The organism is Bacillus fungorum, assembly GCF_002746455.1.
Classification (GTDB): Bacteria; Bacillota; Bacilli; order Bacillales; family Bacillaceae_G; genus Bacillus_A; species Bacillus_A fungorum.
This window is the reverse complement of record NZ_NWUW01000015.1, coordinates 1-57,671: the sequence shown is the minus strand read 5'-3', so window position 1 is coordinate 57,671 and position 57,671 is coordinate 1. Positions and strand designations below refer to the sequence as shown.

General features: G+C 32.8%; 43 protein-coding genes and 9 pseudogenes (1 of these 52 running past the window's edge). 38 read left to right on the top strand and 14 right to left on the bottom strand.

Annotated features, from left to right (window positions below):
• From CO726_RS19805 to CO726_RS19795, 3 genes and pseudogenes are all read left to right on the top strand, one after another.
• A protein-coding gene (locus CO726_RS19805) for a non-ribosomal peptide synthetase (RefSeq protein ID WP_099685412.1) crosses the window boundary here: on the top strand, window positions 1–6,806 show its 3' portion. 790 nt of this gene lie to the left of the window's left edge; the window shows 6,806 of its 7,596 coding nt (coding positions 791–7,596); its start codon lies beyond the left edge, outside the window; the stop codon is at window positions 6,804–6,806.
• Between the two features lie 35 nt (window positions 6,807–6,841).
• A pseudogene (locus tag CO726_RS19800) lies at window positions 6,842–6,949 on the top strand (cache domain-containing protein); the annotation flags it as partial.
• Between the two features lie 144 nt (window positions 6,950–7,093).
• Window positions 7,094–8,230, top strand: coding sequence for an ISL3 family transposase (locus CO726_RS19795; protein WP_099685411.1), 1,137 nt, complete (start codon window positions 7,094–7,096; stop codon window positions 8,228–8,230).
• 106 nt (window positions 8,231–8,336) lie between these two features.
• Here the strand turns inward: CO726_RS19795 and CO726_RS33205 are convergent.
• The 5 genes and pseudogenes from CO726_RS33205 to CO726_RS19770 all read right to left on the bottom strand — a co-directional run.
• Window positions 8,337–8,459 (bottom strand): annotated as a pseudogene (locus CO726_RS33205) (IS3-like element ISBt2 family transposase); the annotation flags it as partial.
• Between the two features lie 388 nt (window positions 8,460–8,847).
• Window positions 8,848–9,285, bottom strand: coding sequence for a GNAT family N-acetyltransferase (locus tag CO726_RS19785; RefSeq protein WP_099685409.1), 438 nt, complete (start codon window positions 9,283–9,285; stop codon window positions 8,848–8,850).
• A gap of 40 nt (window positions 9,286–9,325) precedes the next feature.
• Window positions 9,326–9,567 (bottom strand): annotated as a pseudogene (locus CO726_RS32540) (hypothetical protein).
• Window positions 9,568–9,790: 223 nt separating this feature from the next.
• Window positions 9,791–11,029, bottom strand: coding sequence for an MFS transporter (locus CO726_RS19775; protein ID WP_099685408.1), 1,239 nt, complete (start codon window positions 11,027–11,029; stop codon window positions 9,791–9,793).
• Window positions 11,019–12,146 carry a SagB/ThcOx family dehydrogenase gene (locus tag CO726_RS19770; protein ID WP_099685407.1) on the bottom strand — a complete coding sequence of 376 codons (1,128 nt, stop codon included), beginning with the start codon at window positions 12,144–12,146 and terminating at the stop codon, window positions 11,019–11,021. Before CO726_RS19770 ends, CO726_RS19775 begins: the two co-directional genes overlap by 11 nt.
• A gap of 282 nt (window positions 12,147–12,428) precedes the next feature.
• Between CO726_RS19770 and CO726_RS19765 the strand changes: the two genes are divergently transcribed.
• A complete protein-coding gene (locus CO726_RS19765; RefSeq protein WP_099685406.1) occupies window positions 12,429–15,563 on the top strand; it encodes a lantibiotic dehydratase in 3,135 nt (1,044 codons plus the stop codon).
• 581 nt (window positions 15,564–16,144) lie between these two features.
• Here CO726_RS19765 and CO726_RS32240 read toward each other — a convergent pair.
• Window positions 16,145–16,306: an IS3 family transposase gene (locus CO726_RS32240; protein ID WP_425427810.1), complete on the bottom strand. Its 162-nt coding sequence runs from the start codon at window positions 16,304–16,306 to the stop codon at window positions 16,145–16,147.
• Window positions 16,307–16,760: 454 nt separating this feature from the next.
• On the opposite strand from CO726_RS32240, the pseudogene CO726_RS19745 reads away from it, so the two are divergent.
• The 9 genes and pseudogenes from CO726_RS19745 to CO726_RS19700 form a co-directional block, all read left to right on the top strand.
• Window positions 16,761–17,111, top strand: a pseudogene (locus CO726_RS19745) (VanZ family protein); the annotation flags it as partial.
• 294 nt (window positions 17,112–17,405) lie between these two features.
• Window positions 17,406–18,389, top strand: coding sequence for a glycerophosphodiester phosphodiesterase family protein (locus CO726_RS19740; RefSeq protein ID WP_099685404.1), 984 nt, complete (start codon window positions 17,406–17,408; stop codon window positions 18,387–18,389).
• Between the two features lie 549 nt (window positions 18,390–18,938).
• A complete protein-coding gene (locus CO726_RS19730) occupies window positions 18,939–20,138 on the top strand; it encodes an FAD/NAD(P)-binding oxidoreductase (RefSeq protein WP_099685403.1) in 1,200 nt (399 codons plus the stop codon).
• A gap of 59 nt (window positions 20,139–20,197) precedes the next feature.
• Window positions 20,198–21,634: an MBL fold metallo-hydrolase gene (locus CO726_RS19725; RefSeq protein ID WP_099685402.1), complete on the top strand. Its 1,437-nt coding sequence runs from the start codon at window positions 20,198–20,200 to the stop codon at window positions 21,632–21,634.
• A gap of 102 nt (window positions 21,635–21,736) precedes the next feature.
• Window positions 21,737–22,021: pseudogene (locus CO726_RS19720) on the top strand (metallophosphoesterase); the annotation flags it as partial.
• Window positions 22,022–22,213: 192 nt separating this feature from the next.
• Window positions 22,214–22,465, top strand: coding sequence for a hypothetical protein (locus CO726_RS19715; protein ID WP_099685401.1), 252 nt, complete (start codon window positions 22,214–22,216; stop codon window positions 22,463–22,465).
• Window positions 22,466–22,650: 185 nt separating this feature from the next.
• Window positions 22,651–23,376 carry an ABC transporter ATP-binding protein gene (locus CO726_RS19710; RefSeq protein ID WP_099685400.1) on the top strand — a complete coding sequence of 242 codons (726 nt, stop codon included), beginning with the start codon at window positions 22,651–22,653 and terminating at the stop codon, window positions 23,374–23,376.
• On the top strand, window positions 23,373–24,392 hold the full coding sequence (locus tag CO726_RS19705; RefSeq protein WP_099685399.1) for an ABC transporter permease: 1,020 nt from the start codon (window positions 23,373–23,375) through the stop codon (window positions 24,390–24,392). The genes CO726_RS19710 and CO726_RS19705 overlap by 4 nt, the downstream gene beginning before the upstream one ends.
• A gap of 24 nt (window positions 24,393–24,416) precedes the next feature.
• Complete coding sequence (locus tag CO726_RS19700; protein ID WP_099685398.1) at window positions 24,417–25,070, top strand: TetR/AcrR family transcriptional regulator; 654 nt, start codon at window positions 24,417–24,419, stop codon at window positions 25,068–25,070.
• A gap of 199 nt (window positions 25,071–25,269) precedes the next feature.
• Here CO726_RS19700 and CO726_RS19695 read toward each other — a convergent pair whose 3' ends face one another.
• Both CO726_RS19695 and CO726_RS19690 read right to left on the bottom strand, forming a co-directional pair.
• Window positions 25,270–25,569: a WGxxGxxG family protein gene (locus CO726_RS19695; RefSeq protein ID WP_099685397.1), complete on the bottom strand. Its 300-nt coding sequence runs from the start codon at window positions 25,567–25,569 to the stop codon at window positions 25,270–25,272.
• Between the two features lie 172 nt (window positions 25,570–25,741).
• Window positions 25,742–26,257 carry a DUF3231 family protein gene (locus tag CO726_RS19690; RefSeq protein WP_099685396.1) on the bottom strand — a complete coding sequence of 172 codons (516 nt, stop codon included), beginning with the start codon at window positions 26,255–26,257 and terminating at the stop codon, window positions 25,742–25,744.
• A gap of 481 nt (window positions 26,258–26,738) precedes the next feature.
• Between CO726_RS19690 and CO726_RS19685 the strand changes: the two genes are divergently transcribed.
• The 8 genes from CO726_RS19685 (at window position 26,739) to CO726_RS19650 (ending at window position 35,924) form a co-directional block, all read left to right on the top strand.
• Complete coding sequence (locus CO726_RS19685; RefSeq protein ID WP_099685395.1) at window positions 26,739–27,707, top strand: YbgA family protein; 969 nt, start codon at window positions 26,739–26,741, stop codon at window positions 27,705–27,707.
• Between the two features lie 216 nt (window positions 27,708–27,923).
• Window positions 27,924–29,069, top strand: a complete 1,146-nt coding sequence (locus tag CO726_RS19680; RefSeq protein WP_099685394.1) for an acyl-CoA dehydrogenase — start codon at window positions 27,924–27,926, stop codon at window positions 29,067–29,069.
• A 15-nt stretch (window positions 29,070–29,084) separates the two neighbouring features.
• On the top strand, window positions 29,085–30,422 hold the full coding sequence (locus CO726_RS19675) for an acetyl-CoA carboxylase biotin carboxylase subunit (RefSeq protein ID WP_099685393.1): 1,338 nt from the start codon (window positions 29,085–29,087) through the stop codon (window positions 30,420–30,422).
• 26 nt (window positions 30,423–30,448) lie between these two features.
• Window positions 30,449–30,664: an acetyl-CoA carboxylase biotin carboxyl carrier protein subunit gene (locus CO726_RS19670; protein WP_001985297.1), complete on the top strand. Its 216-nt coding sequence runs from the start codon at window positions 30,449–30,451 to the stop codon at window positions 30,662–30,664.
• 21 nt (window positions 30,665–30,685) lie between these two features.
• Entirely contained in the window at window positions 30,686–31,597 is a 912-nt protein-coding gene (mvaB, locus tag CO726_RS19665; protein WP_099685392.1) for a hydroxymethylglutaryl-CoA lyase, read from the top strand.
• A gap of 4 nt (window positions 31,598–31,601) precedes the next feature.
• On the top strand, window positions 31,602–32,390 hold the full coding sequence (locus tag CO726_RS19660; RefSeq protein WP_099685391.1) for an enoyl-CoA hydratase: 789 nt from the start codon (window positions 31,602–31,604) through the stop codon (window positions 32,388–32,390).
• 2 nt (window positions 32,391–32,392) lie between these two features.
• Window positions 32,393–33,934 (top strand): acyl-CoA carboxylase subunit beta, encoded by a 1,542-nt coding sequence (locus CO726_RS19655; RefSeq protein WP_099685390.1) that lies wholly within the window; start codon window positions 32,393–32,395, stop codon window positions 33,932–33,934.
• A 49-nt stretch (window positions 33,935–33,983) separates the two neighbouring features.
• The gene (locus CO726_RS19650; protein ID WP_099685389.1) at window positions 33,984–35,924 is read left to right on the top strand and encodes an AMP-binding protein; all 1,941 of its coding nucleotides are present in this window, start codon (window positions 33,984–33,986) and stop codon (window positions 35,922–35,924) included.
• 440 nt (window positions 35,925–36,364) lie between these two features.
• Here CO726_RS19650 and CO726_RS19645 read toward each other — a convergent pair whose 3' ends face one another.
• Window positions 36,365–36,562, bottom strand: coding sequence for a hypothetical protein (locus tag CO726_RS19645; RefSeq protein WP_000358738.1), 198 nt, complete (start codon window positions 36,560–36,562; stop codon window positions 36,365–36,367).
• A 542-nt stretch (window positions 36,563–37,104) separates the two neighbouring features.
• Between CO726_RS19645 and CO726_RS19640 the strand changes: the two genes are divergently transcribed.
• The 3 genes and pseudogenes from CO726_RS19640 to CO726_RS32530 form a co-directional block, all read left to right on the top strand.
• Complete coding sequence (locus CO726_RS19640) at window positions 37,105–37,485, top strand: hypothetical protein (protein WP_099685388.1); 381 nt, start codon at window positions 37,105–37,107, stop codon at window positions 37,483–37,485.
• 57 nt (window positions 37,486–37,542) lie between these two features.
• Window positions 37,543–37,720: pseudogene (locus tag CO726_RS33200) on the top strand (terminase large subunit); the annotation flags it as partial.
• Window positions 37,713–37,992, top strand: a pseudogene (locus CO726_RS32530) (N-acetylmuramoyl-L-alanine amidase); the annotation flags it as partial. The pseudogenes CO726_RS33200 and CO726_RS32530, both read left to right, overlap by 8 nt.
• A 107-nt stretch (window positions 37,993–38,099) precedes the next feature.
• Here CO726_RS32530 and CO726_RS19630 read toward each other — a convergent pair.
• On the bottom strand, window positions 38,100–38,462 hold the full coding sequence (locus CO726_RS19630; RefSeq protein ID WP_169513054.1) for a hypothetical protein: 363 nt from the start codon (window positions 38,460–38,462) through the stop codon (window positions 38,100–38,102).
• A 681-nt stretch (window positions 38,463–39,143) separates the two neighbouring features.
• Here CO726_RS19630 and CO726_RS19625 point away from each other — a divergent pair.
• From CO726_RS19625 to CO726_RS19605, 5 genes and pseudogenes are all read left to right on the top strand, one after another.
• A complete protein-coding gene (locus CO726_RS19625) occupies window positions 39,144–39,500 on the top strand; it encodes a hypothetical protein (RefSeq protein WP_099685386.1) in 357 nt (118 codons plus the stop codon).
• Window positions 39,501–39,618: 118 nt separating this feature from the next.
• On the top strand, window positions 39,619–40,143 hold the full coding sequence (locus tag CO726_RS19620; protein WP_099685385.1) for a GNAT family N-acetyltransferase: 525 nt from the start codon (window positions 39,619–39,621) through the stop codon (window positions 40,141–40,143).
• A gap of 46 nt (window positions 40,144–40,189) precedes the next feature.
• A pseudogene (locus CO726_RS19615) lies at window positions 40,190–40,750 on the top strand (nucleoside/nucleotide kinase family protein).
• Window positions 40,743–41,483 carry an alpha/beta fold hydrolase gene (locus CO726_RS19610; protein WP_099685384.1) on the top strand — a complete coding sequence of 247 codons (741 nt, stop codon included), beginning with the start codon at window positions 40,743–40,745 and terminating at the stop codon, window positions 41,481–41,483. The pseudogene CO726_RS19615 and the gene CO726_RS19610 overlap by 8 nt, the downstream one beginning before the upstream one ends.
• 2 nt (window positions 41,484–41,485) lie before the next feature.
• Complete coding sequence (locus CO726_RS19605) at window positions 41,486–41,944, top strand: DinB family protein (protein ID WP_099685383.1); 459 nt, start codon at window positions 41,486–41,488, stop codon at window positions 41,942–41,944.
• A gap of 58 nt (window positions 41,945–42,002) precedes the next feature.
• Here CO726_RS19605 and CO726_RS19600 read toward each other — a convergent pair whose 3' ends face one another.
• From CO726_RS19600 to CO726_RS19590, 3 genes are all read right to left on the bottom strand, one after another.
• On the bottom strand, window positions 42,003–43,019 hold the full coding sequence (locus CO726_RS19600; protein ID WP_099685382.1) for a D-alanyl-D-alanine carboxypeptidase family protein: 1,017 nt from the start codon (window positions 43,017–43,019) through the stop codon (window positions 42,003–42,005).
• Window positions 43,020–43,202: 183 nt separating this feature from the next.
• The gene (locus CO726_RS19595; RefSeq protein WP_099685381.1) at window positions 43,203–44,357 is read right to left on the bottom strand and encodes a sensor histidine kinase; all 1,155 of its coding nucleotides are present in this window, start codon (window positions 44,355–44,357) and stop codon (window positions 43,203–43,205) included.
• Window positions 44,347–45,042 carry a response regulator transcription factor gene (locus CO726_RS19590; protein WP_098762143.1) on the bottom strand — a complete coding sequence of 232 codons (696 nt, stop codon included), beginning with the start codon at window positions 45,040–45,042 and terminating at the stop codon, window positions 44,347–44,349. Before CO726_RS19590 ends, CO726_RS19595 begins: the two co-directional genes overlap by 11 nt.
• A 160-nt stretch (window positions 45,043–45,202) precedes the next feature.
• Here CO726_RS19590 and CO726_RS19585 point away from each other — a divergent pair.
• The 6 genes and pseudogenes from CO726_RS19585 to CO726_RS19560 all read left to right on the top strand — a co-directional run bounded on the left by CO726_RS19585 (window position 45,203) and on the right by CO726_RS19560 (window position 51,146).
• Window positions 45,203–45,436: pseudogene (locus CO726_RS19585) on the top strand (DUF3885 domain-containing protein).
• A complete protein-coding gene (locus CO726_RS19580; protein ID WP_136699761.1) occupies window positions 45,433–46,170 on the top strand; it encodes a phosphorylase family protein in 738 nt (245 codons plus the stop codon). Before CO726_RS19585 ends, CO726_RS19580 begins: the two are co-directional and overlap by 4 nt.
• A 16-nt stretch (window positions 46,171–46,186) precedes the next feature.
• Window positions 46,187–46,822: an SDR family oxidoreductase gene (locus CO726_RS19575; protein WP_099685380.1), complete on the top strand. Its 636-nt coding sequence runs from the start codon at window positions 46,187–46,189 to the stop codon at window positions 46,820–46,822.
• Between the two features lie 93 nt (window positions 46,823–46,915).
• Window positions 46,916–47,764 (top strand): GNAT family N-acetyltransferase, encoded by an 849-nt coding sequence (locus CO726_RS19570; protein ID WP_099685379.1) that lies wholly within the window; start codon window positions 46,916–46,918, stop codon window positions 47,762–47,764.
• 118 nt (window positions 47,765–47,882) lie between these two features.
• Entirely contained in the window at window positions 47,883–48,257 is a 375-nt protein-coding gene (locus tag CO726_RS19565; RefSeq protein ID WP_099685378.1) for a hypothetical protein, read from the top strand.
• A gap of 216 nt (window positions 48,258–48,473) precedes the next feature.
• Window positions 48,474–51,146 (top strand): M4 family metallopeptidase, encoded by a 2,673-nt coding sequence (locus CO726_RS19560; protein ID WP_099685377.1) that lies wholly within the window; start codon window positions 48,474–48,476, stop codon window positions 51,144–51,146.
• Between the two features lie 432 nt (window positions 51,147–51,578).
• Here CO726_RS19560 and CO726_RS19555 read toward each other — a convergent pair whose 3' ends face one another.
• On the bottom strand, window positions 51,579–52,805 hold the full coding sequence (locus CO726_RS19555) for an AraC family transcriptional regulator (RefSeq protein ID WP_136699759.1): 1,227 nt from the start codon (window positions 52,803–52,805) through the stop codon (window positions 51,579–51,581).
• Between the two features lie 546 nt (window positions 52,806–53,351).
• Between CO726_RS19555 and CO726_RS19550 the strand changes: the two genes are divergently transcribed.
• The 3 genes from CO726_RS19550 to CO726_RS19540 form a co-directional block, all read left to right on the top strand.
• Window positions 53,352–55,013, top strand: coding sequence for a SpaA isopeptide-forming pilin-related protein (locus CO726_RS19550; protein WP_099685376.1), 1,662 nt, complete (start codon window positions 53,352–53,354; stop codon window positions 55,011–55,013).
• A 92-nt stretch (window positions 55,014–55,105) separates the two neighbouring features.
• Entirely contained in the window at window positions 55,106–55,909 is an 804-nt protein-coding gene (locus tag CO726_RS19545) for a class C sortase (protein WP_099685375.1), read from the top strand.
• Window positions 55,910–56,062: 153 nt separating this feature from the next.
• The coding region (locus CO726_RS19540) for a SpaA isopeptide-forming pilin-related protein (RefSeq protein WP_099685374.1) at window positions 56,063–57,671 on the top strand (1,609 nt) is incomplete at its 3' end.

The window sequence follows — 57,671 nt, the reverse complement described above, 5'->3', positions numbered from 1 at the left end:
GTACTTATTGTACCTTGCTTCATCAAATGACAAATGCTGAAGAAATTATTGTAGGTATTCCAATTAATACTAGACCACACACGGAAGAAGGGAATGCTTTTGGTTATTTTGTTAATACATTACCTATACGTATAACAATAGAAAAAGGGGATACATTTAAGGGAATACTTAACAAGGTGAATAAATCTGTTCATTTGGCTATTAAGTATAAACATAATCCATATTCACATATAGTAAAAGATTTAAATCTAAATAATACACATCATAATATGATATATTCAACAGCATTTAATACGGTAAGGATACCTCAATTGAAAATTCCCGATATTGAGTCCACAGTTTTAACAGATTGTAAAAGAGTAAATCCTTTTAACATGACCTGGAGAATAATGAGATATGAAGGGGAAACAGAGAATAAAATTGAGGTTGACTATAATTCAGCATTATATAAACCAGATAGTATGAATAACTTAGTTGAAAGATATATATATTTGTTACAAAAACTAATGAAGAATGTGAACGAACCTATCCATTCATTGGATTTGCTTTTAGAGAAAGATCATCGTCTATACAAAGATATGAACTCAAATGCGCTTACGTATCCTAATTCAAAAACACTAGATCAATTAATTGATCTACAAGCATTAAAATCGCCAAATCAAATAGCAATTTCAATGGGGGATAAATCCATTACCTATTATGAATTGCAGCAAAGGTCAAATCAAATTGCGAATTATTTACGTAAAAATGATATAAAAAAGGGACAATGTGTAAGTATTACTATGGTGAGAGAGATCGATACAATTGTATGCATTCTAGGTATACTAAAATCAGGTGGAGTTTATGTACCAATCGATCCAAAGTTTCCTGAAAAAAGAATAGAATTTATATTAAAAGATAGTGAAAGTCAAATGATTATTACAAAGAAAGAATTCAGGGGATTAATTAAAAGTTTTGCAATTCATACAATTTTTATAGAGGATTTTCATTACACTAATTCTATAGAAAATATTGCATCTACACATAACATAGAAGATGCTGCGTATATTATCTACACGTCAGGTTCAACAGGTTTACCAAAAGGAGTAGTTGTACCACATAGAGGAGTAATTAATTTATCATATTCATTAATGAATCAATTTCATTTAGACAAAAATGATGTATTTTTACAATTTGCAACAATGATTTTTGATGCCTCCATTATGGAAATGTTTCCGATTTTGTTATGCGGAGGAAGAATGCATGTAATTTCTGAAATGGAAAAACGTTCTGCAGAAGAATTTATAAATGTAATTAACAAGAATGGTATTACATTTGTTCTTTTACCAACTGCATTTTTTAAATTAATAGCTGATATGCCAAAAGAAATGTTGCTGAAATTAAACTCTTTAAAAGGTGTATTTGTAGGAGGGGAAACATTACCTTCTGAATCAGTTCGTAAATGGCAAAGCAAAGTAGGGTTAAAGATTCCAGTTCTTAATGCATATGGTCCTACTGAAGCCACTGTATGTACAACCATTTATGAAGTAAATCAAGAGATACAAAAAGAAATTTCTAATATCCCAATAGGTAAACCAATTGCTAATAGTGAAGTTTTCGTGGTTAGTCCGTTCAATACATTATGTCCGTCAGGTGTAGTAGGTGAGTTACTTATTGGCGGTGATGGAGTTGCCAACGGATATTTAAATCAAAAGGAAAAAACAAAAGAGGCGTTTATTTCTTTCGATAAATCCTTTAATCATGATAAAAAGATGTATCGTACTGGAGATTTAGTACGTCTTTTACCGAATGGAAACTTAGAATTTATCGGAAGGAAAGATAATCAAGTAAAACTACGTGGGTATCGAATTGAGCTTGATGAAATAGAAAGAGCATTATTTAAACACCCAGAGGTAAAAGATGCAGTAGTAGTAACTTATCAAAATGACAAAATTGCTAGCTTTTATGTATCAAAAGACAATACAGAGATAAGGCAAGAGGACTTAAATACATTTTTAAGTGAAAGTTTACCAGGTTTTATGATGCCAAATTATATATTTCATCTTAAAATATTTCCATTATCACCAAGTGGTAAGATTGATAGAAAAAAATTAGAATTACAAATCCCATCTTTACTTGAAAACATGCAAAATCAATATGTACCACCAATTAGTGGCACAGAAAAAAGGTTGGCAAAAACATGGTCAGAGATTTTAAATTTAGGGAAATATAGAATTAGTAGAGATGACGACTTTTTTAAACTTGGGGGACATTCATTAATTGCTGTGCAAGTGTTAAACCAAATTCAAAAAGAGTTTTATTTGAAAATAGAAATTAGAGATATTTTTGAGCATACAACAATTGCTACTCTGTCTGCTTACATCGATAAATTAATGAAAGTAAATCATGATAGGGAAGAACATAAGATGCAAGTATTAAAAGTTGCAGATAAGGAAAGTTATAAGTTATCCAGTGCTCAAAAGAGAATCTGGTTTTTAAATAAGTATAACGTTATTAATAGAGTATATGATACACCACTACACATATATATTGAGCCAAGTTTAAAAAAAGATATTTTACAAGACACCATAAGATTTTTAGTTGAACGACACGAGATGCTGCGAACAGTGTTTATTGAAAAAAATGGGGAGCCTAGACAAGTTATACAAAAATCAATAGCGATTGACCTTATTCATGATGAGATTGAACACATGACTAAAAAGGAACAACAAGAATATATACGTAGAACAATAAGTCAAACGGATCATACACCATTTGATTTGGAAAATGGACCGCTTTTCCGGATTAGAATTTTTAATCTTGATAAGAAAAAATCCTATTTATATATCAATTTACATCACATTATTACTGATGAGTGGAGTGTAAGGAATTTATTAGATGAATTAATGAAGGTATATAGTGCCTTTGCTAAACGAAGAAACCCTGAGTTGCCAAATATTTCTAATCGATATGTAGATTATGTTGAGTGGGAACAGGAGCAGTTAAAATTAGGTCGGTGGGATACAGAAAAATCTTATTGGATGGCCGAACTTGCAGCACCTCTTCCTATACTAAATCTTCCTTTAGATTTTAGTAGGAATCGTCAAAGTACAAATAGAGGTACAGTATTTGAAGTGAAGTTAGATAATAAAATGAAAGAGTCTTTGAAACAAGTATGTGAACAAGAGAATGTTTCGATGTATATGCTATTCTTGGCAGCATATATTCAATTGTTACATTATCTAACGGATCAAAAAGATATTATTGTAGGTACACCGGTTGTTGGAAGGAATTATCAAGAATTTGAACAAATACAAGGTTTTTTTGTAAATACTTTAGCCATTAGAACACAATTAAATGATGTGAAAAATTTAAAACGGCTATTACAAGTAGTGAGAGAAAAATGTTTGAATTCTTTCCAAAACCAATCATACCCATTTGATAAAGTAATTGAACAAATAAATCCTGATAGAATCTTTGGAAATACCCCAATCTTTTCTACTATGTTTAGTTATCAGAACGATATTTTGCAACAGCATGATGGGTACAAGCTTCAACTGTTACCTAATAAACAAGATGTTAGTAAGTTTGACATTTCTTTATCCGTTGAAGAAGGATTGGATTATGTAGGAATTTCATTTGAGTACGATATTAATCTTTTCAAGGAAGAATCAATTAATAGGTTTACTCAAAATTTATTTAATATACTGAATGCATTTATTCATCAAAGAACAGTAGCATATGAAAACCTTTCATTCCTATCACAGGAAGAGGAATCTCTATATAGAAAGGTAAATGATACAGAAAGACCATATCCTTATTTTCAAAATATACAGGAGCAATTTTATAAGCAAGTAGATAGACAATCAAATCGGATTGCTATAGCGACTGAAACAGAGTCTTTGACATATAAGCAATTAAATATGAGTTCTAATCAAGTAGCTCAACATTTGCTTGAAAAAGGTATAAAAAAAGGTGACAAGGTAGCTATATTGTTAGATAGAAGCATCAATAGTATTGTTTCTATGATTGGGATATTAAAAGCCGGTGCTGCCTATATACCAATCGATGTAAAATATCCCGAGGATAGAATTAATTATATAGTAAGTGACAGCGAGGCATGTAGAATTATTACGAATTACAAATACAAAAATCATTTGAATTTAAGTAGTTATAACGTTTCAATAATAGAGGATATATATCGTACGAAAATAAATGATGATGTTAAAATTTTAAATAAACCAGATGACTTGGCCTATGTAATTTATACATCAGGATCAACAGGCAAACCAAAAGGTACATTATTAACGCATAAAGGAGTATTAAATTTAGTTGAATGGAGAAATGAAGTATTTCAGATTTCTCCAAATGATAAAGTAACACAGTTTTATTCTCATAGTTTTGATTCTTCTGTATCGGAAATTTTTTCTACTTTGTTAAATGGAGCGGAACTGTATGTATTAAGTGATGAACAGCGCTATTCAACTGTCGAATATGCCCAAGCAGTCCAAGAAATACAAGCAACTATTTCTGATTTACCAACAGTATTTTTTAATGAATTATCGACATCATTAACTAAACCGGATAGCGAGAAGATGCGTTCTTTAAGATTTATGATAATGGGAGGGGAAGCTGCATCAACAAATGCTATTAGGAGTTGGCAAAATACTTTTAAAAACCAAGTGCAACTGGTAAATGAGTATGGTCCTACTGAAGCAACTGTTTCAGCGATGTACTATTTCATACCAGAATTAGAATGCGAAAATAACATTTTAGGTAGCATACCGATTGGTATTCCAATTTCTAACACAAAGGTTCATATATTGAATTCATATATGCAACATTGTCCGGTAGGTGGCATAGGTGAATTATATATTGAGGGCCTAGGATTAGCCAAAGGGTATTGGAAGCAGGAAGAGAAAACAAAACAGGCATTTATTTCGAATCTATTTTCAGCAGATAATAGTAAAAGATTATATCGAACCGGTGATTTAGCAAGGTGGTTACCAAATGGAAATATAGAATTTATGGGAAGAAAAGATAAGCAGGTTAAAATTAGAGGGCACAGAATTGAATTAGGGGAAATAGAAGATGCAATGTTACAACTTAAGGGGATAAATCAAGCCGTGGTAACACAAACGAAAGATGGGATGTTACTGCAAGTTTATTATAAAACAGTGGACGCTATAGGGATAGAAAAAAATAAGTTAGCTGTATATTTATCAAATGTATTGCCAGAATATATGATCCCTAAATATTACTCTCACGTGTTAGAAATACCAATAACGGCGAATGGGAAAATTGATTTTGAAAAACTGCCTGCAATAGAGCTTGACCATGAGCAAAAGGATGAGTGTATACTTAAGCCTCAAACTAAAGTGCAAAAAAACATTGCAAAGGTATGGTCTGAAGTTCTAAACATAAAATCTATAGGTTTAAAAGATGATTTCTTTAATTTGGGTGGACATTCTTTAAAAGTTATGCCGGCATTAGTTAAATTAAAACCGTTATACCCTAACTTGAAAATTCAAGATTTCTTTAAGTATAGAACAATAGAAAAATTAGCCTCTTATATTGAAGAGATGGAAAATATGTCGTTAAAGAAAGTTAAAAATATGAATGTAGCATGTATCGAAAGTGAAATGAAAACGACTCCTATTTATAAAAGAAATAAATTAGAAGAATGTGAGATAGATAGGGTGAATTATCCAAAAGTAGTTTTCCTTACAGGAGCAACAGGATATTTAGGAGCACATATTTTAGAACGGTTATTACAGTTACCATCTACGATTATTTACTGTTTAGTAAGAAAAAATGAGAATCAAGTACTTGATGAAAAGTTAAGAGAAAGAATGCGATTTTATTTCAGTAAAGAAATTATTCAAAAGTTGGAGGAGAGAGTAGAAGTAATTGAAGGAGATTTATCTTTGATAAATCTAGGTCTGGATTCAAAGACAGTGAATCGTTTAAAGAGTAGCGTAGAGTCAATAATACATTGTGGTGGAGAAGTTAGACACTATGGAGAACGTGAGCATTTTCAAAAGGTAAATGTTCAGTCTACAAAATACTTAGTAGAATTAGCTAAGAATGCAAATGCACGTTTTCATTATATATCGACTTTAAGTGTGGTAGGGCAGGCTGAAAGCGATCCAAAAGAATTTAAATTCTTTGAGTCTAATTTTGATAGAGGGCAAAATTTAGATAATGTGTACTTAGAAAGTAAGTTTCAAGGTGAGAAAATGGTCAGAGAGGCAATGGAAAAAGGAGTTCGTGCTACGATATACCGTGTTGGGAATTTAGTGGGTAACTCTAAAACGGGTAAATTTCAATTCAATATTAATGAAAATGCTTTTTATAGATTATTGAAAGGGATATGCTTATCTAACGTAGCACCTGAAATCAATACGTATGTGGATTTAACACCTGTGGACTATGGAAGCTTAGCTATTACGGAACTATCTTATAAGGCTAAAACAGTAAATAAGACCATGCATATTTGTAATCCAAATCAGCTAAAATGGGAAAAATTTATTAATAGTTTACAAGCTTTTGGATACGATATCCTGTTAATGAAACAAGAAAAATATATAGAGAAGTTTTTTAATACGAATCTAACTACTGATGAACAGAAAGCTTTAGAGCTCATAATGCCTTTATTAGAATCTGTAGAAGAGCTATCAGTAGCTATACCATCTTGTTTATACACGCAAGGATATTTGAAGAATGTACATTGTTTAGAGCCAAATCAAGGATATATCAATTTATTGTTAAATTATGCCATGAGTATAGAGTATTTACCATTAATTAAAGAACCAATACTTTTATAGCATATATTATTGACTTTGAACAAAAAAGAATCTGTTTTGCAAAGGTACTCACACGAGGTGATTATAATCCTGACCAATCGCAAAATGTACAGAGTAAATTTGATCAATATATACAGTTACATCCAGAAATAGAAACAATTTGGCTCATCACCGTAACTTGGGGTTGATTTTTAAAAATTGAATAAATTTCTGAGGAAAGCTATAAAAAAAGTGAACACTCACGTATCGTAATTGTTGTCGAGACAAACCACGATAGGAGTGTTCACTTTGTCCCTTAATTTTATCAAATCTATTTTACCGTTACCATCTTTTTTACGATTTGCACGCCTCGTGATCAGGAACCAGCTGTTTTTCCTGTTCAAGCAGCGCCTCAATGTATTTTGTGCCCTCTTTGTTTCGGAAACACACACTGCCATGATAAAAGGATTCGTCGCTTTCGCCACGGTTTTGCTTGGCGTATCGGGGTGCTTTGGATTGAATTAGCGGTGCCTAGTCAACGTTGTACACAGTGCAATTATACATTTATTTTTGATTACGGGTTAGGGCTGATTCGTTCTTCAACAGCCTCATTTCGTCGTGAAATTGTACAGCGTTGTAAGGGACGCGCTTTGTCAGATGTCGCCCGCGAATATAACTTGCCTTACACCACGGTAGAACGCTGGTTTTATTGGTATGCACCTGAACAACTTCATGATGAAATAGCTACTCGAATTTGTGTAGATGAGTTTGCGATTCGTAAAGGGCACACGTATGCAACGAGTGTGCTAAATGCAGATACAGGGCGTGTTTTAACTGTCGTTCCGAATCGTAATCAAGAGGCAATCGAAACAGCACTTTCCTCTATAAAAGGGCAAGTAAGAGCGGTCGTGAGTGACTTGGCACCCGCAATGGCAAAGGCGATTGGGATCGTGTTTCCTCAGGCCATTCATGTGCTGGATCGTTTCCATATCGTCCAATTTTTTACCGATGCTTTACAAAGACGAAGACGCTACTTCGGAGAAGCCAAAAAACATCACACATCGCGTTTTATCAATCGTTGTTTAGCCTGCCAGCCACCCGCCTTGACACAAGAAGAGCGTGGATTTGTCGCTCAGTGGCTGACAGAGGATGAACACATACGTCATATTTATCAAGCTGTACAGCACATTCGTTACGTGTTCAAATCCACTACATCCACACAGGCAAAAAGACGATTAGCTGATTGGATAAAACGCTACCAATTCCATGTTTGCGGTGCGGTTGCGAAAATCGTGAAAAGCTTCGTATTACGTGAGAAAGCGATGCTCGATACAATTGTGTCACCTTTATCCAATGGAATCATGGAGGGAACGAACAATAAAATTAAACTTATCAAACGGCGTGGGTTTGGCTACAGAAATGATGACCATCTTTTCTTGCGCATTCGCTTAGAAACAGGACATTGATTTTATCAACCCCATCTTTCGGTGATGAGCCTTAATATTACCAGGAGTCACCATGACTGGATTGCATATACATAATTGTACTAGAACTAGTAGAAGTAGCTTTTTCTTTAGAATCTGATTGTGAAGGGAATGCTAATCCTACAGAAATTGTCCGATTGGAATATCTATCCTTTTTCATTTCAATCACTTTCCACTTTATTTCTTCTGGGTAATGAACTCTTGTCTTCAAACCAAAAACACCTCCATTGAATTTGCATACTTAGTATGCGAATTCAGGAGGTGTTTTTTTCATGTACCACTATTCGGGTTCACTTCATTTCAAAGTAGTTTTTTTCTATTTTATTTCAAGATGGATTCACAATTCGTGGCTATGGTGGCGAATTCGGATATTAAATGAAATAAGCGCTCATTTGAGTGTCTTTTCTTTATGAAAAAAATCAAACAAGGTGCAGGGGAGGATAGGGCTCAAGAAGAAACATCCTCTTTTAGAAAAAAGCTCACTTTCATTTCCTTTATTTTATTGAGCATATCGTATTTAACTCATTTTCTCCAAAATTACTAACAGAAGTATACATTTAAAACAATATAAATAGAGAGAGCAGGCTATCGGCATTTCATTATTTACAGTTTAAACTCATTGAAATCTGCCGATCTACAAAGCCGAATTCTTTATATAGTTCCCTTGCAAAGTTTTTTGCATGAACATTTAAGCGTATTTCTTTATGTCCTTTTAAAGCTAATTCGTTTATTCCTGCCTTCGTCAATTTCTTTGAAAGGTTTTGACCACGATACTCTGGTAAAACATATAATTCGTAAATAAATCCTATATTTTCTTGTGAAAAATAATCTTTACCACTGCCGATTAGAATCCATCCCTTTAAGTTGTCATCATCTTTAAGTACTAGGTAGTATGCCCCGTGTTCTAGTGCCATTTGTACAATCTCTTTTACTCTTTTTTTTGTAGGTTTAAAGGTCTTAGCCGTTCCTTCGTATAGAGCATTATCTGATTTTGCTAAAATTTCATTTAAATCATTTTTATTAGCGTGTGTAATCATATTTTTCCCCCTTTGTTTACATAGTTATCGTTATCAGTAGTCAATATATCTTGAAACCTACCAAAGTTAATTGGGAGGTTTTCCAGTTTGAATAATAATGAATGACCTGAATTATTAAAGTCATTATTGCAATGCCAGCTAAGATTACAAAATTTATTAATCCCAAATCTAATAGATATATAGCTATTAGTGAAATGACTACATAAGGGGGTGAGACTAATAAATTTTAAAAACTTTTTTATAAAAAAGTTCGTCTTTTGGGATTATATAATTATTGAACATAAATATTCCTTCTTTCCTATATAAATTTATTATACACTTAAATTTTAAAAGTATTTAAAAATTATAGGGTGTTCAAGAAACAACAGGTCTAATAACTTTTAATTTCTTCGAGTTTATTTTATGTGAGATAAAAAGCATTGAAACCATTCTTGCCCTATGTAAACAAAGACGAAGTCTTCAAAGAGACTCCGCCTTTTCAATGTACAATGAAATTCAACAATTACTAAGAATCAATTTCCTTATTTTGCTCTTTTAGATACTTATTGGAAGTATTCGTATTCTGAAACATAAAATATATAACTATAATTAATGATAGTGTCCCTAATATAATATTCACACCATAAAATCCTACTACGTCTAGAAGAAATCCAATTAATAACATTGATATCTGTAATACAATACGTTCAATCATCAATTTGAAAGCAAAAAAACGTCCATGAAGATTTGAAGAAATATTTTTCTGGCTTATGGTGTTAAGCATTGGATTAAATAAACCATAAGCAAATCCAAATAAAATAAAGGCAAGTATAGGTATAAACATAATCTCTGATTTCAATAATAAAAATTGTACTAATGTTATAATAATTATAGAGGAATACAGTATTGATAGTGGTTTCATTTTATTCTTTAGAATAAAGAGAAGGCTACTTGATACTATTATTGAAATGCCTTCTACTGAATATAGTATGCCCTTAATAAATGAATTCCCTTGGATTTCACTTATCTGAATTACAAACAAATTAAATCCAGAGATAAAGATAAGGGGGATAATAGAAAAAGAAATAATCATTTTTAAAAGTAGATTTTGTTTAATAATAGGGAATATTTCCCCGAATGAAACTTTTTGTCGCTTCTTTTGTTTCACTCCAAATTGAACTTCATTTGATTTTTCAAAATCTAAAAAAATAATCAGGATTAACACAATTAAAAATATTGCTAGAACGATTAAATAAATTGTCCACAATGATAAAAATAATAATAGTATACCACCTATACTTGCTCCAAATATTCTTGCTAAGGTTACCATGTTTAAATTTAATGCATTAACTTTTATTAAACCATCTGGACTGCTGATTTTTGGAAGTATAGCTTGAACAGTGGGTTCGAAAAAGGCTGCAGAACATCCAACTCCAATGCTATATAAAAGCATCCACCATACTGAATCAGTAAATAATGCTATAAACATAGCACTCACAGAAATAATGCGCATACATCCAACCGTTACTAATATATATTTTTGTGATATCTCATCAATAAGTCGCCCCGCATAAGGAGCGATAAATACACTAGATACACTCCCCATTACTAAAAACATTGATTGTAATAGATGAGAACTCACATTCTTCTGTAAAAATTCAAGATTCCCTATAATTCCAATCCATAATCCCAATTGAAACAATAATTGACTTGCCAATATAATTAGTAGATTTTTATTGAAAATTGTTGTATTACTAACACTCATCTTGCATCTCCTTGATAAACCTTAAGTCTCTTCCTAAAGTATGAGCTAGTTTAGATTTTTTGCCTATACCCGAAATTCCTAGTACAATCTCTTCGGAAGGTCTGATATCTAGCATTTCTTCTACTAGTTGATCATTTAAATGACCAGAGAAAAATGCACCTAAGCCGAGATAATTGGCGGTTAAGTAACTAGTTTGGCTGAGATGACCTAGATCCATCATTATTACTCTATAGGTTCTTGGGCTTTGATATTTCCACATTGACCTTTCTAAACATGCAGTATAAAACATAACAACAGCTGCACTATCTACATAATTTTGTCCGGCAGCCATATTCATAACTAGATCTGACATATCATTATTTATCTTAATTACCTCTAAAGAGTGATCTTGAGTAGAATAGTGATAAAGTCCATTTGGAATACCCTGTACATTCAGTACACAAGGGTATACCTCTATTGGATGACGGCAGCCGGCAGATGGACTTGTTTTAAAAACTAATTGATCAATACCAACGTTTCTTTTACATGACTGAATACCATAAGAAAGATAAAGAAAAGTTGAAAAGTCCTCTATACTAATGGGTTCATTCTCAAATGATCTTGTAGTTTGTCTTGTTGTTAATATTTCTAAGAAATCCCCTTTTCCATTTAATTGAGGATTTGGCAGCCGAATTTTCTCGGAATTTGGAATAGTTTTATATAGTGGTGGAGGTGGGCAGATTTCTTTTTTTATTTTTAATCTTTCATATTGTTCACTTTTACTTAAATAGGAATCTGTATGTAGTAGGCGAGTACTGAAATGAAAGTATTTGCTTACCGTTCCCCAATCTGACCAGTGTTTAAGATCTAATTCTTGCTTATGCCGTTCTGAATCTTTCTCTACTAAGAGATTACTTGTTATAAGTTGCTCTATGGCAGTATCTAAAAATTCTTTTGTAAAGTGGGAATTTTTAGATATCAATTCATAAACGTCTTCTTTTTCACGCCAATCGGAAAAAAATTCAATAATTGGATTAATTATTGGACTAAGACTGTTCTGCTCGTGATTAATATAGTTATCACATATAAGGTGGCCATCTCTCCAAAAATATACAATGTTCTCTGAAACTTTTATCATATAAAACAGCCTTTCTATGCATTTTAGTATAAAAAAAGTTAATGCTCGGAAAAAATACCGAGCATTAACTTTTTTAGTTATTTTTCAGGCGAAGTTTCTGTATGCTCATCATTAATACGTTTTTGATAATCTGAAACATAAGATTTAAAAATTGACATACCATTCACCATCCCTTATATAAATTTAATACAATCTAAAGGTAACATATTTTTGTATTATTGTAAATATTTATATATTTCTGCTAATATTGTACAATATAATTAAAAAAGGTTGTGTAATAGTATGGAAACTAAATCTGATTTATCATATACTTGTTTAGATTTTTTCATGTATCGCTCACCTATACTATCTTTAGATTTTTATCGGAGCATCTTTTGTAATGATGAAATATCACTAGAGGAGATTGTAAATAACCCTGTACTAAGAGAGATAATAGCTGTTTCCAGTCCAGATTTACTGAATAGTATTATTAATTTAAAAAAAGAGACTAAAAATAAAAAAAGAAAACAACTCTTACGTTCTTGTATAAGTTATATAATCAGAAGTTCTACAAGAGCGACCCCTTATGGGTTATGTGCAGGTGTAAATATTGGGAAATTCAGCGATGTAGGTTACATAGATAATAAACCTTTAATCGCGCACAAAAAAAATACTCGGCCAGATATGGAATGGTTATTAAACATAGTTAAGCAGATTGAGATGGAAGAAGGTTGTTTAGATAATTTAAATGTAATACAAAATAAAGCAATCTATTATAGTGGTAACCATGTAAAGATTCCATATTATACTTTTTGGGGGCAAGAAAACACAGATGCTAAGTATAATAGAGAACATGTTTCAATAGAATTGACATCTGTGGTTAAGAAGATTTTAGAAGTTACAGTGGATCCAATTAATTACCGAAAGCTAAAGAACCTCTTATACGAATTTTTTCCAAAGAAAAGTCCAGCTTATTTAAATCAAGTAATTAACCATGTATTCAACTCAGAATTATTAATTAGTAGTTTAAGACCACCTATTCTCAATATTCATCCATTTGAATACGTTCTTAATCAATTAGCTATGTCTCCAAGATTTAAACAATGGTATGGTTATCTACTTTCAATTTATTCAGAAATAAAAAAGTACGATAATCAAATAATTGGTACAGGAGAACAGCAATATTTATTTGTTACTGATAAAATGTGTGAAAAGTTTAATTTATCTAATCCGTTACAGGTTGATTTAACAGTAAATCATTCTGTGGTTTTACCCGAAAAAATGAAACAAGAAGTAGAGAATGCAGCTCAAATATTTTGGAGTTTAACTGGCACTAAACATCAATTAAAACATTTAGATGAATATAAAAAGAAGTTCATCAGTTTATATGGAACTAAAAAGGAGATTCCTATTTTAGAATTACTAGATGATGCTATTGGCTTAGGAGTACCTGCTACATATAGTTATCCTGAAAGTTACCGTTCAATAGAATCTTACAAATCAAATAATAGTTCAACCAAATTAATTTATAGTTTATTAGCTAAGGCCTTAAATGATGGAGATTCTGAAATTGTAATAAACGAAGAACATAAATCATTATTAGAAAAAGAAATTACAGGTAATGATTTACCACTTTCTATGGAAATGTATTTTACATTGGGGGCACAATCAGAAGAAGAATTAAATAAGGGGAATTACCGTTTAATCATTGGAGCAAATAAAGGATCATTAGGCGCAGGTAAGACATTTGGACGTTTTATGCATATATTTAACAATGACAATAAACAAAAAATCCGTGAAATAAGTGAGATGGAACAAAATTTATGCCCAAATAGTTTATTTGCCGAGCTTGCTTTTTCACCATCAAATGCAAATAAGATAAATGTAATACTTACGGAAAATATTAGGAACTTTGAAATACCTATCTCAACTTTGTCTTCTAAGAAGGATGAACAGACAATTCCTCTTTCGGATATCGTGGTGGGATGTACTTTAGAGTCATTTTACTTAAAGTCTAAATCACTTAATAAAGAAATTATTCCCACGGTTAATCACCGATTGAATTTCAATAAAGAACCTAATGTATACAGATTTATGCGTGAAATAACTATAGGGAGACATAAAAATTGGAGTCATTTCCAGTGGGGAGAATTAGAAAATTTCCCGTTTTTACCTAGGTTAAGATATGGGAGAATTGTTATTTCTCCAGCAAAATGGACCCTTACTAAATTTTCTTTGCAAGCAAAAAATGCATGGGAAAAAGAGGAATGGATTGATTTATTTAAGGTTTGGAAAGAAAAATGGAGCGTTCCAAGATATGTATTCCTTACTAATAGAGATAATCGAATATTATTAGATTTAAATAACCATGTACACATAGATATATTATTTGATAAATATCGTAGATTGCAAGATGAGCAAAATTTACATTTGGTTGAGGTAGGATTTGAAATTGAGAAGCAGATAAGTGAAAATCAAAAAGAAATATATTTACATGAATTTGTATTTCCACTTATCAAAGCAAAAACGAATTCACAAGAATTTTTTAAACTTCCATCTATAAATAACAAATTAAAAAATCAAAATACTCCTATCTCTTACTTTCCAGGCGGCCCTTGGCTGTATTTAAAATTGTATGGAATGAATCAACGATTAAATGAATTTTTAGGGAACCATCTACAAACTATCTGTAAACTAGGATTACAAAGTGGATGGACCTCAAAATTCTTTTATATGCAATTTTTAGATCCTCAACCACATATAAGGCTACGGTTTTATTCGGATCACCATAATAATTTGTATAGTCAAGGGATGAAAGAACTATACAATTGGGCACAAATGATGAAAGATAAAGGACTATTATCTCATGTGGTAGTAGATACTTATATACCAGAAGTAGAAAGATATGGAGGTAAAGAGCTTCTATCATATGCAGAAGCTGTATTTTTTCAGGATAGTAGATATATGATGAGAGTAAAAGAATACCTCATGGAAAGTGATAAGTATGGATTAAATGAGGAAATAATAGGTGTACTCAATGTTATAGAAATACTGAACAGTTTTAAACTATCTTTCGAAAAACAACTCATATGGTTAAACGATCGGGTCAACTATAAAGATCATTTGGGCGAATTCCGTGAGCATGCACCTTTATTAATATCTTTGTATACTGATAATAAATCTAATCCAGTTTGCCAGGATAATCTTTTATCCAAAATAGCTATTAAACGTACAGAAACAATTATCCAATACTCAGAAGCAATTGATAACGCTTATAAAGCTGCATTGCTTCATAATGATAAAGATAATATCATATCAAGTGTCATTCATATGAGCTTAAATCGATTAATTGGAACAGATCGAGAGAAAGAACGGAAAATTATTACATTAGCAAGGCATTTACTAAAGAACAGACAATTTTCATACACGAATTCCTAAATTAACGTGCTAAATAAGTAACCTAACAAAATTATTTGAACCTTATTGGAATAGTGAGACGGTTCGTGTCCTAGTCCTTCAAATGATTTGCATGCAGTAATGTAGTATTAATGTTAGAATGACTTGCTATATGTGCCACTTCATGTACATTAAAATCATTTTCCAGTGCATGTGAACAAAAATGATGTCTTCAGCAAATGGCAAAAAGATACTATGGAGCAAATACGCTAGGTCCGTTAGTACATGGATATTACGTAGGAACACCCCTACCTATCGTCTGATTGATGTTTGGAAGTTTCAAAAAGAACAATACGGCGACGTTGTAGCAAAAAAGAGTGAATCGTTTTCTATTAGCCCCCTTTTACTCACGTGTCCCTTTATCTGAAATAAAGCATCTACACAACTGAGATAGAGGTTTCAACGAGGGTATGTCGTACTGGGAAAAAGGGAAAAAACGTAAGGCGGACAGCTTAGAAAAGCTATCGAGTTGTTCGGAAATTTTATTGTGCGTTGTGCTAGGAAAACAAAAAGAACTTGTAGGAATTAATCCGTACCCTTTGTAAAGGACATTTTAAAAAAAGTTAGGCAGCCATAAGAAGGTGATTTCTGTATTCAACAGGAGTCATCTTCTTTAAATTCCACTGATATCTATGCTGGTTATAGTATTTCATATAATCTTTAATTTCTTGTTTTAGCTGGGAGAAAGAGGTTGTAAACGCCAGAATAAATTTTACAGTTTTCACTAATATGAACTTTACACTTTTAGCCACATTTGTCGCCCACTTTATTTGGAGAAGCAGGTATGATAGTCTTGCAGTAACAGCCCTGGTTCTTTTAATACCAAGGCTTCAAGGCTGTTTATCATTCCTGTAGAGGCTCCATGTCAAGTGGGCTATGCGCAATCTAAAGTGTAAAAGGGAACTTAGCAGAAAGTGTAAAATTCACCTTGGCGGTTACAGAGGTACAAGTTTTTATATGCGCTTCATCTTTAAAATGCCCGAAAAAAGATTCTTGAGGGGCATTGTCCCAACAGTTTCCTCGTCTTGACATGGATTGCCCTAATTTGAATTTCTTTTTCTGTAAATAGTTTTTTCGTCATTTTGACATTTCTCCGATTCTCATTTTTCTCTCATTATACAAGAAATACCCTATAGAATAGACTTTTTTTAAGTGTCTATTCTATAGGGGACATTTTAGTTTATGCCATTAGGTTTTTTATTGCCGACTATTTGGCCGCAGTTTAGAAGAATGAAAAGTACTGCCTATGCTGGATTCGGTTTTTCATTGGCTATTGAGTTAGGTCAATTGCTAGATAATAGAATTACAGATATTGATGATTTATCTATGAATACCTTGGGAGCAATTATTGGGTATTTATTATATAGGGTATTATTCAAAATGATATATAAAAGAGATGAAAAAAAGATTGATAATAATATTTCTCTAGTAATAAAATACGAGGCTATTTTTTATTTAGTTTGCTCATTTGTAGGTGTGATGTTAATTTATTATCCAGTTTTATTTAGACGGCCTATAATCCTTCAATAAGGTGATTAAGATACTGTCAGATAATATACATATAGCAAATTGATTCTTAAATAATAGGATATTACATATACCCATTTATATTAAATTCTCATAGAAATCCTTCAAAACTATTCTTACTGAAGGTTGAGTGGTTATTGAATTGATTTCTATTGCTACCGTTTTATATCAAAGTACCAGCCTTTAATTAACAATTATATCCATTGCGAAAAAATAAGATAGACTGTAATATTTACCAGTATTTAAATGTCGAAAATTGTTTAAGGCATTTCAACCAATATTTAAGAGGAGCATACAATGAACAAACTAAAAAGGTTATTGAAACGTAAAGCGACTTGGATAATTCTTATCCTATTCGTATTTGTTTATGTAAATAACAGTTCTTTTTTTACTAAGAGGGACGATGGAACTCCTCTTCTTCTTGCTCACCGAGGACTTTCGCAAACATTTAGCATGGAAGAGATTGAGAGTGATACATGTACAGCAGAACGTATAAATAAACCTGAACATTCTTATTTAGAAAATACAATTCCATCTATGGAAGCGGCATTTAAAGCTGGAGCTGATCTAGTAGAGTTTGATGTTCAACCAACTAAAGATAATAATTTTGTTATTTTTCATGACTGGACTCTTGATTGCCGTACTAATGGTAAAGGTGTTACAAGAGATTTTACAACAAAAGAATTACAAGCACTTGATATTGGTTACGGTTATACAGCTGATGGGGGTAAAACATTCCCGTTTCGTGGCAAAGGAATTAATCTTATGCCAACACTTGATGAAGTACTTACCTATTTTCCAGACCGTTCTTTTCTTATTCATATTAAAAGTGATGATGAAAATGAAGGAATTCAATTAGCTACTCACCTCAAGAAATTACCAGCGAAGCGCCTTGATCAACTAACTGTATATGGTGGCGATAAACCAATTGCTGCGATAAAAGAGCGAATCCCTAGTTTACGAACAATGTCAAAAGCGACCATGAAAAAAGATCTTATTACTTATATGGCATTAGGGTGGACTGGCTACATACCTTCAAGCCTGAAGCATGGAGAATTACATATACCAGACAAAGTAGCTCCTTGGCTTTGGGGATGGCCAAATCGTTTTCTTAATCGAATGGATAAAGCAGATACTCGGGTTATCATTGTAGGAGGAAATGGGTTTGGGTTTTCAAGTGGATTTGACTCATCTGAAGATATAAAACGCCTTCCTGACGATTATACAGGTGGAATTTGGACAAATTGCATTGATAAAATAGCACCTGTATTTAAGAAATAAGGGATAATATAACAGTCGAAGTTTTTTTATCTGTTTAACCATTTATATTTTAAAAGAAGACTTATTAATAATTTTAAAGGTTTATATACCGATAAACACCCCCGATTTCCTATGAATAATGGTAATCAGGGGTGTTTTTTTGGTGAATGAAACTTATTTTATAAGATGGTTATCATTCAATAGCTGACATTACGGCGAAGTTTTCTGTTAATCTTGGAACGATTAGAGCTTGGAAAATAAGCTATGAAGTGAATGGTGAAGACGGCCTAGAAGGAGCACCTTCTTGGAAAAAGGAGATAAAGATAGATTTGAGCGTAGAGAGAAACTGTAATGAAAGTAAGTTAGGACAAAGACTAGCATTGAGAAATATAAAAGATGGAAGTAGCATAGGGGATTTACGCATAAAGTAATATTGAAGTTATAATTAACAAAATTTTCATTTTAATCAAATAAATACATAGTGTTTTTAACTTATAATAATGTTACTACGATGAAAATACGGCTACTAATTAATTATTTTAAAAATCAATTTTAGATAGGAAGAGGATAATGAAGACCAGAGATAGTTATAAAATTGTTGTAATTGGTGCTGGGACTGCGGGAATATCTTCTACTGCACATTTGTTACGAAATGTACCCCTATTGAAAGAAAGTATTGCAATTATTGATCCATCAAAAAAACATTATTTCCAACCACTATGGAGTTTAGTGGGGGGAGGAGTTGTTTCAAAGGAAAGTACGATGCGTGATCAAGAATTGCTTATTCCAAAAGGGGCAACGTGGATCCCTAAAAGTGTTGTTAAGTTGTTTCCGGATGAAAATAAGCTACTTTTAAATGATGGACTATTGCTTGAGTATGAAATTCTTATTGTAGCAGCCGGTATACAAATAAATTGGGAAGGTATTAAAGGCCTAAAGGAGTCTATTGGGACTAATGGGGTTTGTAGCAATTACTCTTATAAATATGTTGATTCTACTTGGAAAGAAATTAAAAAATTTAAAGGAGGAAATGCGGTTTTTACCCACCCAAATACTCCTATTAAATGCGGTGGTGCCCCACAAAAGATTATGTATTTAGCAGAAGAGTATTTTTCTAATAACGGTGTAAGAAACAAAAGTGAAGTAATGTTTTATACCGCGAACGCTAACATATTTCAGGTTCCACGATATGCTAATACATTAGAACAAGTGCTAGAAAGAAAGCAAATTATAACGAATTATAATAAAAACTTAGTAGAAATTATTGCCGAAAAGAGAGAAGCAATTTTTGAAGATACGCAAACACTGAAAAGAGAAACTGTACCATACAGTATGATCCATGTTGTTCCACCAATGGGACCACCTAATTTTATTAAAGAGAGTGAGATAAGTGATTCTCAGGGGTGGGTAGATATAAGCCCTTATACTTTGCAGCATGTACAGTATAAGAATATTTTCGGACTTGGAGATTGTACCAATTTACCCACCTCTAAAACTGGAGCGGCAATTCGAAAACAAATACCTGTCTTAAAGCAAAATATTATAGACGTACTTAACGGAAGAGACTTGCAGGCTAAATATGATGGATATACATCTTGTCCGATTATTACTGGTTATAAAAGTCTAATACTCGCTGAATTTAACTATAAACATGAGCCTCAAGAAACGTTTCCGTTTAATCAAGCGAAAGAACGGTATAGTATGTTTTTACTTAAAAGATATATGTTGCCCTATATGTATTGGAACTTTATGTTGAAAGGAATCCTATAAGAGAAAGTGGTTATAAAAATTGAAAAGCAATTTGAAATAACTAATTGGAGGGAATAGCTATGCTTTTAAAATATTTTTATGATGAAAAATTAGCACATGCTTCTTATTTAGTCGGTTGTCAGAAGGAAGGCGTAGCAATTGTAATTGATCCAGGTCGCTATATAGAACAATATATAGAATTTGCTAAGAAAGAGGGGATGGAAGTAATTGCTGCAGCTGAAACTCACATTCATGCAGATTTTCTTTCTGGGTCTAGAGAACTTTCTACTCTTTATCATGCCAATTTATATGTATCTGATGAAGGTGATTGTGATTGGAAATATCAATATCTTAACGAATGTCGATACAAATTGGTTAGAGAGGGCACAGAATTTAAAGTAGGTCATATAAAATTTAATGTAATTCATACCCCAGGGCATACACCTGAAAGTATTTCTTTTTTAGTAACTGATACAAGTCAAAATAACTATACGAATGATAAGCCCATAGGAATATTCACAGGTGATTTTATATTTGTAGGAGATATAGGAAGACCGGATTTATTAGAAACAGCTGTTGGTATGAAAGATACTGCAAAAATAGGAGCGAAACAATTATTTGATTCTATACAAAAAATAAAAACACTCCCTGATTATTTGCAAATATGGCCATCACATGGTGCTGGAAGTGCATGTGGAAAAGCATTAGGAGCAATTCCAACTTCTACATTAGGTTATGAAAAGATGTTCAATTGGGCATTTCAGTGTAATGAAGAAAGTGATTTTATATCGACTTTATTAGCGGGACAGCCAGAACCTCCAAAGTATTTTTCTTTAATGAAGAATTTAAATAAGTATGGTCCTCCAATTCGTAAGAAAAGAGAAGCTTTTGCTATTAAAACAGTAGAAGAACTTCAAGAAGTTATGAGGAGCGTTCAGCAAATAGTTGATATAAGGGATGTAGAGAGTTTTGCTTCTGGTCACATCGAGAAATCAATTAATATACCGTATAACAATTCCTTCACAACCTGGTGTGGATGGTTACTAGATTATAAAACAGAAACTTTAATCATTCTAGATGAGGAAAAGGTTAGAGTGGAGAAGGTTATTAAAGACTTTGAATCTATTGGGCTAGATAATATTATTGCTTTTGCACCCTTACAAGTTATACAAAGACTTGATAGATTTGAAAGTTACAAAGAAAAAACATCAATTGAATTATATCCGCATATAAAAGATGGAAGCGTTAAGGTAATCGACGTGCGCAGTAAAAAAGAGTGGGAGGAAGGACATCTTTATGATGCAATACATATCCCTTTAGGAAGTTTATTTAAGCAGCTAGATTATATACCAAAAGATTTCCCAATCGTTTTACAATGTCGAACCGGATTGCGTTCCGCTATAGCAGCTAGTATTTTACAAAAAGCTAATATAAAAGAAGTAATTAATTTAAAGGGAGGATTTCTTGCATGGAAAAAAGAAGAGCTTCCTTATACAACATGCGATCTCAATGTGTAGGGAAATAATTTTTATTAATTTATCCGATAAGGAAAATTGCGGATTACATAGGAGTATATCTATATATAGGAGCACCACATTAAAATAGGAGAAAGAAATGATTTATTTTATAGACCTAAATTTATTCAGAATTATGCTGATGAGCAAATAGATATAGTTTTATCAGGACACGCTCATGGTGGACAATTTAGGTTACTATTTATCAGCAAATTAGTGGCTCCAAATCAAGGGGTTTTACCTAAATATACAGCCGGTTTATATGAAGAATAAAATACGTCTATGGTAGTGAGTAGAGGATTAGGCAATAGTATCATTCCGCAAAGAATTTTCAATAGGCCAGAACTTGTAGTCGTGCAGTTAAATGGAACTGTACGATTTTTTGTATAGAAAAAAGAAATAGGCTATATGCAATTTATACAAGTTTACATTACAATTTTGTTAAAAATTTTCTACGTTACATAAAGTAACAAAATTTGACCCGAAGAGTTTGTTATAGTTTAAATAATCAAAAAACTTAAAAATTAGTCGAGTGAAAAGTGTGATAAGTAATTTATGTAAAAAACTTAAAGGGGTGTACACATGCATAAAGAATATGAAATTGAAGAGTATACGGCGATTGAGGAACAAATACATTATTATAGCAAATGTTTATTAGTAAGTCATCCTGATCAAATTATAAAGTATTTAGAAAAAAGATTAGAAAAATATGCAGAAACATTACAATATGCACATTTATATCCTGACACAGTTATTTTACCGTTACAGCAATTAGTTATCGAATATTCTTTAGATGTTGCTAGAATTAGGAAATATATGAATTTAAAAACGTAAAGTAAAATATATAATTTAAATGAAACAGAGTCGACTTTAAGAAATGATATTCTAATGTCGACTCTGTTTCATTGTCTATTATTGTTTGTTGAAAACAAATACTAATCAATTAACTTTGACATATAATTACGCAAGAGTAAAATAAAAGTGAGTACTCACTCATTTTTGAAAAGGGGGAAGAATACGTGCAGCAGCCTTCAATTACTTTACGCACTGTATCAAAAAGTTTTGGAAAAAAAGAAGTTTTACACAATCTTTCATTGCAAGTTGAAAAAGCAGAGATATTTGGTTTAGTTGGGCCTTCTGGTTCAGGGAAAACGACTCTTATTAAATTGATTGCAGGTATTAATGAGGCAACAGAAGGTGAAGTGCTTGTTTGCAATACGAGCCTGCCTAATCTAAATGAAATGAAAAAAATTGGTTATATGGCTCAAGCTGATGCATTATATGAAGAACTATCAGCATATGAAAATGCAGATTTTATTGCAACGATGTATGGATTAAAGGGAAAGCATAAAAAAGAAAGAATTGAAGAGGTTTTTGACCTTGTTCAATTATCACAACATATAAAAAAGCAAGTACAGCATTTTTCAGGAGGGATGAAGAAGCGTTTATCATTAGCGATAGCACTCCTTCATGAACCTGAAATATTAATTTTAGATGAGCCAACAGTGGGGATAGATCCGCTTCTTAGAAAAATGATCTGGGAAAAATTTTATGAACTTAAAAAGAAAGGCACGACCATTATTGTAACGACACACATTATGGACGAAGCTGAATTTTGTGAACGCCTAGGGTTAATTAGAGAAGGAAAACTAGTTGTGACTGGAACACCTGAAGAATTAAAAAAGCAGGTATCATCAGGAAGGATTGAAGATGTCTTTTTGTTGGAAGAGGTGGCTCCATCATGAGAGTTACCGGTGTAATTATTCGTATTATTCGCCAATTTTTTCGAGATAAGCGTTCGTTAGCGATGATGTTTGGAGCACCTATGTTATTACTTTGGTTATTGTCGCTAGTGTTTACACAAAAAGACTATGTACCGCATATTGCTGTTGTTGATATGCCTGCCCAGGTAGTAAAAGTGATGAAAAATCAGGAAGCGTCAATTTATGAATATAGTAAAGAAAAGGCAATGTCTGAGTTGGAAAAACAAAAGGTAGATGCAGTAATTCGTTTAGAAAATGGAAAAATGAATATTGTATTAGAAGGTAGTGATTCGTCAAAAAATCGTGCTGTGCTCCAAATAATACAAAAAAGTACAGAGAAGAACGATGTATCAATTATGAAACCTGAAGTAAATTATTTACATGGCTCTAAAGACTTTACAATGTTTGATGGGCTTGGTCCTGTATTAATCGGTTTCTTTACATTTTTCTTTGTATTCATTTTATCAGGAGTGTCTTTCGTAAGAGAACGTTTAAGTGGTACTTTAGAAAAGTTACTATCGACGCCGGTAAGAAGATGGGAAATAGTTGTAGGATATATTATTGGTTTTGGAATCTTTGCATTCATACAATCCATTATTATCGTAAGTTTTTCAGTTTATATTTTAGACTTGTATGTAGCTGGCTCCATTTGGCTAACGCTACTTATTACATGTATGCTTTCTTTAACTGCATTAACTTTAGGGACGTTTTTATCGGCATACGCAAATAATGAATTTCAAATGATTCAGTTTATACCGCTTGTCATCGTGCCACAAATTTTCTTTTCTGGTTTGTTTCCAATTGAATCTATGAATAAGTGGCTCCAAATGTTAGGGCAATTATTTCCGCTCACTTATGGTGCTGACGCAATGAGACAAGTGATGATTCGAAATCAAGGATTCACAGAGATTGCATTAGATTTAACTGTATTACTACTTTTTTCTCTATTATTTGCAATAGGGAATGTATTTGCATTAAAGAAGCATCGAAAAATATAATGATGATACAAAGGGGCATTATAGATGAAGAAGGATTGGCTGGAAGAATTAATTGCCGCAACAAATACGGATAAACGAAATGAGCGTCAAATGCGTATATTAGAGGCGGCTGTTGATATGTTTGGAGAAAAAGGATATGCTTCAACTTCAACAAGTGAAATTGCAAAGCGGGCTGGTGTAGCGGAAGGAACAATCTTCCGCTACTATAAAACAAAAAAAGATTTATTGTTAGCAGTCGTCATGCCGACATTAACGAAGTTTGCTGCACCATTTTTCGTACAAGCATTCGCAAAGGAAATATTTAAATCGGAGCATGAATCATATGAAGGGCTTCTAAGAGTTGTTATTCATAATAGATTTGAATTTGCAAAAAAGCATTTTCCAATGATAAAAATATTAATTCAAGAAGTGCCATTTCAGCCGGAACTGAAAAATGAAATACAACATTTAGTAGAAACAGAGTTGTTTTCACATTTTAAAAAGTTAATTGTAAAGTTTCAACAAGAAGGAGAAATTATTGAAATACCCCCATCTTCTGTATTACGAGTTACTTTGTCAGCTGTATTAGGATTACTCTTAACACGATTTTTATTATTGCCTGAAGAAAAATGGGATGATGAAGCGGAAATTGAAAACACGATTCAATTTATATTGTATGGATTAACGCCACGAATCTAACTATAACAACATTTTAGGGGTTTGATTTTTTGTATTTAAATAAATTTAATTTAATAGGTTTAATCATAAGTGAAAATATATTGATGTGTGAATTACATATACTATTTTTAAGTAAATAATAAATCGCCTTTTTAAAGGCGATTTATATTCATTGTATACTTTTGATAAATAAGTACTTGTTTACTAAAAATATTCTGAATTAGCGTGTTTCTTTATCTCTTCTTCTAAGACCTAATAATCCTGCTAGACCTAATAAACCCAGCCAAGCCCAATTATTATTTTTATCCCGATTATCATTTAAATCATTTGTCGTATTTACATTTCGAGTTCTCACATCATTATTAACTCGATACATGTTATTGTCATTAACTCGTGTTGAAATATCAGTATTATTAACTCGATTCATGTTATTGCCATCATATTCGGCATGAGCAGTTGTTCCTAAAAACATAATAGCTAGTGCTAATGCACTTAAAATAGATGATAATTTCTTCTTCATGGTTTTCCCCTCCTTTCTTATGTTTTAATTTCTCCAGTACTTTTGTACATTATTCGTATCACAGTATCTAAATCATAAAGTTAAAGTTATTAGAACTATCTTTAATCTCCATTATTAAAAGGACAGGTAAATACAATGAAGCGGTTAACAAAAGTTAACCGCTTACGCCATGTTATGCTTGATCAGATTGAAGAACATGTAAAGGAGGAGGAATAATCCAACCTTTTTTCTTATTTAATCGTAGTAAAGTAGCACCTGCTTGTGCTTTTTTCATATGGAATTGTCCAAACATCATTCCTACGTCTTCTCGAAGTGATTGTCCCATCGCTTGGCTACATGCTACTAGTCCAGCAGCAAGATCCATAGAAACTTTAGCTGCAATTTCTGCGTCATTAATACGAGCACCAGGAGGGATTGTTTCAATAGATGCAACTGGACGTTCTGGAGGTGCTGGTGGTAATGCCACTCCGTTTGATTTTAACAAGTTTTTTAGTTCTTCAACTTCTGATTGGATATCATTTTCTATAAGATTTTCTAAAAACTTTTTTAAGTCCTCGTCTCCAGTATGATTGACAAGAACTTGGTAACCAGCAATTGTACCTTGTGCCCCTGCAAGATAACTCCAAATTGCAAAGACTTCTCCGTAATGCATTGGTTCATTTTGGGGATTACCACTTAATACTCCCATTTTAATATGCCTCCTTAAACTGAATGGATTTTTTGAAATATTTTTTACCAAAGAAAAAATGCTTCTGAAAATGTTCCGTAATAAAGAAAGTAGGTTTCTAAAATTCATTTGGAACACCCTAACTACAAGTAATACTTTCTCATTCTATAATGTACAAATATAAAGAATATATTCCAATAACTTGGGATTAAAATTCGAATTAAAGCTTATTTTAATTTAAATGTAAAGAGGAAAGGAAAGAATCTGTAACTATGCTAGTAAAGATGGATTGTGTTTTTGGGAAATATGTGTTTAGATAAAAAAGTTTTAACATCTTTGTACAAGAACTTGCTAATACATATACGAAATAGATTTGAATTGCAGTTGATATAGCATTAAATTTATAGTTATTATAAAAATAATTAATATAAACAGACTTTGCTTAAGATACTAATATTAGTACAATTTATATTATACGGATTAACACCATGGAGGTAATGTGATGCGCCAATTTGCTAAACCGAAAATTGTTGTAAGTAAATGTTTAGAATTTGATACTTGTCGTTATAATGGAGAGATGATTCCGGATGCAACAATAAGAAATTTGCAGCCATTTGTTACATTTATACCTGTTTGTCCAGAAGTCGAGATCGGATTGGGGACTCCTCGTGAAACGATACGAATTGTAGAAGAAAATGGTGTGAATAGGCTGGTGCAACCATCTACACGGGAAGATATAACTGGAAAAATGGAGCGATTTTCAAATGACTTTTTACATACGATATCAGATGTGGATGGTTTTATTTTAAAGAATCGTTCGCCAAGTTGTGGTACGCGTGATGTGAAGATTTATTCTGGTTTTGAAAAAGCGCCAGCAAAAGGAAAGGGATCAGGCTTATTTGGCGGAGCAGTAATAAAAAATTTTTCGCATCTTCCAATTGAAGAAGAAGGCAGATTGTCGAATTTTATTATTAGAGAACATTTCTTTACAAGGTTATTTACAATCGCATATTACAAAGTGATTAAACATAATAAAAATATGAAAGACCTTGTATCGTTTCAGTCGGATAATAAATATTTATTTATGGCATATAATCAGGTGAAACAAAAGGAATTAGGGCGTATTATTGCAAATCATAAAAATGAAAAGATTGAAGTTGTATTTGAAAACTATGAGAAGACTTTATATGAATTATTTATGCGCACACCCCGTTATACATCGAATGTAAATGTATGTGAGCATATTTTTGGATACTTTAAAACAAAGCTGATAAAACAAGAAAAAGATCATTTTTTAAATTTAATACAAAAGTATACAGAAAAGAAAATTCCGCTTAGTAGCTTACTTGCAATTTTAAAATCATGGGCTCTTCGATTTGATGAAAAGTATTTATTAAGACAAACATATTTCGAACCATATCCTGAAGCTTTAGTAGAGATTTCAGATTCGGGAAAAGGTAGAGATTATTAAACGAAAAATTACATAATTCGACAAGAAAACTCCTATGTTGTTGTAGAACAATGTAGGAATTTTTTTGTGCATTAGTACAGAATCTGTTTTAAAATTAAATTATGACAGAATTATAACAATTATCTAACTAATATTCTTGTCTTTTTATTCGTAATGTTTGTAGTAGAAACTCGCACGCTGTCGAAACTCAATATTCGATAAGGGGTGTGTAGCGGAATGGAATTTACTCTAACTCGCGAAAAACAAATGATTAAAGAAATGGTACGTGACTTTGCTGAAAAGGAAATCGCACCGAAAGCTGTATATTACGACAAAACTGCGGAATTTCCATATGAAATATTCCAAAAAATGGGCGAACTAGGATTATTAGGCATCCCATTCCCTGAAGAGTATGGGGGTTCAGGTGGTGATACTGTATCGTACGCGTTAGCAGTTGAAGAAATTGGTCGTGCTTGTGGTGGAACAGGATTAAGTTACGCTGCAACAATTTCATTAGGTGCTTCTCCAATTTATTATTTCGGTACAGAAGAACAAAAACAAAAATATTTAGTTCCAATGGCATCAGGTAAAACGTTAGGTGCTTTCGGATTAACTGAGCCAAACGCTGGATCTGATGCAGGTGGCACACAAACGAAAGCTGTATTAGATGGAGACGAGTATGTTATTGGTGGTGAGAAGTGTTGGATTACAAATGCAGAGTATGCAAATACAATTATTGTAACCGCTGTCAATGGTGTTGAAGAGAATGGTAGAAAACGCATTTCGGCATTTATTGTACCGACTACAAGTGAAGGATTAACGATCTCAAGTCCTTACGATAAGATGGGCGTTCGTGCTTCTAATACTTGTGAAATCGTACTTGATAGTGTACGTGTACCGAAAGAGAATATTCTTGGTGATGTAAATAAAGGATTTAAACAATTTTTATATACACTTGATGGAGGACGTATTTCAATCGCAGCATTAGCCGTTGGTATTGCGCAATCTGCATTTGAACGTGCACTGCAATATGCGAAAGAACGTCAACAATTTGGAAAGTCAATTTCTAATTTCCAAGCGATTCAATTTAAATTAGCTGATATGGCGACTGAAGTAGAGCTAGCACGTAATTTAGTACATAAAGCAGCTTGGTTAAAAGATAAAGATAAACCTTTCGGTAAAGAAGCGGCTATGGCAAAACTTTTCGCATCTGAGGCTGCTAGTCGTATTGCGAATCAAGCAGTACAAATTCACGGTGGATATGGCTATATGCGTGAATATGAAGTGGAACGACATATTCGTGATGCGAAACTATTAGAAATTGGTGAAGGAACTTCTGAAATTCAACGTCTCGTAATTGCTAGACATTTAGGATGTAGATAAAAAGGAGGAATCACTATGTTTCAAAAAATATTAATTGCTAATCGCGGGGAAATCGCAGTTCGTATTATGAAAACTTGTAAAAAACTGGGCATTCGCACTGTTGCTATTTATTCTGAGGCAGATGAAAATGCCCTACATGTAAAAATGGCAAATGAAGCTTACTTAGTAGGTGGGCCGCGTGTCCAAGAAAGCTATTTAAACCTTGAAAAAATTATTGAAATAGCCAAGAAGACAAATGCTGAAGCAATCCATCCGGGATATGGATTATTATCTGAGAATCCATCTTTTCCGGTTCGTTGTAAAGAAGAAGGAATCGTATTTATCGGTCCATCAGAAGAAATCATTACGAAGATGGGAAGTAAAATCGAATCACGTATTGCAATGCAAGCTGCAGATGTCCCAGTAGTTCCAGGTATTACTACAAATATTGAAACTGCTGAAGAAGCAATTGAAATTGCTAAACAGATCGGTTACCCATTAATGCTGAAGGCATCCGCAGGCGGCGGAGGCATTGGAATGCAGTTGATGGAAACTGAGCAAACGCTCACCAAAGCATTTGAAAGTAACAAAACAAGAGCACAAAACTTCTTCGGTAATGGAGAAATGTATTTAGAGCGCTATATTGCAGATGCACATCATATTGAAATTCAGCTTTTAGCAGATACACATGGTAACACAGTGTATTTATGGGAGCGTGAATGTTCAGTACAGCGCCGAAATCAGAAAGTAATTGAAGAAGCACCTTCACCATTTTTAGATGAAGGTACGCGAAAAGCGATGGGTGAAGTTGCTGTACAAGCTGCCAAAGCTCTAGGATATACAAATGCTGGTACAGTTGAGTTTCTAGTAGATGATCAGAAGAACTTCTATTTCTTAGAGATGAATACGAGATTACAAGTAGAGCATCCAGTTACAGAAGAAATTACTGGTTTAGATCTTGTAGAACAACAACTTTTAATTGCATATGGTGAGAAATTATCGTTTACACAAGATGATGTAAAACGTAGTGGTCATGCCATCGAGGCACGTATTTATGCAGAAGATCCGAAAACTTTCTTCCCATCACCAGGGGAAATTACAGATTTAACGCTTCCAACAAATGTACGTATTGATCACTTTTTGGAGAATCAAGTAACGATTACACCTTTCTATGATCCAATGATTGCGAAAGTCATTGCTCATGGTGAAACGCGTGAAGAAGCAATTTCGAAATTACATGATGCTTTAGAAGAAGTAAAAGTAGAAGGTATTAAAACGAACACGCCAATGCTGCTTCAAGTATTGGAAGATGATGTGTTCAAAAGTGGGATTTATACAACGGGTTTTGTAACGAAACAACTTGTTAAAAAATAAGATTTAACAATACTAAGGGGGAAAAAATGATGACGAAAGTATATGCATCGATGGCAGGAAATGTATGGAAGATTGTTGTAGGAGTAGGAGATACAGTAGAGGAAGAGCAGGATGTCGTCATTTTGGAATCTATGAAAATGGAAATTCCAATCGTTTCAGAAGAAGCTGGCACAGTTATGAAAATTAATGTGCAAGAAGGCGATTTTGTAAATGAAGGAGATGTATTGCTAGAAATTGAATAGGGAGATATAGGGGGAAGCGAATTGAAACTACCTAATTTTGCTGTCATTAAAGAAGTCGGGCCACGTGATGGCTTACAAAATGAAAAAAAGATTGTTGGCACAAAAGATAAAGTAAAATGGATTCAACTACTTACAGAGGCTGGATTATCGTACGTTGAAGTTTCCTCATTCGTTCACCCTAAATGGGTCCCTGCATTAGCAGATGCAAATGATGTGTTTTCTGAGCTGAAAAGGGACCCAAATGTTACATATGCAGCGCTTGTTCCAAATCAAAATGGTTTGGAACGAGCTTTTTTGCAAAATGTAGATGAGGTGAATGTTTTTTTATCAGCAAGTGAATCTCATAATAAAAGTAATATTAATAAATTAATTAAAGAAGCATTAGTTGTAATTGAAGATATAACAAAACAGGCATTATTCGAAGGGAAAAAGGTAAGAGGCTATGTTTCTACTGTATTTGGCTGTCCTTATGAAGGGGATATAAGTGTGGCAGCAGTTGACGAATTATGTAATCAACTATTTTCATACGGCATTTATGAAGTATCTCTTGGTGACACGATCGGTGTAGCGAATCCGTTACAAGTAGAGCAAGTATTAGAGCATTTATTAAAGAAATATGATGCTTCGCAGTTTGCAATGCACTTCCATAATACGTACGGAATGGCTCTTGCGAATGTAGTAAAGTCTTTAGAATATGGTATTACAACATTTGATAGTTCTTGTGGTGGTCTTGGGGGCTGTCCATATGCACCAGGAGCATCAGGCAATGTGGCAACTGATGACTTAGTTCATATGCTCCATAAGTTAGGGGTCCAAACGAATATTGATGAAGAGAAGTTATTGAGAGCGAGTCAATTTATTCAAAGTAAATTAAATATCCAATTACCGAGTCATGTGTATAGAGCGCTTCAACATAAAACGATAAGTAGGTGAGAAGATGCTACAATTACAAAACATTTCAGTTGATTATGTAACACCTCACGTTGTAAAGATTTCATTACATCGTGAAAGACAAGCCAACTCATTATCTTTAGCGTTATTAGAAGAGTTACAAAACATATTAACTCAAATAAATGAAGAGTCAAATACTCGTGTAGTTATTCTAACAGGTGCTGGTGAAAAAGCGTTTTGTGCTGGTGCTGATTTAAAAGAACGTGCTGGCATGAATGAAGAACAAGTTCGCCATGCTGTTAGTATGATTCGTTCTACTATGGAAATGGTTGAACAATTACCACAGCCAGTTATTGCTGCTATAAATGGAATCGCACTTGGTGGTGGTACAGAATTAAGTTTAGCTTGTGATTTTAGACTTGCTTCTGACACCGCAAGTCTTGGTCTTACTGAAACTACACTTGCAATTATACCAGGAGCAGGTGGTACGCAGCGTTTGCCAAGATTAATTGGTGTTGGTAGAGCGAAAGAATTAATTTATACAGGAAGACGTATTTCGGCACAAGAAGCGAAAGAATATGGTCTAGTAGAATTTGTTGTACCAGCACATTTGCTTGCAGAGAAAGCGATTGAAATAGCAGAGAAAATTGCTAGTAATGGTCCTATTGCTGTTCGATTAGCGAAAGAAGCAATTTCAAACGGTATTCAAGTTGATTTACATACCGGATTACAAATGGAAAAACAAGCGTATGAAGGTGTAATCCATACGAAAGATAGATTAGAAGGATTACAAGCATTCAAGGAAAAACGCACACCAATGTATAAGGGGGAGTAAATATGTTAGACCAAAAACAACAATCGAATACATTTGAAGAACGAGTTGAAACGATTAAACAAGGCGGCGCATCAAAATATCATGAACAAAACAAAGCAAAGGGAAAACTATTCGTTCGAGATCGCTTAGCTCTTTTATTTGATAATGGTGAATATGTAGAAGATGCATTATTTGCAAATTGTGAACAAACTGGATTACCTGCTGATGGTGTTATAACGGCAACGGGTAAAATACATGGTCGTACGGCATGCGTGATGGCAAATGATTCAACTGTAAAAGCAGGATCATGGGGCGCACGTACAGTTGAAAAGATTTTACGTATTCAAGAAACGGCAGAAAAATTACGTGTTCCGTTATTTTATTTAGTTGACTCTGCTGGGGCACGTATTACTGATCAAGTTGAAATGTTTCCAGGGCGCCGTGGTGCAGGAAGAATCTTCTATAATCAAGTGAAATTATCAGGTAAAGTTCCGCAAGTATGCTTATTATTTGGACCTTCTGCAGCTGGTGGCGCATATATTCCAGCCTTTTGTGACGTTGTTATGATGGTTGAAGGAAATGCATCTATGTATTTAGGATCTCCTCGTATGGCTGAGATGGTTATCGGTGAGAAGGTAACTTTAGAAGAGATGGGCGGAGCTCGTATGCATTGCTCTGTATCAGGATGCGGAGATGTTTTATGTAAAACAGAAGAAGATGCGATTACACAAGCAAGACAATACATTTCATATTTTCCAAACAACTACTTAGAAAAGACTCCATTGGTTACACCTCAAGAACCGAAACAATTCGATAAAACGTTAGAACAAATCATTCCAGAAAATCAAAATGCTCCTTTCAATATGAAAGATCTCATTAATAGAGTTATTGATGAAGGTTCTTTCTATGAAGTGAAAAAATTATTTGCTCAAGAACTAATTACAGGGTTAGCACGTATTGATGGTAAGCCAGTTGGTATTATTGCAAATCAACCGCGTATGAAAGGTGGCGTACTATTCCACGATTCAGCTGATAAAGCAACGAAGTTTATTAATTTATGCGATGCATATCATATTCCATTATTATTCCTTGCAGATGTACCTGGATTTATGATTGGTACAAAAGTAGAGCGTGCTGGTATTATTCGTCACGGTGCAAAAATGATTTCTGCAATGAGTGAAGCAACTGTACCGAAAATTTCTATCGTTGTTCGTAAAGCATATGGTGCTGGTTTATATGCGATGGCAGGTCCAGCCTTTGAACCAGATTGCTGCCTAGCATTACCGACAGCTTCTATTGCGGTAATGGGTCCAGAAGCCGCGGTCAATGCTGTATATGCAAATAAGATTGCAGCTTTACCAGAAGAAGAGCGTGATAGCTTCATTGCTGAAAAACGCGAAGAGTATAAGAAAGATATTGATATTTACCATTTAGCATCAGAGATGGTCATTGATGGTATTGTTCATCCAAACAATTTAAGAGAAGAGTTAAAAGGACGATTCGAAATGTATATGAGTAAATATCAAGTATTTACGGATCGTAAACATCCTGTTTATCCAGTTTAAAAGCCCTATTTAGGGCTTTCTTGCTCAAAAAGTCAAGGAGGGGAAAACATTGAAACAAGCAGTTTGGTTTCCAACAGAAGAGTATAAAGAAAAAACGCGTTTATATGGTTGGATGAAATCATTGGGCTATGAAGATTATGAAACGTTTTATAATAAGTCAATTGAAGAAACAGCTTGGTTTTGGGGAAAAGCTGAGAAAGCGGTTGGCTATCAATGGATGAAACCTTATACAGAAGTGCTAGATTTAGAAAATGGTACGCCGTTTGCACAGTGGTATAATGGCGGAACATGTAATGTTGTAGAATCGGTTTTATCACGCTGGCTTGCAGATGATGAAACAAGAACGCAACCAGCACTTCAGTATGAAGGGGAAAATGGAACTTCAAAATCATTTACATATGAAGAGCTTGATAGCTGGGTAAGTCGCGTTGCAAACGGTTTGAAACATGCGGGTATTGAAAAAGGTGACCGAGTAACAATTTATATGCCGATGATTCCAGAAACAGTTGTTGCGATGCTAGCGGTTATGAAGATCGGAGCAATTATTTCACCAATATTCTCAGGATTCGCGTCTGATGCAGTTATGACACGTGTGCAAGCGGCAGGATCGAAAATGATCATTACTGCAGATGGTTTTTCACGCCGAGGAAAAATCGTTTCATTAAAAGATGAAGTAGATAAAGCTTGTGAGCAGTGTCCAACTGTTGAAAAAGTTGTTATTGTACGCCATGCGGGAAATGATTTTACACCGCATAATTATGATTTCTCATGGAGTACGCTAGAAAAAGAAAAACCATTTGTACATGCTGAAGAGATGAATAGTGATGATCCGTTAATGCTCATTTATACATCAGGTACAACTGGGAAACCGAAAGGAACAGTACATACACATGCTGGTTTCCCTTTGAAATCTGCATTTGATGCAGGATTTGGAATGAATATTAAACAAGGTGACCGTGTATTATGGGTAACTGATATGGGCTGGATGATGGGACCGTTTTTATTATTCGGCTCTCTCATTAATGGAGCAACGATGGTTATGTATGAAGGTGTTCCTGACTTCCCAGAGGCAGATCGTTTATGGGAGACAGTTGATAAATATGAAATTACACATCTCGGTATATCACCAACGTTAATTCGTGCGTTAATGGCAAAAGGTGATGAGTATGTAAATAAACATTCGCTAAAGAGTTTAGAAGTGTTCGCATCAACAGGTGAACCTTGGAATCCAGATCCTTGGATGTGGCTATTTGAAACGGTTGGAAAAAGTAATGTACCAATTTGTAACTATTCAGGCGGAACTGAAATTTCTGGTGGGATTTTCGGAAATGTTCTTATTAAGCCAATTGCACCGATTAGTTTTAACGCTTCTTTACCAGGAATGGCAGCGGTTGTGCTCGATGATCAAGGTAACCCAATTCGTGATGAAGTGGGAGAATTATGTTTAGAGAAACCTTGGGTTGGTATGACGAAAAGTTTCTGGGAAGATGATGAGCGTTATGTAAACACATATTGGTCACGCTTTGAAAATAAATGGGTTCATGGTGACTGGGTTATTTATGATGGTGAGCAATATATTATTACAGGACGCTCTGATGATACGTTAAACATTGCCGGAAAACGTATTGGACCTGCTGAATATGAATCTATTCTTGTGAAGCATAATGATGTCATAGAAGCTGCCGCGATTGGTGTACCTGATGATGTAAAAGGTGAAGTTTGTCATTGTTTTGTAGTATTAAGGGACAATGTAACATTCACAGGGGAGTTAAAGAAAGAATTAATGAGTTTAGTAAACTCTCATATTGGTAAAGCATTATGTCCAAAAGACATCCACGTTGTAGAAGATTTACCGAAAACACGTAATTCTAAAGTGATGCGACGCGTCATAAAAGCTGCTTATTTAGGAAAAGAATTAGGTGATTTATCATCACTTGTAAATCCTGAAGTAGTTCCGTTTATTCAGGGATTGCAGTCTAGTAAATTATAAAATTAGGAATGAGCTCTATTTAAATAGAGCTCATTCCTAATTTTATAAAAAGAGAAGAGGGAAGAAGTAAATTTGAAGTAGAAAAATTCTACTATTAGTGTTAAGTATGTTTGTTTTATAGTCTTTATCAAAATACGATACTGTTGCATGTCTATCCAATGGAGTGATTGAATTTTGTTAAGAATGAAAATTTAGTGAAGAAAAAAGCAATGAATAAAAGGAGAAATCCCTGGGGGACAGGGATTCAATAAAGGAGATATCATTGTCGTTCAATGTCGAAATTTGGCGTATTCGACAAATTAATATTATCACGAATTTTCAGGAGATTGTGATAGTGGATGTGTCAAAAATGTGTACGGGTTTCATATAAAAGTGTTAATTAAATAGGAAAAGGGAAAAGAATTAAGTTCACTCGTTCTTAAGATTTTTCCCTTTTAAATTTACTGCTTGTTCGTTGTTCTATATACATCTGAAATTGGTAAATCATCGCCATGTAAAGCTTGAGTACTGTCCTTTTTGTTTGAATCATGTGCCTCCTGAGATGTTTCTTGCATTTGCTCTTGGGCTTTACTAGGAGTATTCAGCGCATCCGATGACACATAATCAAGTTGTTGACTTAATAGATTTTTTTTATCCATGTTATGTAGCTCCTTTTTAAATTTAGATATAAAAACGAAGTGTTTTTAAATAGTTACGTGGGTATTATGTTTCTTTGAATGGAATTATATACACAAACTATATTGAGAATTTAACTAATTATAAAAATCACTTGTGATGACAAAATTAAGAAATATAAAGATTATTAGTTCTTAATAAAAGCTTTATTTTAGTAGGGTGTTTCGAAATTTCATTTGAAAGGAACATCCCAATGATAAGATGAGCACTGTAAATCAGTACTCATCTTATCAGAAATTGCTTAGTACTTAAAGATAATTAGCTCCAAGCTATGAAAAAGTGTGCGGTAATAGTACAAAGAGACTTTGGTTGATTCGGATAGATGATGACGAAGAATGATGTGAAAATTTCATTTCGTAGAGAAATAAGTTGATTAAGGATGGGCATAGAATATGCCATATCTGTATTAAAAAAGAGCAGAATTTAGCCTATATATAAAGATGTTGGAATTGTTCTAAAGGGGGGAATATTTGAAATATAAATAATTGAGGGGAGTGAACTAATAATGGAAACTAGTACTTTTTTAGGATTGTTTTGGGGATGGGTAACGGTTATTGTATCGGGAATACTTTTCGTACGTCCATCGGTACTACGTGAATTGAAAAAATTAGTGGTTGAAGACAGAGGATTTGGTATTATGTATGGTTTTCTATCGATTTTCCTAGGGTTAGGTAGTGTAATCCTACATAATATATGGGTATTCAACTGGCAGGGGTTCCTAACGTTTATTGCATGGCTTGCATTATTAAAGGGAATCTACATAATTGCATATCCTGAACCTTCCAAGAAAACAGACTTTGAAGTAAGGGTACTATCTACACGTATAGTGCTCGCTATCATTGGCGCCTTGGCTTTATGGATGCTTATAGTAATCTATATAAAATAATCTTTTTCTAATAAGGAAGTTAATAAAATATGAGGAAATTCCATAATAATACTAATTTTAGAATGTTCCATTGCGAAATGGTCAGAAATTCTTGCTTACAAATCGTGCATTCCCTAATTTATATGCTCAAAAATTTATAGGAGCATTAGAATTTGCGAGTGTTCGGGATTTTGGTGTATGTGGTCTTTTAGTTAGAGAAAATGGTGCGTACATTTTTAAAACTCATAGATGGCTGGTTGAATCTTGGCGAAGAGCAATAGATTAAATACGATTCTTTTATGTGAAGTTCGATAAAAAAGTACAGTAGATTCATCTATTGGAGGAAAACGTGGTGTTTCTAAAAGGAATAATTTACGTTTCTATGATTCACCAACTTGGTAGGATAAAGACGTTGCTGGTTCTGTTAATGTATGATTAGAGTTTGTTATTGATGCAAAAGTAAGTGTTAAAGGAACACTACAATACAAGGTGCACAATAGCAAAGGAAAAACATACTGCTGTAAATAAGCTTATTTGTATGTGAAGTAATTAAAGAGTCGATTTATAAGAGTCAGCTTATTTTTCAATACTCCACTCAACTAGTAATTATAGATGCCAGTTTAAATCTCTACGTGTTAATATATAAAAAGCTGACTATATTTAGTCAGCTTTTTATATATTCTAGTATTTATCGGTCCCAAAAGACATATTCTTTCCTTTAAGTTGACATTTAATATATTACCAATGTTTTCTTTTACAATGACAACAAATAAAGAAACATTTACAGCGACACTTATTTCGTTTAGAACGCCAATCATCATCACAATGGTGCTGTTCTTTAGATTTCCACCAATCATCATTGCAATGCTTTTCTTTAGAAAGCCAATCATCATCACAATGGTGCTGTTCTTTAGATTTCCACCAGTCATCACAACAATGCTTTTTCTTAGAACTCCAGCAATCATTTTTCCAGGACATTTTTTTATACCTCCCTTCAATTAGGGTTCATATTATTCTATGTTTTAGTAAAAAAATGGCTTGTTTATTAACCTATTGTTTTACCTTTATATGATAGAGTGCTTTCTATTAAATATAGAATTCATACAAACTATGCTTAATTTTCAAAAGGTAGTGGAGAGAACTGCTGGTTATGATATTGATCAACAAACACTTGTTGAAGAAAACGTTCTGATTTTAAATAGTATCTTATTTTGGAGTACGCTTTTTTGAATGTATATTTCACAACAGCAAAGGCAAAACATACTATATTACTGCAAACAAAGCCTATGTATATGTGAAGTAATAGGAAAAGCTGGTGCCTCTTAAAGGAGCCGGCTTATTAAAAGAAAAACAGGTTCGTTTGATAAAGAGGTTGTCTAAATTTTAAATTCAGCAGAATTAAATCCAAGTCCGCTCATTAAACAGGCCTTTAATTGTTAGAGGTCCGTTTTGTTATTAATAAAGAAAAGAATGTTATTGTCGTTGAAAGCACGTTTATACTAATAATGCTACATATTTGGAGTATTTGAATTGAGTATGCATACAGTAGTATATTCGTTTTTAATATATAAAAAAAGGTTTAGTACAAGTGTTTGTTTTTTTGTTTCTATGCTTTTGTCTCGTACACTTTTAAGCTATTGGACATACTTTACTAATAGAAAGGATTAGGGGGTGAGGATTTGGGTTCTCGATTTAATAATTGTAGAAAAAAATGTACGTGTAAACATGATGATTGTTGGGATGTTTTTGAAGAGTGTAAAAAAGAACAGCATGAGAAATGTGCCAGCTCTTGTGTACAAGGAATTAGAGACGAACTTAAAAAATTAATTAATAAAACAGTGCGAATTAACACTGAAGGACGTACTTATATAGGTACTGTTTCTTCTGTAACTTGCGATGTTGTTAAGTTAGCTGCTATTCCTGGTTCAGTTGCAGCAATTATATCTCTTTGTAAAATTGAAGCAATTTTACCACCTGCTACAACTGTTGCTGATGAGTTTGATTTTAACGGTGTTGACGTAGCAAATAAAGAGTAATTATGCCTTATTGATGCTAAGCCATTCTTATGAATGGCTTTTTATTTTGTTTAAAAGGGAATATATTTTTCATATAGAAATAAATTTGAAGGTGTATAAAAGGTTGTGTGAAAGGAGAATGAGAGTGATCAAGCTGAAACAATTTACAAGAACCGATTTCAAACAATTAATAAATTGGATTGATTCCGAAGAATTTTTAATTCAATGGTCAGGAAATGCATTTACATATCCTTTACATGAACAACAATTAGAAAAATATATAGAAAGTGCAAATACACTTGCATTTAAAGTGATAGATGAAGAGACTAAAGAAGTAATTGGTCATATTTCACTTGGACAAATTGACAATATAAATAAATCTGCAAGGATTGGAAAAGTGCTAGTTGGTGATACGAAAATGCGAGGACGTTCTATAGGGAAACATATGATGAAAGCAGTACTGCAAATTGCATTTGAAGAATTAAAACTACATAGAGTAACGCTTGGTGTTTATGATTTTAATACGTCGGCCATTTCATGTTATGAAAAAATAGGATTTATAAAAGAAGGTTTATTAAGAGAGTCAAAAAAAGTAGGAGAAACGTATTGGAATTTATGGGAAATGAGTATGTTAGAATATGAATGGAGTGATAAAAAACAATAGTTTTTTATAATTATGTTATGTTAACTGAAGGGGTATGGTGGGAAATATGAATAAAAAAACGAAAATCATTACAATCGCAGCAGTTTCAGGAGGAGGTAAAACTACTGTTACAGAAAGATTAACTCACAAGTTAATGAATTCAAAAGCACTATATTTTGATAGCTATGACTTTGATAATTGTCCTGCTGATATTTGTAAATGGATTGATGATGGAGCAAATTATGATGAATGGGTACTCACACCATTAATTAAGGATATTCAGCATCTGTTACAAAATAGTTATCTAGATTATATTATTGTAGATTATCCTTTTGCATAACTAAATAGTGAAATGCGACAATTCATTGATGTAACCATATTTATCGACACACCTTTAGATATTGCGATGGCTAGAAGAATTTTGCGAGATTTTAAGGAAGATACAATGAGTGAAATACAAAATGATTTAAAGCACTATATAACATATGCTAGAAAAGCTTATTTAGAGGCACTTCATACCGTAAAGCCAAATTCAGATATTGTTTTGGATGGATCTTTATCTGTCGATGAAATAATTAATCAAATTTTAGAGGCACTTAATCGGAGAGAAGTGATTGTCAATGGCTAAATGTATAGAGGAATATGTACAAGTTGATGATTTTAAAATGTATTTAAAAGTATTCCAAGGAAAGCAGTTGCAACCTGTTATTATAATGGAAGCAGGTTATGGAGATTATTCCAAGGCATGGGAGCATATTGCTGAAGGGTTGACTGAATTTGGGACGGTAATTGCATATGATCGAGCTGGATTAGGAAAAAGTGGGAAGAGTTCCAAGCGACGTATTAGTTCTGAAATGGTAAAAGATTTAAGAAGTTGCTTAAAGCAATTACAATTGAAACCACCTTATATTTTTGTAGGACATTCTTTTGGTGGTATAAATGCACGTTTATTTGCGACTTTTTATCCCGAAGATATGTTGGGAATAGTTTTGGTTGATTCGACACCGGAAAATTATAAAGAAGATTTTTTGCCAATCATGTCTCCAGAATTTCAAGAAGCTTACTATAAACAGTTTGTATATGAAAGTTCTTATGAAGAGTTTATGTTTAGTCTCGGTGAAGCAGATAAACATCGTCAGTCAATGAGAAATATTCCACTTGCCGTGTTAGCTGCGGGTAAAAAAGCTTTTTATTCGCCAGATGCACAAATGAAATGGTTACAATTGCAAGAAGAATTATTACGATTATCAAGCAATAATAAATTTGTAATTGCAGAACAAAGCGGCCACTATATTCAAAAAGATGAGCCATATTGTGTAATAGATGCTGTTAAGTGGATTATTCAGGTAGGGGAGAGATAAATATGTACACTTTATTTCAATACAATTGGCAAGTAAGAGACGATTGGTTTAAGTGGTGTGAGCAAGTTTCAGAGGAAGAATTACTCCGCAAGCGTATTGGTGGTGTTGGAAGTATTTTAGAAACATTATTCCATATTGTCGATGTTGAGTACAGCTGGATTAGCGCGCTCCAAGGAAAAAAAGATAATGCACCGCAATTTAAAGATTATCAATCAATCCAAAAAGTGAAAGCGTTATCTGATTTGTATAAACGAGAATTAGAAGATTTTTTACAAGTATGGCCAGCTAACTTAGAAGGTAAAATATTAAAAGCTTCGTGGACAGATAAAACATATACATATGGTGAGGTTTTAAGACATGTAATTGTGCATGAAATTCACCATATTGGTCAGATATCTATATGGGCAAGAGAGTTAAACCTTCAGCCTATTTCAGCGAATTTAATTGGAAGAGGACTATAGATTTAGAAAACGGCTTGTACTGTAAATGCAAGCCGTTTTTTATATATAAGAAGATTTCCTAGTTGAAATCCTCGGATTTTTTCTGACGAATATGTAAGAACATTAAAAATGTAATAATGAAGAAAATCAACAATGTTTGTATGATTAAATTTTTAAACTGAAGCAAAACTGCCCAGGATGTAACAGCATCTTTAAATGCTTGTAGTGCAGAGTACGAGGAAGGATCAAAACCGTACTGTAGTAACTTTTTTGTTTCAATAAAAGCTTTATTTTCTTCATTGGAGTCTAATATTACTGAAATCAGCCTAGTATCTTCTCGTTTTGCTGTACTGACAAAACTATAATTACCATTAGTTGAAAAACTAGTTTGTAAGCCGTCAACACCTTGGAGTTTAATGTTTTCATTAAGGGAATAAATCATTTTATTTGTGTTAAAAACTTGGGAATTTTTGAAGGTGAATTGGTAAGAGGTTAGCTTTGTAATATTTAGTACATCTGGAAAGTCTTTTACTAATTGTGTTGCCAGTTTTGCTACGTCTATTGCTGTTGTAGTTGATTGTTTATTTGTATCGTTATAAATTCCAGTAGCGTTTAGAAACGGGGATGGTTGTGATAACTTTAATTGTTTTGCTTTTTCATTCATTAAAAGTGTAAAGTTGTCTTCGTTTCCAGCAATGTGTTCTGCAAGGGCAAGTGCGGAACGATTATTCCCTGTCAAAAACAATGCATGAAGTAAATCACGAACCGTCGTTTTATCTTTCGAAGTTACTTGTATAGGACTCGTTTCTGCTCGGAAAACTTCGTTACTTATTTTTACTAATTCATCTAACTGTATTTTTCCTTCATTCAGTTGTTCCAGTGTGATATATTCTGTCATTAATTTAGATAAAGCAGCTGATTGTATAGGGCTTTCTTCATTTTTTTTATAAACAACTTCACCTGAATTAGCATCTATTAAAATAGCTGATTTAGCTTGAATAATTGGACCATTTACATAAAGGTAAAAATATAAAACGATAAGTGCTGTAATAACAAAAGATAACAATAAAATTGTTAATTTTTTCAAGAATTGCATAAGCGTCCTCCTAATCTGACATCAATAATAGTATTGTAAAAAAGAATGCTTAATTAGGAAGAAAGAAAAGGTAAAGAATTTCTAAAGAATTATAAAGTATTATTAAATTTTGGATGTTAATGGAAAATGAAAGGTTCAATCTCTTATATGGTAAGAAATTGAACCTAAAATTAAGTTGTATTATCATTTATATGGTTGTAGTTTTACAGTGAATGTTGTTTTTTTATCATCACTATATACTTCAATTGTTCCTTTATGCAATTCGACAATACTTTTTGCAATTGCTAATCCGAGCCCAGATCCACCGGTGTTTGTAGAGCGTGATTTCTCAACGCGATAAAAACGTTCAAAAATATGGGGTAAATCCGTACTAGGAATAGGTTGACCATAATTTGTTATATCTATAGTAATCATATTATTGCTTTCATAGGCAGCAAGGTCGATGTAGCCACCGTCGTTTCCATAAGCGATAGCGTTTATAATAAGATTTTCAAACACACGCATTAATTTGTCTCCATCAGCTAATACCATTAGTTTTTGAGATGGGAAAGAAGGTCGACATTCTATATTAGCTTCTTGAACTTGTATGCGGAATTGAACAGTTAATTGTCCAAGTAGCTCTACAATATCAATAGGAGCAGAGCATAAACTTAACTCTTTATTTTGAACACGTGTATATTCAAACAAGTCATTCATTAATGCATTAAGACGGGTTACTTTATCGTAAATGACGTGTATATAATGGCGTAATTCCACTTCATCCCTATAATTATCATGGTGGATTAAATTCACGTATCCAACTATGGAGGTAAGGGGAGTACGTAAATCATGTGATACATTTGTAATAAGTTCACTTTTTGCTTGTTCTGCTTGTCTCTCTTCATCAATTGAGACTTTCAATTGTTCAACAATTTGATTAACCCCGGTTGCTAATTCTTCCAGATAATGATGATTTACGATAGAAACTTTATGATTGAAGTTTCCATTTGCAATATAACGAATCTCTTCTATCATTTTTTTAATACAAGTTTCATAGTAAATCTTTCTTTCATGACGATAAAAAATGTATAGGTAGGATGAGAAAATAGAAAATAAAAACAAATAAGATACAATCATCATCCATAGAGATTCCTTTATTCCTTTATATTTTTCATATCCAAAAATTCTAATGAATTCTTTTCCGAGTTCACTTAACGTAAGTGAACTTTCAATTACACTTGTAACAAGGCGATATATAATTAATTCAGTAATAGGAGTAAGCGTGATAGCTAACAATAACCAAAAGATTATTTTCCATTTTGGGATATCTTTTAATACATCAAATGCTTCATTTCTCAATTTTATAGCCTACTCCCCAAACAGTATGAATAAACTTCTCTCCATTCATTACTGTTTCAAGTTTATCCCGTAAATTACTAATGTGGACCATTACAGTTTTATTTGAACCATAACCATCTTCATTCCAAACGCGTTCAAAAATTTCTTCGGAACTAAATACCCTTCCGGTATTACTCGCAAGTAAATATAAAATATCAAATTCAATAGAAGTAAGTTTAATATATTCTCCATTTACTTTAACAGTATGATTATGTTTGTGTATTTCAGCAGAACGAATGCGAATCATACCATCTTCATTTTTTGGAGAAGTAGCATTTTGGAAAGATGATCGTCGAAGCAAGGCTTTCACTCTAGCTACTAATTCTAATGGATTAAATGGTTTAATCATATAATCATCGGCGCCTGTCATAAGTCCTAATATTTTATCCATATCTTCTGCTTTTGCACTTAGCATAAGAATAGGTACAGTATTATTTTCACGAACTTCTTGGCAAACTTCTAATCCATTTCGTTTTGGCATCATAATATCCAAAATCATAAGGTCAACTTCATATGTAGAAATCATTTGTAATGCTTCATCGCCATCATATGCTTTATAAATGTTATAGCCTTCATTTCGCAAATAAACAGCAAGTAATTCAACAATTTCTTTATCATCATCAATAATTAATATGTTTTTATTCATTATGTAGTTCCTTTCCTTACAAATCATTAACATTACTATAATATCAAACATTTATGTGTTTTGTAGCAATGATTCTCCATAAAATTTCATGTAACGTATAAAAAGGGGATTAAAACATTCGTAACGAATACAAATAAAAAGGATATTTAAATACAGCGTTATATTGAAAGTTATATGTCAGTGGCTAGAAGAAGCATTTTGGCAGTTAAAAGAAAATTCTTATCCAGATGTATTTCTCATAAATATAACGAAAGATATTATCATGTTTATTTATGATGATAGAGGATGTGAAGTAATTACGAAGAATAAAGAAACAATATGAAATTTATATGAGAAATATAAAGAGTGGATTCCAGATTATGAAAGAGAAAGTATAGATAACTTATTTAAATGACAGTAGGGGAAGTGAAGTGTGTAATGAAACGTATTGCAATCGTAGCCGCTTGGGAACCTGAACTTACGTATTTGCATCAATATTATCCAAGTGAACGCATTGAAAAAAGAGCAGCTTGGGAATTTCATTTTCATACTATAAATGATCTGGAAATTATTTCAGTTATAACTGGTGTTGGCAAGGTAAGTTGTGCTAGTTGTGTACAATTATTAATTAGTGAGTTTCAGCCTGATGAGTTGTTTATGACAGGGATATGCGGAAGCCTATCAAACAAAGTGAAAAATGGTCATATTGTAGTGGCACTAAACGCAATACAACACGATGTTACTGCTGCTGGTTCGGGCGAAGATGTTTTTAACTTATATAATGGTAGAACAGCACCTATTGAAACAACAAAATCGCTTGTAAGAAGAATAAAAAAAATACGATCTTATGATCCGATTCATTTTGGTACATTTTTATCTGGAGATCAACGTATCCGTAGTTCAGAGATGAGATATTTACTCCATACTGTATACGGAGCATTGGCGGTTGATCAAGAGGTCGCAGCTTTTGCTTATGTATGTCAAATCAATAAAAAACCATTTTTATGTTTAAAAGCTGCTTCAGATCAAGCAAATGATAAAACGAAAGAGGAACAAAAAATATTTAAAATGTTAGCATGTGAAAGAGCGTGCGAGCATTTAATTGCTTTTTTACGTGTATATGAGATTAATGTAGTAAACAATAGATAGTAAGAGGGGTTTAATATTGGAAAGTACAAATAAAATAGCTATTTTGGGTGCGAACGGAAAAGCCGGGAAATTTCTTGTAAACGAAGCGTTAGAAAAGGGATATGAAGTAAAAATATTAACGAGAAATTCTAATTATACGGGGATAACAAATAAAAATTTAGAGGTTATTATTGGGGATGCACGTGATTTTTCTTCAATATGCGAATTACTTAAAGGTTGTCGAGCTGTAATTAATGCGGTAGGTCAACCGAAAAATGAATCTTATATTTTTAGCACAGTAACGAAGCATATTTTAGAAGCAATGAAGGAGTTTGAAATAAAAAGATATATTCTAATTTCCGGAGGTTCTTTAAATGTTACAGAAGATCAGAAGGGAATTATAAATAAAATAGGAGCTACCTTGTTTAAATTATTTTTACCAAAGATGATGCAAGATAAATATGAAGAATTACAAATTATCCAAAGTAGTGAGGTAGATTGGACAATTGTTAGATTACCATTTGTTTTAGAGGGGGATGGCATTGGAAATATTAAAGAGAGTTTAGTCGATATGCCAGGAATCAAAATACAAAATGGGGATATTGCACCATTTGTTATAAAACAAATTAATAGTGAGAGATATGTAGGGAAATGTCCGTTTATTTCAAATTAAGCAGTAGAATTCAAAATTAAAGTACGATGTGATTAATATATCTCATGTATTTGAACGTTAAGTTTAATACGAGTAAGTGGGGGATAATTTTATATGATTCAATACAAAAGATGCAGTGAAGTAAGTATAGATTTAGTATATGAAGCTTTTAGGGATGGATTTTCAGATTACATCATAAAAATGGAAGTTTCAAAAGAAGATTTTATACAAAGATTTTTAGGACCAGAAGGTAACTTGCTAGAGCACTCTTTTCTAGCTTTAGATGGTGACAAATCAGTTGGTGTAATACTTGGTGGGATAAAGGATTATGAAAATATAAAAACAATGCGCTGTGGAACATTAGCAGTTCATCCTAATTATCGTGGTATTGGTGTGAGTCAAAAGTTATTTGAACTGCATAAAGAAGAGGCGATTCAAAATGAGTGTAAGCAACTTTTTCTTGAAGTCATTGTAGGTAATGACCGAGCAATTCGTTTTTATAATAAATTAGGCTATGAAAAAGTGTACGATCTATCTTATTATAATTTAAAAGATTTGACTAAAATAATAAGTAAAGACGGTAAGGGAATTGAAGTAAAAAAATTAGAATTCCAAGCTTTTAAAGTTGAAATTCAGAAATGGTTATATTTCCATATAAATTGGCAAAATGATAGGGATTATATCGAAAAAACAAATAATACATTTTACGGTGCATATGTCGGTAATGAATTGAAAGGTTCTATATGTATTAATGAACAAGGTAAAATTAGTTTTATTTTCGTAGACAAAGACTATAGAAATCGGAGTATTGGATCAAAATTATTACAAGTAGTAAGAGATGAGTTAAATTTAGCAAGTTTATCAATTGGATTTCCAAACAACAATTTACTGGAAGGGTTTTTAAAGAAAACTGGATTTGAAAAAAATTCTTTAGCACAATATGAAATGTATTTATTGTTATAAAAAGCGGAAGGAGTTATTCTTTCGCTTTTTATTTTTATACTATATTGATATTTTACTTTGTATAATATTCATTTTTTATGTAGAATAGATAGGATAGGATAGGATGGGAGGGGATAAAATGAATAATGGATTAAAGTTTAAGATTTTTGAATTGCATTGTTTCGTTCAAAAGACTTATTCTGATATTAAAACAGCATGTGATATTGCTATTTATCAAGAAAACACTTCTAAATATTTAATTTCATTAGGGTTTTTAAATAAATCATACATGACTTATATAGAAGCAAAAAGATTTTATCGTGAAAATGAAGAACTTGTTAGTGTAGAATTTGATAATTTCTTTGATACATATGATAAATTAGAACTGGAATTAAAAAAAGTTATTTCAACTGAAGATAAGAATCCTTCATTGCTACATAGTAGATTTGATCAGTTTCAGCAGAAGGTTGAAAATATAAATGACCTAATAAAAGTATTGCAAAATGCTCGTTAATGAATGCTTTTTTCTTTTTATATAGAAATTATGTATTGAAAATATATTAGGGATATTACATATTGAAGAGATGACTTTTGTTGATTACAGAAGTCATCTTTTTATAATAGGGTTTGCGTAATGTTATGTAATTTGTATTTGCTCTATTTTTGATAGGAATAAATTATATGAATTTTAGCAGTTTCATATTTTAGGAAATTATACGAGGGAAATAACATGAAAAATAAAAAAGAAATAGCTATAGTTGCATTAACAACAGGATTGGCTTTAACAAGTGTAACACCATATGGAGTAGGTTATGCAGAGGAAACGGGTCAAATGCAAGTTGATATTCAAGAGGATTCGTTCCGCACAGGAGAACTTACACAACCATCACAAAAAACGCCAGAGAATGTAGTGAAAGACGCACTTAAGGAAAAGACGGAGCATGCTTTGTCTCCAAAACAAGTTAGTGGAGACAAAGGGGTAGATTACAAGGTTCTTCAAAAACGTGGTTCATATGATGGGACTACACTTGTGCGTATGCAACAAATATATGAAGGAAAAGAAGTATATGGATACCAATTGACTGCTCATGTAGATAAAAAGGGTATTATTAAAAGTGTTTCAGGGGACAGCGCACAAAATTTAGCAAAAGAAGATTTAAAGGATCCTATTCATTTATCAAAAGAAAAAGCAAAACAATATATTTATACGAAGTATGGAAATGATATTAAATTTATTTCTGATCCAGAAGTTAAGGAAGTTATTTTTGTTGATGAAAATAATGGACAGGCTAGCAATGCATATCAAGTTACATTTGCTGCTGCAACACCAAACTATGTATCTGGAACTTATTTAGTGAATGCTCATAATGGTGATATGTTAAAAGATATGGTACAAGAATCAGTTTTAAAAGTAAGTGAAGAGCAAGTTGAATCTTTAAAAGAAACTAGAAAAAGCAATCTCATATCATTAACTGGAACAGGAAAAGATGATGTAGGTATAATTCGCACTTTTGGTATTTCTGAGCAAAGTAACGAAAAATATGCACTTGCTGATTATACAAGAGGGCAAGGAATTGAGACGTATGATGTAAATTATAGAGATATTAATTTTGAAGAAAGATATTATCCAGGTATATTAGCAACTAGCACTTCAACAGAATTTAATGATCCAAAGGCGGTAAGTGCTCATTTCTTAGCAACAAAGGTATATGATTTTTATAAAGACAAATATAAGCGTAATAGTTTTGATAATAAGGGGAAAAAAGTAGTATCAGTTGTACATGCATGGCATTCAGGAGAAACAGATGATCCTAAAAATTGGGGGAATGCATTTAGTGCTAATATTAACAATGTTAGTATGCTTATATATGGTGATCCAATGGTTAGAGCGTTTGACATAGCGGGCCATGAATTTACACATGCTGTTACATCTAGCGAATCTAATCTTGAATTCTTTGGGGAATCTGGGGCAATTAATGAGGCATTATCTGATATTATGGGAACCGCCATTGAGAAATATATAAATAATGGGGAATTTAATTGGACAATAGGAGAACAAAGTGGATCAGTTCTCCGTAATATGAAAAATCCATCTTCAGTCAAATTTTTTGATGGAGTACCGTATCCGGATGATTATAGTAAATTCAGTGATTTAAACGGAGAGGATAATGAGGGCGTTCATTTTAACTCAAGTATTATTAATAAAGTCGCTTATTTAATTGCACAAGGTGGTACTCATAACGGTGTAACTGTAAATGGTATTGGTGAAGATAAAATGTTTGATATTTTCTATTATGCAAATACTGATGAATTGAACATGACTTCTAATTTCTCTGAATTAAGATTAGCGTGTCTTAAAGTTGCAACAAATAAATATGGGGCAAATTCATTTGAGGTTGAAACGGTCCAAAAAGCTTTTGATGCAGTAAAAATTAAAGGAACAGTGAAAGAAAACGAAAACACTAAGGAAAACCAAATCCCAGAGTTAACTGTACCGCTTACAATTACACTACGTGTAGGTGATACGTTTGACCTGATGAGCAATGTAAAAGCTATCGATAAAGAAGATGGTGATTTAACAAATAGAGTAAAACATAAAGGTGATGTAGATACTTCTAAACCAGGCAAATACATTGTGGATTACTCTGTCATTGATTCTCAAGGTGGGAATGCAAAGGCAGCACAGACTGTAATTGTAGAGGGAAATGGAGAAACATCAGATCTAAATCCTACATTAACAGTGCCTGCTGCAGCGACAATTCATGTAGGAGATTCATTCGATCCAATGGCAAAAGTAAAAGCTATTGATAAAGAAAACGGCGATCTTACTTCTAAAGTAAAAGTTGATGGTGAAGTAGATACCTCTAAAGCCGGTACATACGTATTAACGTACACAGTTACAGATTCTGAGGGTCATGAAGTAACTGCGAAACAAACTGTAACGGTCAAAGTTAGAGAAGAAGTTAAAAATGAAATACCAATACTAAAAGTACCTGCTACAATTACAATTAATAAGGGGGATCAATTTAATCCAATGGTAGGCGTATCAGCTACTGATAAAGAGGATGGTGACCTTACTTCTAAAGTAGCGTATGAAGGAACTATAGATACCTCTAAAACTGGTACTTTTGAAATAATATATAGTGTCAGAGATTCCGTAGGTAATGAGGTACATACAATACAAAAAGTATTTGTGAAAGATAAAAACATTGAAAAAGCTAATGGTCTTGCTAATAACACTAATATATCGAACAACAGTAATTCCGATAAAAAAGAATTTACATATAAAGAGCTTCCAAACACGGGTGTAAGTACAACTAATAGTGCGGCAATGGGCATATGGATGGTTATTGCTGGTACAGTACTTACTTTGGTTCGCAAATTTAGAAAGATACAAAAATAATAGTAGGGATTATTTGTTGGAAGAAAAGAGTTCATTATCCAAAAGAAATAAAGTAGAAAGTAATTAAAACAAAATAAGGAAATCTACCTTAGGCGTAAATTATGTTATAGGTACCGATGAACGAATGTCACTAACCGAAAAAAGCTTAGTTCTTTCTCACACAATAATTATTAGATGGATTTTTTACTTAATAAGATTTTAGTAGTTAAGTGGTGTATTTGCCTACTATAAAACCTTGCGCTTGAATGCTATTCTGTTTGCGAAACTACATTACATATAAAACACGTTACTATTCTCAGTCAAATAAAAGAATAGTAACGTGTTTTTTTGATTTATAAATAGCCTAAACTCAAAAGGTCATGAATGTGGGAGTAATTCTAATCTTTCATTGATAAGTTACTGAAAGCACTTTGTTTTAATGGAAGATTCACTCTAAATGACAACATGAGATTGTCGGTATTTACCAGGTGTTTCGTTGGTGAATTTTTTAAAAATTTTAGTGAAATAGCTTTGATCACTAAAATTAAGCGAAGCACATATGTCTGATAAGGGATAGGTTGTGAAAGTTAATAATTTCTTCGCTTCTTCGATTCGTTCACGTTGAATGTACTCAATTAATGATATACCGACTTCTTTTTTGAATAATATAGATAAATAATCTGAATTCACATTTGCAAATTTAGCAATTTGTTTAACAGATATTTGATTGTAAATATTTTTGAAAATGTAGTTTTTACAAATAGCGATAGTCTTTGAATGTTGCTGTACTTTCTGTTCTTTTACACGGTCTGCAAAAGAACAGAAAACATTTCTTAATAAATCCCAAACGGATTCTATGTCTTTTAAATCTTCTGTCTTTTGGGTGTATAAATCGTAAATCTTGTAAGCGATCCCGGAAGGAAGACCTCCTTTTATAGCATACCTAGTAGCAAGTGTGATGGATGAAATACAAATGTTTTTATGACGTCTTAATTGATGGAATGAAGATAAAGATGAAAGAGTCTCTTGTTGGAATTCGTAATAATATTTGAGTACAGTTTCTTTATCCCCGTTTTCTATAGCTCCAAGTAGTTGTTGCTCTATATACAAGTTATGACAAATAGATTCGTCTTTTTGCATTGAAAAATATATATCTTCGTTTAAGATTCTGCTATGACTTATATGAAATGAGTCACTATTATTTGAAAAGGTACTTACATCTGAATTTTTTTTATAGAGAATGTTATAGAACAATATTGCTATATTTACAAAGAAATTTTGATCTTTTATTGACAATGAAAAATAATGGTTAATTGTTTTTTTATAATTAGAAATAAAATTAAGGTTACTATCCGTTTTACTTGTAGAAAAATTTACATGTGTTAAGGGCCCAATAATAACAGTACCGTTCACCATATAATCGCTCTTTATGTGAATTAAAATAAAGTGCCCTAAATGTTGGTGAGTTCTGAAGATAGGGAAATTATATGAATCATTTTTCTGTAAAAGCACATGTAACTGCTCTATGTTTGATGCATACCACGAATGTGAATCATTTTTTGATGTAAACTCTATAAGAATATTTTTGTTACAATCTAAAAAACAAACTGGAATTTCAAAATATTGGAAAAACATATTGCAAATGTACTCTATCTCGACTAGACTGAGCTTTTTAGTCATATTCTTCCTCCTTACAGTTGTGCGTAATAGTTGAATGATTACATATTCCTTTTTTCAAAAGTAGAAACGGAAAAACTTTATCTATAAAAATTATAAACTTCTAAGAATAATACCATAATTTAACATGAATAGCACATATTATTTGAATATACAGGTAATAGTTTAAGGAGTAACGTAAAATATGGATCGCACACTTATTTGCTGGTTATTGCTTATATGTATCAAAAAATGATTAAGATTGGATTTTAAATAGGGATAAGAAGGGAGTAATTAATGAAAATTAGCGATGGAAGTTAATATGTAACGATTTTTGAAGTAGAGATATAAGTGTAATTCAGGGGAGAAAACTACATATATCATACGGAGAGACAACGTAATAATAGAAAATAAGAAGAGTGAATAAGTGATTGTAAACAATGGATTGTTAGACGGCTATGTTTTATGTTATTCTTTTAAATCTGATACTTGGCACACTATTGCTTTTAAGAAGGTAATAGTAATAAAGAGATTAATAAAATGATAGAAGTAGTAAAGGGGATAAGAGAAATGAAAAAAATATTTAGTGTGCTTTTAGTGTTTTTCTTAACATTTTCTACATGGTCTAGTGTATTAGTAAAGGCAGCTTCACCATCAAAAGGTACTTTAACGATTCATAAGTATGAACAAGAAAAAGATGGAGCACCAGGGCTAGAAGGTGACGGTTCTGCAAATCAAGAGGTGCCAACAAATGCGAAACCGTTAAAAGGTGTAACGTTTGAAGTGAAAAGGGTTGCATCATTTGAAAAAATTTCAAATGATGGGAAAATCGTGAAAGAAGATGTGAAACCTGTAATGGGAGCAACTCCAACTCAAGTAGTAACAGATGATAACGGACAAGCTGTATTAAAAGATCTTCCGCTAGGACGTTATGAAGTGAAAGAAGTGGCAGGACCTCCGCATGTTAACCTAAATCCAAATACGTATACAGTTGATATCCCATTAACGAATAAAGAGGGTAAGGTACTAAACTATGATGTTCATATGTATCCGAAAAATGAGATTAAACGTGGTGCAGTTGATTTAGTGAAGACTGGTACAAATGAAAAAGCGTTAGCAGGTGCAGTATTCTCTTTATTTAAAAAAGATGGTACAGAATTGAAAAACGAGTTGGTAACAGATGGTAATGGGCATATTCGCGTTCAAGGATTAGATTATGGAGAATACTATTTCCAAGAGACAAAAGCGCCGAAAGGGTATGTAATAGATCCGACTAAACGAGAGTTTTTTATAAAGAACTCCGGAACTATTAACGAAGATGGAACAATTACTTCTGGTACAGTAGTTAAAGTAGAAGTGAAAAACTATGAAGAACCAACTATTGATAAAAAGATTAACGGAAATTTGGAAGCGTTACCAATTAATCCGTTAACTAATTACAATTATGATATCAAAACATTAATTCCAGAAGACATTAAAGAATACAAAAAATATGTGGTAACAGATACTTTGGACAATCGTTTAATGATTCAAGGAAAGCCGATTGTGAAGGTTGATGGAGTGGAAGTAAATGCAAGCATTGTAGAGGTAGCTGTGGAAGGTCAAAAAGTAACAGCTACAGTAAAAGATTTCACAAAATTAGATGGTAAAAAAGAATTTCATTTACAAATTAAATCACAAGTAAAAGAAGGAGTACCATCTGGTTCAGAAATTTTAAATACAGCAAAAATTGATTTTATAAATAAAAATGATGTAATTGGAGAAAAGGAATCTAAACCTGTAGTTGTTGTTCCGACAACTGGAATTATCGAGTTAACAAAAATTGATGGTGCTGATAAGAAGAAATTAAAAGGTGCAGAGTTTGTACTTAAAGATAAAAATGGGAAAATAGTTGTTGTAGCAGGAAAAGAAGTCACAGGTGTATCAGATGAAAATGGTGTTATTAAATGGACTAACATTCCGTACGGAGACTATCAAATTTTTGAAACGAAAGCACCAACATATACAAAAGAAGATGGTACAACAGCTTCTTATCAATTATTAAAAGACCCAATTGATGTAAAAATTAGCGAAAATAATCAAACGATTAAATTAACGATAGAAAATAATAAAAGTGGATGGATGCTTCCAGTAACGGGTGGTATAGGAACGACTCTTTTTACTGTACTAGGCCTTGCGTTAATGGTTACAGCGGCATTTGTTTTCTTTAGAAAAAAGTTTGCTAATAATTAAGATTTTAGGAACATGTAACCATGTGATGTGAAAAGGGGAGAAGCAAAATGCTTCCCTCTTTTCGATATTTTAGTATATGCAGAGGTGGAAATATGAAACGAAATCTTATTTTAGGAGGTATTTTTTTATTTGGATTAGGTATTTTTTTATATCCTACTATTAGTAATTGGTTGGCGACTCGTGCACATTATTCTGAGATTAGCTCTTACGATAAGAAGATTAAATCACTACAAAAGAAAGAAGTAGAACGTAGGGAAAAAGAAGCAGCCGAATATAATAAACAAGTTCAAACTTCCACGAAAACATTTGCAGATCCATTTTCTGAAGAAAAAAATAATCATCAAGCGTATGCCGATGCGTTAAATTTAGGTGATGTAATGGGATATATTGAAATATCGAAAATTAATATAAAACTGCCAATCTATCCAGGGACCGCTGAGGAAGTATTGAGTCGCGGGGTAGGTCATTTAGATTTTTCTTCACTTCCAGTAGGTGGAGTAAATACGCACACTATTTTAACAGGACATCGTGGTTTACCGTCAGCAAAATTATTTACAGATTTAGATAAGTTAAGTGAAGGAGATCTTTTTTATATTCATTCTTTAGACAAAGTTCTTGCTTATAAAGTAGATCAAATTAAAGTAGTATTACCACACGAAACTGATGATTTGAAAATTGTGGAAAATAAAGATTATACAACACTAATTACATGTACGCCTTATGGAGTAAACACAAATAGATTACTGGTTCGAGGTGAGCGTGTGGAGTTTAACGAGAAAGAAAAACAAAAAATGAGTACAGGGATATTTATGTTTAATAAGTGGACGGTAATAGTCACAATCCTATTGTTATGTGTGCTTCTAGTCGCAATTTATAAGAAAAAATTAACTCGATAGAATTGTATTTATTTATCCGGTATTAATCGGCAGTGGGACCGAAAATTCAGAGATAAGCAAAGAAGGTATATAGAGGATAAAGTAAGTCCTCATTGATAAAAATTTCACTTTATTCGAATGTGGAAAAATACGGCAAAGGTGGGAGCGAAGGAATTGAGGCTACGATTAAAGCTGGTAAGTATTCATTTTATGATTTTGTTAATATTATGTGTTAGTTTTATCGTATATGTACCAAAAGAAGCATATGGATCCACAGTAAACTTAGAAGGTCTAGGTGATATATCGCGTTATAATGCTGTTGTCTTTGGTAACCATAAAGCAGTAGGTGGCGACATTGAAGGAGCAATCGCAGTTCAAGGTGATATGGATGCATCAGGTTATACGATTGTAGGTGCAGCAGCGGGAACATCTAATATGGTTGGGGAAAAATGGAATGATGAGGGATATCCATCCTTATTATTGTCGGGAAAATTTAAAAAATCAAGAGAGGAATCATTTATCATTCAAAACGGAATAGTCGTAATGACAAAAGAGAGTGATCCAGATCGTATTATACAATCTTCTTATGATCGTATCGTTTATAAAGAAAAACTAGAAATTGAAGAGAAATTTAATGAATTTCGCAACATAGTAAACGAAGTCAGTAAAAATGCAGGCCAATATAAAACGAATACCCCAATTCCAAATATGAGTTATGGGATCGGAAAAGATATAAACAATCCTAATATTTATGTTTCATCAGAATTGACAGGGGAAATCAATTTAGATATAAAAGATGTATTTTTACCCAATGCTAAGGGAAAAGATTTTATTGTTATGTATTCGGATGCAACAGAGGTTACATTTAAAAATGGGTCTATTCTATATGACACGAACAATATTGGAAGGGCTACGGATATAATTCCTACATCACAACCCTATTCTCCTAATTCACCGTTTACTGAACTATACGGGAAAGTGATGTGGGTTTTTCCTAATGCTAAAAAGATCACAACAGAGGGATATGGTGTCGTTGGGAGTGTGTTTGCTCCCAATGCTGTATTAGAAACAAAAGGCGGTTCGATTAATGGACAAGCATTTGTCGGTGCGGTACAACAAACTGGTGGATTTGAATTTCACAATTTCAAATTTGACTGGCAACATTGGAACAAGCCTAGTACAGGAAAAGTAAAAATAAAAAAAGTTGATAGTAATAATGATAATAAAAAATTGGTGGGAGCAAAGTTTCATATTGAAGATTCTAAAGGAAAGGTAGTTGGTGAGCTAGTAACAGATGAAAAAGGAGAAGCGATATCAAAAGACTTACCAATAGGTAACTATACCCTAGTGGAAGTAGAAGCACCTAAAGGTTATGAATTATTAAAAGATAAAGTAGTTGTAAAAGTAGAAAAAGATGTAGTAGTAGAAATTAAAATAGGAAATAAGAAATTGCCAGATCCGATGGGGAAAATGAAGTTAGTGAAAGTAGATACGAGCGATAAAAATAAACAGCTAGCAGGAGCAAAGTTTCATATTGAAGATTCTAAAGGAAAGGTAGTTGGTGAGCTAGTAACAGATGAAAAAGGAGAAGCGATATCAAAAGACTTACCAATAGGTAACTATACCCTAGTGGAAGTAGAAGCACCTAAAGGTTATGAATTATTAAAAGATAAAGTAGTTGTAAAAGTAGAAAAAGATGTAGTAGTAGAAATTAAAATAGGAAATAAGAAATTGCCAGATCCGATGGGGAAAATGAAGTTAGTGAAAGTAGATACGAGCGATA

Coding starts and splice junctions, on each gene's coding strand:
- CO726_RS19705 (WP_099685399.1), top strand. CDS start 23,373: ATGAGAGTTACCGGTGTAATTATTCGTATTATTCGCCAATTTTTTCGA.
- CO726_RS19570 (WP_099685379.1), top strand. CDS start 46,916: ATGATTCAATACAAAAGATGCAGTGAAGTAAGTATAGATTTAGTATAT.
- CO726_RS19605 (WP_099685383.1), top strand. CDS start 41,486: ATGTACACTTTATTTCAATACAATTGGCAAGTAAGAGACGATTGGTTT.
- CO726_RS19770 (WP_099685407.1), bottom strand. CDS start 12,146: ATGATAAAAGTTTCAGAGAACATTGTATATTTTTGGAGAGATGGCCAC.
- CO726_RS19645 (WP_000358738.1), bottom strand. CDS start 36,562: ATGGATAAAAAAAATCTATTAAGTCAACAACTTGATTATGTGTCATCG.
- CO726_RS19590 (WP_098762143.1), bottom strand. CDS start 45,042: ATGAATAAAAACATATTAATTATTGATGATGATAAAGAAATTGTTGAA.
- CO726_RS19640 (WP_099685388.1), top strand. CDS start 37,105: ATGGAAACTAGTACTTTTTTAGGATTGTTTTGGGGATGGGTAACGGTT.
- CO726_RS19580 (WP_136699761.1), top strand. CDS start 45,433: ATGACAGTAGGGGAAGTGAAGTGTGTAATGAAACGTATTGCAATCGTA.
- CO726_RS19775 (WP_099685408.1), bottom strand. CDS start 11,029: ATGAGTGTTAGTAATACAACAATTTTCAATAAAAATCTACTAATTATA.
- CO726_RS19555 (WP_136699759.1), bottom strand. CDS start 52,805: ATGACTAAAAAGCTCAGTCTAGTCGAGATAGAGTACATTTGCAATATG.
- CO726_RS19765 (WP_099685406.1), top strand. CDS start 12,429: ATGGAAACTAAATCTGATTTATCATATACTTGTTTAGATTTTTTCATG.
- CO726_RS19730 (WP_099685403.1), top strand. CDS start 18,939: ATGAAGACCAGAGATAGTTATAAAATTGTTGTAATTGGTGCTGGGACT.
- CO726_RS19695 (WP_099685397.1), bottom strand. CDS start 25,569: ATGAAGAAGAAATTATCATCTATTTTAAGTGCATTAGCACTAGCTATT.
- CO726_RS19685 (WP_099685395.1), top strand. CDS start 26,739: ATGCGCCAATTTGCTAAACCGAAAATTGTTGTAAGTAAATGTTTAGAA.
- CO726_RS19670 (WP_001985297.1), top strand. CDS start 30,449: ATGATGACGAAAGTATATGCATCGATGGCAGGAAATGTATGGAAGATT.
- CO726_RS19620 (WP_099685385.1), top strand. CDS start 39,619: ATGAGAGTGATCAAGCTGAAACAATTTACAAGAACCGATTTCAAACAA.
- CO726_RS19550 (WP_099685376.1), top strand. CDS start 53,352: ATGAAAAAAATATTTAGTGTGCTTTTAGTGTTTTTCTTAACATTTTCT.
- CO726_RS19560 (WP_099685377.1), top strand. CDS start 48,474: ATGAAAAATAAAAAAGAAATAGCTATAGTTGCATTAACAACAGGATTG.
- CO726_RS19700 (WP_099685398.1), top strand. CDS start 24,417: ATGAAGAAGGATTGGCTGGAAGAATTAATTGCCGCAACAAATACGGAT.
- CO726_RS19610 (WP_099685384.1), top strand. CDS start 40,743: ATGGCTAAATGTATAGAGGAATATGTACAAGTTGATGATTTTAAAATG.
- CO726_RS19740 (WP_099685404.1), top strand. CDS start 17,406: ATGAACAAACTAAAAAGGTTATTGAAACGTAAAGCGACTTGGATAATT.
- CO726_RS19600 (WP_099685382.1), bottom strand. CDS start 43,019: ATGCAATTCTTGAAAAAATTAACAATTTTATTGTTATCTTTTGTTATT.
- CO726_RS19715 (WP_099685401.1), top strand. CDS start 22,214: ATGCATAAAGAATATGAAATTGAAGAGTATACGGCGATTGAGGAACAA.
- CO726_RS19690 (WP_099685396.1), bottom strand. CDS start 26,257: ATGGGAGTATTAAGTGGTAATCCCCAAAATGAACCAATGCATTACGGA.
- CO726_RS19680 (WP_099685394.1), top strand. CDS start 27,924: ATGGAATTTACTCTAACTCGCGAAAAACAAATGATTAAAGAAATGGTA.
- CO726_RS19675 (WP_099685393.1), top strand. CDS start 29,085: ATGTTTCAAAAAATATTAATTGCTAATCGCGGGGAAATCGCAGTTCGT.
- CO726_RS19660 (WP_099685391.1), top strand. CDS start 31,602: ATGCTACAATTACAAAACATTTCAGTTGATTATGTAACACCTCACGTT.
- CO726_RS19725 (WP_099685402.1), top strand. CDS start 20,198: ATGCTTTTAAAATATTTTTATGATGAAAAATTAGCACATGCTTCTTAT.
- CO726_RS19655 (WP_099685390.1), top strand. CDS start 32,393: ATGTTAGACCAAAAACAACAATCGAATACATTTGAAGAACGAGTTGAA.
- CO726_RS19545 (WP_099685375.1), top strand. CDS start 55,106: ATGAAACGAAATCTTATTTTAGGAGGTATTTTTTTATTTGGATTAGGT.
- CO726_RS19565 (WP_099685378.1), top strand. CDS start 47,883: ATGAATAATGGATTAAAGTTTAAGATTTTTGAATTGCATTGTTTCGTT.
- CO726_RS19785 (WP_099685409.1), bottom strand. CDS start 9,285: ATGATTACACACGCTAATAAAAATGATTTAAATGAAATTTTAGCAAAA.